The 53563-nt window shown below is 65.1% G+C and carries 60 protein-coding genes and 1 pseudogene (1 of these 61 cut by a window edge); 29 read left to right on the top strand and 32 right to left on the bottom strand.

What is annotated here, in order from left to right; genetic code table 11:
- Nucleotides 1-1647, top strand: the 3' portion of a protein-coding gene (gene aspS / locus AC1VNY_RS10665; protein WP_482405109.1) for an aspartate--tRNA ligase. It extends 129 nt beyond the left edge of the window; the window shows 1647 of its 1776 coding nt (coding positions 130-1776); its start codon lies beyond the left edge, outside the window; its stop codon occupies nucleotides 1645-1647.
- 120 nt (nucleotides 1648-1767) lie between these two features.
- Here the strand turns inward: aspS and AC1VNY_RS10660 are convergent, their stop codons facing one another.
- Nucleotides 1768-3759: a hypothetical protein gene (locus AC1VNY_RS10660; RefSeq protein WP_482405108.1), complete on the bottom strand. Its 1992-nt coding sequence runs from the start codon at nucleotides 3757-3759 to the stop codon at nucleotides 1768-1770.
- Between the two features lie 233 nt (nucleotides 3760-3992).
- Here AC1VNY_RS10660 and AC1VNY_RS10655 point away from each other — a divergent pair, with 233 nt between their 5' ends.
- Together AC1VNY_RS10655 and AC1VNY_RS10650 are read left to right on the top strand one after the other, a co-directional pair.
- On the top strand, nucleotides 3993-6302 hold the full coding sequence (locus AC1VNY_RS10655) for an NADP-dependent malic enzyme (protein WP_225647189.1): 2310 nt from the start codon (nucleotides 3993-3995) through the stop codon (nucleotides 6300-6302).
- A 154-nt stretch (nucleotides 6303-6456) separates the two neighbouring features.
- Nucleotides 6457-6909, top strand: a complete 453-nt coding sequence (locus tag AC1VNY_RS10650) for a DoxX family protein (RefSeq protein ID WP_028344830.1) — start codon at nucleotides 6457-6459, stop codon at nucleotides 6907-6909.
- Between the two features lie 32 nt (nucleotides 6910-6941).
- Here AC1VNY_RS10650 and AC1VNY_RS10645 read toward each other — a convergent pair whose 3' ends face one another.
- From AC1VNY_RS10645 to AC1VNY_RS10630, 4 genes are all read right to left on the bottom strand, one after another.
- Complete coding sequence (locus AC1VNY_RS10645; protein WP_482405107.1) at nucleotides 6942-7499, bottom strand: dihydrofolate reductase family protein; 558 nt, start codon at nucleotides 7497-7499, stop codon at nucleotides 6942-6944.
- Nucleotides 7500-7516: 17 nt separating this feature from the next.
- Complete coding sequence (locus AC1VNY_RS10640) at nucleotides 7517-8518, bottom strand: polysaccharide deacetylase family protein (RefSeq protein WP_253601123.1); 1002 nt, start codon at nucleotides 8516-8518, stop codon at nucleotides 7517-7519.
- A 171-nt stretch (nucleotides 8519-8689) separates the two neighbouring features.
- The gene (locus AC1VNY_RS10635) at nucleotides 8690-9259 is read right to left on the bottom strand and encodes a glutathione peroxidase (protein WP_375764472.1); all 570 of its coding nucleotides are present in this window, start codon (nucleotides 9257-9259) and stop codon (nucleotides 8690-8692) included.
- A 107-nt stretch (nucleotides 9260-9366) separates the two neighbouring features.
- Nucleotides 9367-11076 carry a L,D-transpeptidase gene (locus AC1VNY_RS10630; RefSeq protein WP_482405106.1) on the bottom strand — a complete coding sequence of 570 codons (1710 nt, stop codon included), beginning with the start codon at nucleotides 11074-11076 and terminating at the stop codon, nucleotides 9367-9369.
- Nucleotides 11077-11298: 222 nt separating this feature from the next.
- On the opposite strand from AC1VNY_RS10630, the gene AC1VNY_RS10625 reads away from it, so the two are divergent.
- Nucleotides 11299-11856 (top strand): CreA family protein, encoded by a 558-nt coding sequence (locus AC1VNY_RS10625; protein WP_482405105.1) that lies wholly within the window; start codon nucleotides 11299-11301, stop codon nucleotides 11854-11856.
- Nucleotides 11857-11899: 43 nt separating this feature from the next.
- On the opposite strand, the gene AC1VNY_RS10620 is transcribed toward AC1VNY_RS10625, so the two are convergent.
- Nucleotides 11900-12115, bottom strand: a complete 216-nt coding sequence (locus AC1VNY_RS10620; RefSeq protein ID WP_482405104.1) for a hypothetical protein — start codon at nucleotides 12113-12115, stop codon at nucleotides 11900-11902.
- Between the two features lie 219 nt (nucleotides 12116-12334).
- Here AC1VNY_RS10620 and AC1VNY_RS10615 point away from each other — a divergent pair, with 219 nt between their 5' ends.
- Together AC1VNY_RS10615 and AC1VNY_RS10610 are read left to right on the top strand one after the other, a co-directional pair.
- Nucleotides 12335-12712: a hypothetical protein gene (locus AC1VNY_RS10615; protein ID WP_482405103.1), complete on the top strand. Its 378-nt coding sequence runs from the start codon at nucleotides 12335-12337 to the stop codon at nucleotides 12710-12712.
- A 40-nt stretch (nucleotides 12713-12752) separates the two neighbouring features.
- Nucleotides 12753-13157 carry a hypothetical protein gene (locus tag AC1VNY_RS10610; protein ID WP_482405102.1) on the top strand — a complete coding sequence of 135 codons (405 nt, stop codon included), beginning with the start codon at nucleotides 12753-12755 and terminating at the stop codon, nucleotides 13155-13157.
- Nucleotides 13158-13208: 51 nt separating this feature from the next.
- On the opposite strand, the gene AC1VNY_RS10605 is transcribed toward AC1VNY_RS10610, so the two are convergent.
- The 3 genes from AC1VNY_RS10605 to pdxR form a co-directional block, all read right to left on the bottom strand.
- Nucleotides 13209-13454, bottom strand: coding sequence for a DUF6719 family protein (locus AC1VNY_RS10605; RefSeq protein WP_051110164.1), 246 nt, complete (start codon nucleotides 13452-13454; stop codon nucleotides 13209-13211).
- A gap of 11 nt (nucleotides 13455-13465) precedes the next feature.
- Nucleotides 13466-13615 carry a hypothetical protein gene (locus AC1VNY_RS10600; protein WP_482405101.1) on the bottom strand — a complete coding sequence of 50 codons (150 nt, stop codon included), beginning with the start codon at nucleotides 13613-13615 and terminating at the stop codon, nucleotides 13466-13468.
- 146 nt (nucleotides 13616-13761) lie between these two features.
- A complete protein-coding gene (pdxR, locus tag AC1VNY_RS10595; RefSeq protein ID WP_482405100.1) occupies nucleotides 13762-15264 on the bottom strand; it encodes a MocR-like pyridoxine biosynthesis transcription factor PdxR in 1503 nt (500 codons plus the stop codon).
- A 106-nt stretch (nucleotides 15265-15370) separates the two neighbouring features.
- Between pdxR and AC1VNY_RS10590 the strand changes: the two genes are divergently transcribed.
- Both AC1VNY_RS10590 and AC1VNY_RS10585 read left to right on the top strand, forming a co-directional pair.
- Nucleotides 15371-16063 (top strand): pyridoxamine 5'-phosphate oxidase family protein, encoded by a 693-nt coding sequence (locus tag AC1VNY_RS10590; RefSeq protein WP_482405160.1) that lies wholly within the window; start codon nucleotides 15371-15373, stop codon nucleotides 16061-16063.
- Nucleotides 16064-16117: 54 nt separating this feature from the next.
- On the top strand, nucleotides 16118-17395 hold the full coding sequence (locus tag AC1VNY_RS10585) for an ArgE/DapE family deacylase (protein WP_482405099.1): 1278 nt from the start codon (nucleotides 16118-16120) through the stop codon (nucleotides 17393-17395).
- A gap of 193 nt (nucleotides 17396-17588) precedes the next feature.
- On the opposite strand, the gene AC1VNY_RS10580 is transcribed toward AC1VNY_RS10585, so the two are convergent.
- Nucleotides 17589-18374 carry a cobalamin-binding protein gene (locus tag AC1VNY_RS10580; protein WP_482405098.1) on the bottom strand — a complete coding sequence of 262 codons (786 nt, stop codon included), beginning with the start codon at nucleotides 18372-18374 and terminating at the stop codon, nucleotides 17589-17591.
- Nucleotides 18375-18522: 148 nt separating this feature from the next.
- On the opposite strand from AC1VNY_RS10580, the gene AC1VNY_RS10575 reads away from it, so the two are divergent.
- Entirely contained in the window at nucleotides 18523-18921 is a 399-nt protein-coding gene (locus AC1VNY_RS10575; protein ID WP_482405097.1) for a PaaI family thioesterase, read from the top strand.
- Between the two features lie 140 nt (nucleotides 18922-19061).
- On the top strand, nucleotides 19062-19682 hold the full coding sequence (locus tag AC1VNY_RS10570; RefSeq protein ID WP_482405096.1) for a GNAT family N-acetyltransferase: 621 nt from the start codon (nucleotides 19062-19064) through the stop codon (nucleotides 19680-19682).
- A 136-nt stretch (nucleotides 19683-19818) separates the two neighbouring features.
- On the opposite strand, the gene AC1VNY_RS10565 is transcribed toward AC1VNY_RS10570, so the two are convergent.
- The 3 genes from AC1VNY_RS10565 to AC1VNY_RS10555 form a co-directional block, all read right to left on the bottom strand.
- Nucleotides 19819-20127 (bottom strand): hypothetical protein, encoded by a 309-nt coding sequence (locus tag AC1VNY_RS10565; protein WP_482405095.1) that lies wholly within the window; start codon nucleotides 20125-20127, stop codon nucleotides 19819-19821.
- 89 nt (nucleotides 20128-20216) lie between these two features.
- Nucleotides 20217-20516 carry a putative quinol monooxygenase gene (locus AC1VNY_RS10560; RefSeq protein WP_482405094.1) on the bottom strand — a complete coding sequence of 100 codons (300 nt, stop codon included), beginning with the start codon at nucleotides 20514-20516 and terminating at the stop codon, nucleotides 20217-20219.
- 107 nt (nucleotides 20517-20623) lie between these two features.
- Nucleotides 20624-21307: a DUF2161 domain-containing phosphodiesterase gene (locus AC1VNY_RS10555; protein ID WP_482405093.1), complete on the bottom strand. Its 684-nt coding sequence runs from the start codon at nucleotides 21305-21307 to the stop codon at nucleotides 20624-20626.
- 133 nt (nucleotides 21308-21440) lie between these two features.
- On the opposite strand from AC1VNY_RS10555, the gene AC1VNY_RS10550 reads away from it, so the two are divergent.
- Nucleotides 21441-21785, top strand: a complete 345-nt coding sequence (locus AC1VNY_RS10550; protein WP_035634127.1) for a GrlR family regulatory protein — start codon at nucleotides 21441-21443, stop codon at nucleotides 21783-21785.
- Here AC1VNY_RS10550 and fabG read toward each other — a convergent pair.
- Nucleotides 21782-22462, bottom strand: a complete 681-nt coding sequence (gene fabG, locus AC1VNY_RS10545; protein WP_482405092.1) for a 3-oxoacyl-ACP reductase FabG — start codon at nucleotides 22460-22462, stop codon at nucleotides 21782-21784. The two genes, AC1VNY_RS10550 and fabG, sit on opposite strands and share 4 nt — an antisense overlap.
- Before the next feature lie 125 nt (nucleotides 22463-22587).
- Between fabG and AC1VNY_RS10540 the strand changes: the two genes are divergently transcribed.
- Nucleotides 22588-23277: an SGNH/GDSL hydrolase family protein gene (locus AC1VNY_RS10540; protein WP_482405091.1), complete on the top strand. Its 690-nt coding sequence runs from the start codon at nucleotides 22588-22590 to the stop codon at nucleotides 23275-23277.
- Nucleotides 23278-23397: 120 nt separating this feature from the next.
- Nucleotides 23398-23604, top strand: coding sequence for a hypothetical protein (locus AC1VNY_RS10535; RefSeq protein ID WP_035634033.1), 207 nt, complete (start codon nucleotides 23398-23400; stop codon nucleotides 23602-23604).
- 75 nt (nucleotides 23605-23679) lie between these two features.
- Here the strand turns inward: AC1VNY_RS10535 and AC1VNY_RS10530 are convergent, their stop codons facing one another.
- Complete coding sequence (locus AC1VNY_RS10530) at nucleotides 23680-24423, bottom strand: tyrosine-protein phosphatase (RefSeq protein WP_482405090.1); 744 nt, start codon at nucleotides 24421-24423, stop codon at nucleotides 23680-23682.
- Between the two features lie 85 nt (nucleotides 24424-24508).
- Between AC1VNY_RS10530 and AC1VNY_RS10525 the strand changes: the two genes are divergently transcribed.
- On the top strand, nucleotides 24509-24820 hold the full coding sequence (locus AC1VNY_RS10525; protein ID WP_482405089.1) for an MliC family protein: 312 nt from the start codon (nucleotides 24509-24511) through the stop codon (nucleotides 24818-24820).
- A 90-nt stretch (nucleotides 24821-24910) separates the two neighbouring features.
- Here the strand turns inward: AC1VNY_RS10525 and AC1VNY_RS10520 are convergent, their stop codons facing one another.
- Nucleotides 24911-25123 carry a DUF2735 domain-containing protein gene (locus AC1VNY_RS10520; RefSeq protein WP_482405088.1) on the bottom strand — a complete coding sequence of 71 codons (213 nt, stop codon included), beginning with the start codon at nucleotides 25121-25123 and terminating at the stop codon, nucleotides 24911-24913.
- 539 nt (nucleotides 25124-25662) lie between these two features.
- Between AC1VNY_RS10520 and AC1VNY_RS10515 the strand changes: the two genes are divergently transcribed.
- The 5 genes from AC1VNY_RS10515 to AC1VNY_RS10495 all read left to right on the top strand — a co-directional run bounded on the left by AC1VNY_RS10515 (nucleotide 25663) and on the right by AC1VNY_RS10495 (nucleotide 29361).
- Entirely contained in the window at nucleotides 25663-26697 is a 1035-nt protein-coding gene (locus AC1VNY_RS10515; protein ID WP_024581543.1) for a glutamine synthetase beta-grasp domain-containing protein, read from the top strand.
- 198 nt (nucleotides 26698-26895) lie between these two features.
- Nucleotides 26896-27600, top strand: a complete 705-nt coding sequence (locus tag AC1VNY_RS10510) for a GrlR family regulatory protein (protein ID WP_482405087.1) — start codon at nucleotides 26896-26898, stop codon at nucleotides 27598-27600.
- A gap of 4 nt (nucleotides 27601-27604) precedes the next feature.
- Nucleotides 27605-28291, top strand: a complete 687-nt coding sequence (locus AC1VNY_RS10505; protein WP_482405086.1) for a substrate-binding domain-containing protein — start codon at nucleotides 27605-27607, stop codon at nucleotides 28289-28291.
- A gap of 32 nt (nucleotides 28292-28323) precedes the next feature.
- On the top strand, nucleotides 28324-29148 hold the full coding sequence (locus AC1VNY_RS10500) for a tetratricopeptide repeat protein (RefSeq protein WP_482405085.1): 825 nt from the start codon (nucleotides 28324-28326) through the stop codon (nucleotides 29146-29148).
- 63 nt (nucleotides 29149-29211) lie between these two features.
- On the top strand, nucleotides 29212-29361 hold the full coding sequence (locus AC1VNY_RS10495; protein ID WP_092086355.1) for a hypothetical protein: 150 nt from the start codon (nucleotides 29212-29214) through the stop codon (nucleotides 29359-29361).
- A gap of 115 nt (nucleotides 29362-29476) precedes the next feature.
- Here AC1VNY_RS10495 and AC1VNY_RS10490 read toward each other — a convergent pair whose 3' ends face one another.
- From AC1VNY_RS10490 to AC1VNY_RS10475, 4 genes are all read right to left on the bottom strand, one after another.
- Entirely contained in the window at nucleotides 29477-30094 is a 618-nt protein-coding gene (locus AC1VNY_RS10490; protein ID WP_482405084.1) for an Isoquinoline 1-oxidoreductase subunit, read from the bottom strand.
- Nucleotides 30095-30105: 11 nt separating this feature from the next.
- Nucleotides 30106-30630, bottom strand: coding sequence for a (2Fe-2S)-binding protein (locus AC1VNY_RS10485; protein ID WP_482405083.1), 525 nt, complete (start codon nucleotides 30628-30630; stop codon nucleotides 30106-30108).
- The gene (locus AC1VNY_RS10480) at nucleotides 30627-33401 is read right to left on the bottom strand and encodes a xanthine dehydrogenase family protein molybdopterin-binding subunit (protein WP_482405159.1); all 2775 of its coding nucleotides are present in this window, start codon (nucleotides 33399-33401) and stop codon (nucleotides 30627-30629) included. Before AC1VNY_RS10480 ends, AC1VNY_RS10485 begins: the two co-directional genes overlap by 4 nt.
- Before the next feature lie 145 nt (nucleotides 33402-33546).
- Nucleotides 33547-34638 carry a hypothetical protein gene (locus tag AC1VNY_RS10475; protein WP_482405082.1) on the bottom strand — a complete coding sequence of 364 codons (1092 nt, stop codon included), beginning with the start codon at nucleotides 34636-34638 and terminating at the stop codon, nucleotides 33547-33549.
- 285 nt (nucleotides 34639-34923) lie between these two features.
- Here AC1VNY_RS10475 and AC1VNY_RS10470 point away from each other — a divergent pair, with 285 nt between their 5' ends.
- Nucleotides 34924-35628, top strand: a complete 705-nt coding sequence (locus AC1VNY_RS10470) for a GrlR family regulatory protein (protein WP_482405081.1) — start codon at nucleotides 34924-34926, stop codon at nucleotides 35626-35628.
- An 11-nt stretch (nucleotides 35629-35639) separates the two neighbouring features.
- Here AC1VNY_RS10470 and AC1VNY_RS10465 read toward each other — a convergent pair whose 3' ends face one another.
- Nucleotides 35640-36083, bottom strand: coding sequence for a DMT family transporter (locus AC1VNY_RS10465; RefSeq protein ID WP_482405080.1), 444 nt, complete (start codon nucleotides 36081-36083; stop codon nucleotides 35640-35642).
- A gap of 158 nt (nucleotides 36084-36241) precedes the next feature.
- Here AC1VNY_RS10465 and AC1VNY_RS10460 point away from each other — a divergent pair, with 158 nt between their 5' ends.
- Nucleotides 36242-37864, top strand: a complete 1623-nt coding sequence (locus AC1VNY_RS10460) for an ABC-F family ATP-binding cassette domain-containing protein (protein WP_146984261.1) — start codon at nucleotides 36242-36244, stop codon at nucleotides 37862-37864.
- A 1-nt stretch (nucleotide 37865) separates the two neighbouring features.
- On the opposite strand, the gene AC1VNY_RS10455 is transcribed toward AC1VNY_RS10460, so the two are convergent.
- The 3 genes from AC1VNY_RS10455 to AC1VNY_RS10445 all read right to left on the bottom strand — a co-directional run bounded on the left by AC1VNY_RS10455 (nucleotide 37866) and on the right by AC1VNY_RS10445 (nucleotide 40526).
- On the bottom strand, nucleotides 37866-38498 hold the full coding sequence (locus AC1VNY_RS10455; RefSeq protein WP_411784942.1) for a DapH/DapD/GlmU-related protein: 633 nt from the start codon (nucleotides 38496-38498) through the stop codon (nucleotides 37866-37868).
- Between the two features lie 76 nt (nucleotides 38499-38574).
- Nucleotides 38575-39549, bottom strand: a complete 975-nt coding sequence (locus tag AC1VNY_RS10450) for a glycerophosphodiester phosphodiesterase family protein (protein ID WP_482405079.1) — start codon at nucleotides 39547-39549, stop codon at nucleotides 38575-38577.
- A gap of 65 nt (nucleotides 39550-39614) precedes the next feature.
- Entirely contained in the window at nucleotides 39615-40526 is a 912-nt protein-coding gene (locus tag AC1VNY_RS10445) for a dienelactone hydrolase family protein (RefSeq protein ID WP_482405078.1), read from the bottom strand.
- Between the two features lie 110 nt (nucleotides 40527-40636).
- Between AC1VNY_RS10445 and AC1VNY_RS10440 the strand changes: the two genes are divergently transcribed.
- Nucleotides 40637-41512 (top strand): MBL fold metallo-hydrolase, encoded by an 876-nt coding sequence (locus tag AC1VNY_RS10440; protein WP_482405077.1) that lies wholly within the window; start codon nucleotides 40637-40639, stop codon nucleotides 41510-41512.
- 28 nt (nucleotides 41513-41540) lie between these two features.
- On the opposite strand, the gene AC1VNY_RS10435 is transcribed toward AC1VNY_RS10440, so the two are convergent.
- From AC1VNY_RS10435 to AC1VNY_RS10425, 3 genes are read right to left on the bottom strand one after another with little or no spacing between them, the layout of a single operon-like run.
- Complete coding sequence (locus tag AC1VNY_RS10435) at nucleotides 41541-41732, bottom strand: hypothetical protein (RefSeq protein ID WP_038383774.1); 192 nt, start codon at nucleotides 41730-41732, stop codon at nucleotides 41541-41543.
- Between the two features lie 52 nt (nucleotides 41733-41784).
- A complete protein-coding gene (locus AC1VNY_RS10430; RefSeq protein WP_016843942.1) occupies nucleotides 41785-42087 on the bottom strand; it encodes a PilZ domain-containing protein in 303 nt (100 codons plus the stop codon).
- 8 nt (nucleotides 42088-42095) lie between these two features.
- On the bottom strand, nucleotides 42096-43058 hold the full coding sequence (locus tag AC1VNY_RS10425) for a DUF2336 domain-containing protein (RefSeq protein WP_482405076.1): 963 nt from the start codon (nucleotides 43056-43058) through the stop codon (nucleotides 42096-42098).
- A gap of 459 nt (nucleotides 43059-43517) precedes the next feature.
- On the opposite strand from AC1VNY_RS10425, the gene AC1VNY_RS10420 reads away from it, so the two are divergent.
- Nucleotides 43518-44486: an AraC family transcriptional regulator gene (locus tag AC1VNY_RS10420; RefSeq protein WP_482405075.1), complete on the top strand. Its 969-nt coding sequence runs from the start codon at nucleotides 43518-43520 to the stop codon at nucleotides 44484-44486.
- Between the two features lie 70 nt (nucleotides 44487-44556).
- A complete protein-coding gene (locus tag AC1VNY_RS10415; RefSeq protein WP_482405074.1) occupies nucleotides 44557-44802 on the top strand; it encodes a hypothetical protein in 246 nt (81 codons plus the stop codon).
- A gap of 125 nt (nucleotides 44803-44927) precedes the next feature.
- On the opposite strand, the gene AC1VNY_RS10410 is transcribed toward AC1VNY_RS10415, so the two are convergent.
- Nucleotides 44928-45176, bottom strand: a complete 249-nt coding sequence (locus tag AC1VNY_RS10410; protein ID WP_482405073.1) for a hypothetical protein — start codon at nucleotides 45174-45176, stop codon at nucleotides 44928-44930.
- 150 nt (nucleotides 45177-45326) lie between these two features.
- Here AC1VNY_RS10410 and AC1VNY_RS10405 point away from each other — a divergent pair, with 150 nt between their 5' ends.
- Both AC1VNY_RS10405 and AC1VNY_RS10400 read left to right on the top strand, forming a co-directional pair.
- On the top strand, nucleotides 45327-46004 hold the full coding sequence (locus tag AC1VNY_RS10405; protein WP_482405072.1) for a nitroreductase: 678 nt from the start codon (nucleotides 45327-45329) through the stop codon (nucleotides 46002-46004).
- 235 nt (nucleotides 46005-46239) lie between these two features.
- On the top strand, nucleotides 46240-47403 hold the full coding sequence (locus AC1VNY_RS10400; RefSeq protein ID WP_304500013.1) for an acyl-CoA dehydrogenase family protein: 1164 nt from the start codon (nucleotides 46240-46242) through the stop codon (nucleotides 47401-47403).
- A 44-nt stretch (nucleotides 47404-47447) separates the two neighbouring features.
- Here AC1VNY_RS10400 and AC1VNY_RS10395 read toward each other — a convergent pair whose 3' ends face one another.
- Both AC1VNY_RS10395 and AC1VNY_RS10390 read right to left on the bottom strand, forming a co-directional pair.
- The gene (locus AC1VNY_RS10395; RefSeq protein ID WP_482405071.1) at nucleotides 47448-49529 is read right to left on the bottom strand and encodes a methyl-accepting chemotaxis protein; all 2082 of its coding nucleotides are present in this window, start codon (nucleotides 49527-49529) and stop codon (nucleotides 47448-47450) included.
- Between the two features lie 165 nt (nucleotides 49530-49694).
- Nucleotides 49695-49946 carry a hypothetical protein gene (locus AC1VNY_RS10390; protein WP_038383778.1) on the bottom strand — a complete coding sequence of 84 codons (252 nt, stop codon included), beginning with the start codon at nucleotides 49944-49946 and terminating at the stop codon, nucleotides 49695-49697.
- 196 nt (nucleotides 49947-50142) lie between these two features.
- Between AC1VNY_RS10390 and AC1VNY_RS10385 the strand changes: the two genes are divergently transcribed.
- Together AC1VNY_RS10385 and AC1VNY_RS10380 are read left to right on the top strand one after the other, a co-directional pair.
- Nucleotides 50143-50733, top strand: coding sequence for an NADPH-dependent FMN reductase (locus tag AC1VNY_RS10385; protein ID WP_018271357.1), 591 nt, complete (start codon nucleotides 50143-50145; stop codon nucleotides 50731-50733).
- Nucleotides 50734-50767: 34 nt separating this feature from the next.
- Nucleotides 50768-51550: an SDR family NAD(P)-dependent oxidoreductase gene (locus AC1VNY_RS10380; protein WP_482405070.1), complete on the top strand. Its 783-nt coding sequence runs from the start codon at nucleotides 50768-50770 to the stop codon at nucleotides 51548-51550.
- 84 nt (nucleotides 51551-51634) lie between these two features.
- Here the strand turns inward: AC1VNY_RS10380 and AC1VNY_RS10375 are convergent, their stop codons facing one another.
- A complete protein-coding gene (locus AC1VNY_RS10375; protein WP_482405069.1) occupies nucleotides 51635-52018 on the bottom strand; it encodes a hypothetical protein in 384 nt (127 codons plus the stop codon).
- A 175-nt stretch (nucleotides 52019-52193) separates the two neighbouring features.
- Here AC1VNY_RS10375 and AC1VNY_RS10370 point away from each other — a divergent pair, with 175 nt between their 5' ends.
- Nucleotides 52194-52823, top strand: coding sequence for a L,D-transpeptidase (locus tag AC1VNY_RS10370; RefSeq protein WP_016843930.1), 630 nt, complete (start codon nucleotides 52194-52196; stop codon nucleotides 52821-52823).
- Nucleotides 52824-52898: 75 nt separating this feature from the next.
- Here AC1VNY_RS10370 and AC1VNY_RS10365 read toward each other — a convergent pair.
- Nucleotides 52899-53563, bottom strand: a pseudogene (locus tag AC1VNY_RS10365) (hypothetical protein); the annotation flags it as partial.

Raw genomic sequence — 53563 nt, 5'->3', positions numbered from 1 at the left:
CATTACGGCATCACCCAATGCGTGGCCGATCCGGACTCGCCGGCGTTCGCCGAGGTCGAGAAGTTCCGCTCCGAATGGGTGGTGCGGATCGACGGCAAGGTGCGCCGCCGTCCCGCCGGCACCGACAATCCGGAGCTGCCGACCGGCATGGTCGAGATCTACATCAAGGAGATCGAGGTGCTGGGCCCGGCGGCCGAGCTGCCGCTGCCGGTGTTCGGCGAGCAGGAATATCCCGAAGATATCAGGCTCAAATACCGCTTCCTCGACCTGCGTCGCGAGAAGCTGCACCAGAACATCATGACCCGCGGCGCGGTGGTTGATTCCATGCGCAAGCGGATGAAGGAGCAGGGCTTCTTCGAATTCCAGACCCCGATCCTGACGGCGTCGTCGCCGGAAGGCGCGCGCGACTTCCTGGTGCCGTCGCGCATCCATCCCGGCAAGTTCTACGCGCTGCCGCAGGCGCCGCAGCAGTACAAGCAGCTGCTGATGATGTCGGGCTTCGACCGCTACTTCCAGATCGCGCCGTGCTTCCGCGACGAGGACCCGCGCGCCGACCGCCTGCCGGGCGAGTTCTATCAGCTCGACGTCGAGATGAGTTTTGTGACCCAGGACGACGTGTTCGCGGCGATGGAGCCTGTCATCACCGGCGTGTTCGAGGACTTTGCCAAGGGCAAGCCGGTGACGAAGAACTGGCCGCGGATTCCGTTCGCGGAGGCGGTGCGCAAATACGGCTCCGACAAGCCCGACCTGCGCAACAAGATCGTGATGCAGGAAGTCTCCGAGCACTTCCGCGGCTCCGGCTTCAAGGTGTTCGCGCGGATGCTGGAAGACCCGAAGAACCAGGTCTGGGCGATCCCCGGCACCGGCGGCGGCAGCCGCGCGTTCTGCGACCGCATGAACTCCTGGGCGCAGGGCGAAGGCCAGCCCGGCCTCGGCTACATCATGTGGCGCGAGGGCGGCGAGGGCGCAGGTCCCTTGGCGAACAACATCGGCCCGGAGCGGACGGCTGCGATCCGCGACCAGCTCGGCCTCAAGGAAGGCGATGCGGCGTTCTTCGTCGCCGGCGATCCCGAGAAGTTCTGGAAGTTCGCGGGTCTCGCGCGCACCAAGCTCGGCGAGGAATTGAACCTGATCGACAAGGACCGGTTCGAGCTCGCCTGGATCGTCGACTTCCCGATGTACGAGTATGACGAGGAGAACAAGAAGGTCGACTTCTCGCACAACCCGTTCTCGATGCCGCAGGGCGGCCTCGACGCGCTGACGTCGCAGGACCCGCTGACCGTCAAGGCGTTCCAGTACGACATCGCCTGCAACGGCTACGAGATCGCCTCCGGCGGCATCCGCAACCACAAGCCGGAAGCGATGGTGAAGGCGTTCGAGATCGCGGGCTATGGCGAGCAGGAGGTCATCGACCGTTTCGGCGGCATGTACCGTGCGTTCCAGTACGGCGCCCCGCCGCATGGCGGCATGGCGGCCGGCCTCGACCGCATCGTGATGCTGCTCTGCGGCACCAACAATCTGCGCGAGATCTCGCTGTTCCCGATGAACCAGCAGGCCATGGACCTGCTGATGGGCGCGCCATCGGAAGCAACGCCGAAGCAGCTCAAGGAGCTGCACATCCGCACCAACCTGCCGGCGAAGGGTTAGGCGGAAGGAAGAGTGAAACCGTAGCCCGGATGGAGCGAAAGCGAAATCCGGGGCGGTCCCTCCTGCGGCGACGCTGTTCCCGGATTGCGCTTCGCTCCATCCGGGCTACGGGTGGGAGAATCACAACCCCGTCGAGGCCTCGATCCGGAATTGCGCCAGCGCCGATTGCGGATCGGTCTTGAGCAACTGCATCAATTGAAGCGCCGGCGCTTTCGCGCGCGGGGTCAGCTTGATGACCAGCGTCTGGCCCGGCGTCTCGATGAACTGGCTGATCGCGGTAAGGAGGGCGCTGGCGTCGGGATTGCCGCCGCCGATCTCGCCGCCCTGCGCCTTGATGGCGTCGAGGATGACCTTGCGCGCCTCGTCGCGGCTAACGTTCCAGGTGCGCGCAAATTGAGCGACCGCGAGATCGATGACGCCGAGGTCGTGAACCGTGAGCTCGATCGTGCCCGTCTCGATCTGCGCGGCCGCGCCCATGGCTTCCGCGGCGCTGGTCGAGAATGCCTCGCGCGGCACGTTGCCGAGCGCGACCTTCGCCGACGCGTTCAACAGGCCCGCCATGTCGAGCTTGACCGGCTCGAGTTCGAACGCGCGTGACGCCTCGGTCCAGGCGGCGCCGAGATCGGCATCGACGGCCATCCGGTCGATCCCGGCGGCGACGAGCGGTTGCTGCCGCGGATCGGCTGCGTCCAGCGGCGCCGCCAGCTTCGCGACCAGCCGCAGCTTGCTCGGGATCGATCCGACGAACTGGCCCCAGTCGAGACTAAAGACATCGATGTTGACCGGCTTGCCGGTGGCTTTGTAGGTCGACGCGACACCCTTGACTTCGACGCCCTCGATCAGCGGCAACAACGCCAGCGCCTGTTCAGCGGACGGCTTCTGCGCAGCGAACTGTGCCGAGAGCCGCATGAAGCTGGCAACGTCCAGCGACTTCAGCGCGAAGCGTCCGACCTTGATGGGACCGTTCGGCGCACGGGTATCGAGTCCCTCGACCGCAAGCTCGCCGATCTTGCCGTGTTCGAAGTTGAACCGCATCGAGGCGAGCTTGAGCGGGCCCTGCGGCGTCTCGACCGAGAGCCCATGCATCTCAGCATTTGCAATTCCGATGCCCGAATAGAGGCCGGCGACCTTGTCCAGCAGTTCGCGCGCCTGGGCGGCAGACGGCGGCGGACTCCGTTGCGGCGGGATCATTGCCAGCAGCACCGGCAGCTGCATCCGTGCCGGGTTGATCCTGACGTCGTCGACGGTGATGCCGTCGATCCGCATGTTCACGCCTGGCGTCGCGGTGATGACATAAGGACCGGCCGAAACGCGTCCCTGAACCCGGTACTCCCTGTCATCGTTGGCCCTGCCTGGATCGAATATCGCCGCCATCGCGCCGACGTCGATGTCGGCCGCGGCGACATTGGCGAGTTCGCCAGTCAGCTTGATCGGCTTGCCTGCTGCCTGCTGGTTGATCGTGAACACAACCTTGCCGGTCTTGCTGGACGCGATCTTTCCGTCCTTCATGTTTTCGATGGCGATGCCCGAATAGGCGAATTCGCCGCCGGCGCCGTCGCCGGCTTTTGTGGCGGCGCTGAAGGTCATCGTTCCGGTCAAGCTGGGCGCAGTGACCGATGACGCGTTGATGCTCGCGAGCAGTCCGAACGCGGACCGGTACAGTTCGAAGATCGACGACGAGGCCGGAAGCTGGGGCAGGCTGGCGGGGCCGGAATAATCCTTCACCGTGATCCGCGGCGCCTTGTAGGTCAGTGAGGTGATCGTCGGGGTCGGTCCCGCCACGCCGATCTCGATATCGCTCAACTCGACATTGCCGGCGGAGACCCGCGCCGTGTCGGTTTGACCGAGGCCGGTCATCGTGAGACTGGCAATCTTGACGCTGACCGGGGATTGCGTCCCCGACTCGGTCGCGACGTCCGCGATCGTCAGGGTGCGGCTCTTGACGTCGAAGGTGATCTTGCCGTGGCTCGCCTTGGCGCCGGTGGCGCGGACCTGCTCGAACGCGGCCTCGACGTCGCGGGTGACCCGGCGCTGGGCATAGAAGTCGAAACCGAAGTAGCCGCCGGCCGCGAGGACTGCGACGGCGATCAGGCCGAGCAGAATTTTCTTCATTCGGTCAACTCCGGATCATCAAGGGAAAAAAATTGCCAATCCCCGGCGGAATGGCGCGGGGAGGGGCAGGCGTCGATGAACGGCCGGCCCGGCCCTGTTGACGGGGACATTATCCGATGTTGCATCCAAGCGGCTGGACATGCTTCACATCCGGCTCGATTTGCCGGACAAATGACTTTCGCCTGGATTAGCACAGAAACAAGAAATTTGGGCCGGAAACGCGGGGAGTACGCATGTCGTCATCGTCTGAAGAACTCCATAACGCGGCGCTCGCCTATCACCGGCTGCCGCGGCCGGGCAAGCTCGAGATCCAGGCGATCAAGCCGCTTGCCAACCAGCGTGACCTGGCGCTGGCCTATTCGCCGGGCGTGGCCGCCGCCTGCACCGAGATCGCCAAGAACCCGGCCGAGGCGGCCTCGCTCACCGCCCGCGCCAATCTGGTGGCCGTGGTCTCGAACGGGACCGCGGTGCTCGGTCTCGGCAATATCGGTCCGCTGGCCTCCAAGCCCGTCATGGAAGGCAAGGCGGTGCTGTTCAAGAAATTCGCCGGCATCGACGTGTTCGACATCGAGATCAAGGCCGACACGATCGAGCGCGTGGTCGAGACCGTTGCCGCACTGGAGCCGACCTTCGGCGGCATCAACCTCGAGGACATCCGCGGACCTGAGTGCTTCGAGATCGAGGCGCAGCTCAAGGAGCGCATGAAGATTCCGGTCTTCCATGACGACCAGCACGGCACCGCCATCATCGTCGCCGCCGCGATCGTCAACGGGCTGTTGTTGAACGGCAAGCAACTGTCCGACGTGAAGATCGTCTGTTCGGGCGCGGGCGCGGCTGCGATCGCAACCCTCAATCTGCTGGTCTCGATGGGGGCGCAGCGCAAGAACATCTGGGTCTGCGACATCGACGGTGTGGTCTATGAGGGCCGCAACACCACGATGGATCGCTGGAAGGCGGTCTATACCCAGAAGACCGACGCACGCGTGCTCGCCGACGTCATTCCGGGCGCGGACATCTTCATCGGCCTGTCGGCGCCGGGCGTGCTGAAGCCCGAAATGGTCAAGCAGATGGGCGACAAGCCGCTGGTGATGGCGCTTGCCAATCCGGTGCCGGAGATCATGCCGGATGAGGCGCGTCTGGCGCGTCCCGACGCGATGATCTGCACCGGACGGTCGGACTTCCCGAACCAGGTCAACAACGTGCTCTGCTTCCCCTTCATCTTCCGCGGCGCACTCGATGTCGGCGCCACCGCGATCAACGAGGCGATGAAGCACGCCGCGGTCGACGCGATCGCGCAGCTCGCGCGCGATCCGCCGTCGGATGCGGTGGCCCATGGTTTCGAGAGCGGCGAGACACAGGGGTTCGGCCCGGGCTCGCTGATCCCGAGCCCGTTCGATCCGCGCCTGATCCTGCGCATCGCGCCGGCGGTGGCCAAGGCCGCGATCGAGTCCGGCGTCGCGACCCGGCCGATCACCAATTTCGACGAATACGCTGCCAACCTCGAACGCTTCGCCTTCCGCTCCGGCCTCACCATGAAGCCGGTGTTCGCCAAGGCGAAGACCCAGCCGGTGCGCGTGATCTACGCCGAAGGCGAGGACGAGCGCGTGCTGCGCGCAACGCAGGTGGTGCTCGAGGAGAAACTGGCGCGGCCGATCCTGGTCGGCCGGCCGTCGGTGGTCGAGACCAGGATCAAGCGCTTCGGCCTGTCGATCAAGGCCGGCCGCGATTTCGACCTGATCAATCCCGAGGACGATCCGCGCTACCGTTCCTATGTGCAGTCCTATATCGACGTCGCCGGCCGGCGCGGCGTGACGCCGGAGGCCGCGCGGACCGTGGTCCGCACCAACAATACGGTGATCGCGGCGCTTGCGGTCTCGCGTGGCGAGGCCGACGCGATGCTGTGCGGCGTCGAGGGCCGCTACATGAGCCATCTGCGCCATGTCCGCGAGATCATCGGCTTTCTGCCGGGTGTCAGCGACTATGCCGCGCTGGCGCTGATGATCACCTCCACCGGCGCGCATTTCCTCGCCGATACCCAGGTGCGGCCGAACCCGAGCGCGGAGGAGCTCGCCGAAGTGGCGTCGCTTGCGGCAATCCACGTCCAGCGCTTCGCCTTCAAGCCGAGGGTCGCCTTCGTGTCACATTCCGACTTCGGCAGCTATGACACGGATTCCTCGCGCAAGATGCGGCGGGCAACCCAGCTCCTGAAGGACAAGCATCCGGAGATCGAGGCCGACGGCGAGATGCAGGGCGACACCGCGCTGTCGGCTGCGGCACGGCGCCTGGTGCTGCCGCAGTCGCGGCTGGAAGGCGAGGCCAACATCCTGATCATGCCGAACCTCGATGCCGCCAACATCGCCTACCAGATGATCAAATCGCTGGCCAACGCGTTGCCGGTGGGGCCGATCCTGATCGGTCCGGCGCGCCCGGCGCACATCCTCACCCCCGGCGTGACGGCGCGCGGCATCCTCAACATGACGGCGGTTGCCGCCGTCGAAGCCCAGGAGCGCGCCGGCCGCGCGCAGCCGACGCTGTTCGGCTGACGGCCGTTGTTTGAGCACGTTATGTTCGGAAAACCGCAGCGGTTTTCCGCATCGTGTTTGAACCGGGATGGATTCGATTTGATCGAGGCAGGCGGAGCGACCATAATCGCTTCGCCTGCTTCGTCCGATTTCCGCCATCCAGTGAGGCCGACCCATGCCAGCGTTCATCACCTTCGGGCGGATCCTGTTCGCCGTGCTGTTCCTGTATTCGGGAGCGAGCAAGCTGTTCGGCATCCAGGCGACGGCAGATCTGCTGGCGGCCAAGGTGACGATCCCGGCCGTGGTCGCGCCCTATACGCAGCAGATCGAAGCCGCCGTCGGCATGCCGTTCATGCAGCTGCTGGCGATCACGATCGGTGGCTTCGAGATCGTCGCGGGGCTGATGATCGCGGTGAACGTGCTGGCGCGGTTCTTCGCGATCCTCCTGATCATCTTCGTGTGCTTCGCCACCTTCTACTTCCATGATTTCTGGAATCAGCCGGCGCCCGACAATCTCAGGACGCTGATCGATGCGCTGAAGAACCTGTCGCTGATCGGCGCGCTATTCATCATCGCCGGCTACGGCCGCGGCCCGCGCCGCGACGACCCGGCCTATGGGGACGTGTAGGACGATACGGCGTAGGATGGGTAGAGCCGCTTTCAACCCACGCGCCGCCACGGCGTCACGCTGACGTCATGCGCGGCGTCGATCAGTTCCGGCGCGCCGGCGTGCAGGCCGTGCGCTGACAGCACCTGCTGCGGGCTGCGTGCGGGGACGCCGGGAAAGCACGGCTCGCCATCGGGGATGCGCACCTTCGGCGCGACCGAGAGCCAGAACGTGTCGTAGCGGTCCATGAACATGCCGAACACGCCGGGCCCGCCGATGATCGCGACCATGCCCGAGGTCACGCCGGCCTCGCGGCTCGCGGTCTCGAATGGGCAGCCGGCGGGATTCCACAACAGCGCCTTCGGATTAGCGGGGTCGGGCGCGGTGACCGCGACCTTGCTGGTCAGGATCAGGCGCCGCCGCCTTGGCGCGTTCGGCTGCTCTTCCTGGGAGTGACGGCCATGCACGACGAGGTCGGCGCGGTCGAGGGCCGCGGTGAAGAAACGCTTGTCGCCCTCGATCCTGAGATCGTCGGGCATCACATTCCGCGCATTCGCCAGCCGGCCATCGGCGGAGACGATGACGAAGCCTTCGATACGCAGCGCACCCACCAGGATTGTCGCCGGCGCTATTGCTGATCGACGGTCGTGACGACGCTGTTCACCGGGCGCGAGCTTACGGTCGGCAGCTTGACGTCCTTGGCGAGCTCCTGCTCGTATTGCGGCAGCACCGTCACCGGGAACTTGGCGCGCATCGCGACCACCTTGTAGCCGCCGGCCTTGAGCTGCGTCAGTAGCGTGGGCAGGGCTTCCGCGGTGTGCTTCTGGAAGTCGTGCATTAGGATGATGCCCTTGCCGAGCTTGTTCAGCTTCTTCATCACGGTGTCGATCACCTGCTGCGGCTTGCTCGCCTTGAAGTCGAAGGAGTCGAGGTCGCAGGAGAAGATCGCGATGTTGCGGTTGCCGAGATAGGTCACCATCTCCGGCGGATGCTGCAGCGCCGGGAAGCGGAAGAACGGCGAGGGTGAGGTCTCGAGCGCCCACTTGACCGCGGCGTAGCCGCGCTCGATCTCGTCCTTCTTCTGATCCTCGGTGAGCTTCTTGTTGTTCAGATTGGCGTGCGACCAGGTGTGGGCGCCGACCGTGTGGCCGGCGGCATAGACCTGCCGCAGGATTTCGGGGTGATAGGTCGCGTGCTTGCCGATCGGGAAGAAGATGCCCGTGGTACATTCATCCGCGAGCGCCTTCAGCACGGCCGGCGTGTTGCCCGGCCACGGGCCGTCGTCGAAGGTCAGCACCACCTCATGGTCGCGCAGGAAGTCGAGTTGCTTGAAATGCTCGAAGCCGAAGCCGGGACCGCCGGTGGTGTCGATCTCGACCGTGCGGCCGACGCCGAGCGCGTTCGGATTGTTGCAGGCGGCGCGCGCCGGCTGCGGCGGTTGCTTCGGCGGAACCGGGGCTGCCGTTGCGGTTGCCGGTGCCGGGGCTGCGGCGGCGGGCGCGGGGGCCGCGGCCGCTGGTGCTGCCGGTGCCGCGGTGGCGCCCTTGGCGGGCGGCGTCTGCGACCAAGCTGCGCTCGACGCGAGCAACGATACGGTCCCTGCGAAAATCAGACCTGTCGCAATGCGCATGGCGTGTTCCCTGCTGATCGCGCTCCCGGCGCCGGCAATGCCGCGACCGGGTCGCTTCGCCCCCAACCGATCGTACCCTAGTCGCAGTGGCGACGCCAAGGCAATGAACGTGGCGAGCGCGTGTCCAAAATCCTCGTCGGATCAGTTAATTCCGGGGATTATCGCGATATCTCAGGCGGCCGCCAGTGCCCGTGCGATCCCGGTCTTGATGCGCGTGTCGTCGGGCGCAACCGACTCAGCGAAAACGTCGGCGATGTAGCCGTCGCGGCCGATCAGGTATTTGTGAAAATTCCAGCGCGGCACGTCCTTGGGCCGGGCCTCCGCCGCCCAGCGGTAGAACGGATGCGCGCTCGCGCCGCGGACGATTGCTTTCGCCGCGATCGGGAAGGTGACGCCATATTGATGCTGCGCAGTCTCGGCGATCTCGGTCGGGCCGCCGGGCTCCTGGCCGCCGAAATCATTGGAGGGGACGCCGATGATGACGAAGCCGCGATCGCGGAATTCGGTCCAGAGTTGCTGCAGGCCGGCGTATTGCGGCGTGAAGCCACAAAGCGAGGCCGTGTTCACGATCATCAGGGGACGGCCGGCGTAGTCGGCTAGTCTGATATCGCCGCCGCCGAGTGCCGGGAATGAGAAGGCGTAGGCGGTGATCCGGCTCATCGCGGGCTGCTCGGCATGCAGCGGGCGGGATGCTGCGGCTGCGGCTATCGCGGCCACGATCAGTGTCCTGCGGTCCATCATGGTCTCGTCCCCGGAACAGATGTCGTGGACATCATAATCCAGCGGGCCGGCTCAGGCTTTCAAGAAGGCGTTATGGGCGGGCCCAGTTGGTCGCCCGTACGGAGACCTCAGCGCAGCGGCAGGATGAAGTCGGTGCCTTCGCCGGTCTCGCCCTGGTTCACGCCAAGGTCGGAGACGATGATCGATCCGCCGGTGCCGAGCGCTTCGCTGATCCGCGCCATCACGTCGGCCGGAATGGAGATGCGGTCGAGCGCCTCGGCCGGGGTGTTGGTCACCGGCTGCGGCTTGGCCTCGGCCACCGCTGCGGCCGCGACCTTGCGGCGATGCGACGCGCGCTCCTCGACGTCGATGCGGCCAGCGTTACGGGTCGGCAGCGTCACCACCGACCAGCGCAGCAGGTTCGTATCGGTCTTGTCGGCTTGCGCGGTGAACACATGCGTGCCGAGCGGCCGGTCGCTCGCCGCAATCGTCACCGGCACCTCGAACAGTGGCGCGAAATTCTGCCGCACATAGAGTTTGGAATCCTTGCGGCTGATGAACACCGCGATCTGGCCGGCGCGCTTCGACACGTCGATCCTCGCGACGCCCGGCAGCCGCGCCGGATCCTTCTTGGCGTCGGGCGTATCGGCGGCTGCCTCGGCGGGCTTGTCATCGGCCTTCGATGCGTCGGTCTTCGATGCGTCGGTCTTCGACGCGTCGGTCTTGGGCACCTCGGCAACGCCGGGCTTGGCGGCGTCCACCTTCGGCTCGTCGGCTTTGGCTTCCGCCTTCACCGGATCGCTTGCGGAGACCTCGCTCTTTGGCGTGTCGGTGCTGGCGGTGGTTTCGCCGATCGTCCTGTCATCTGTGGTCGTATTGCTGTCGCGGGCGGCCGAATTGGCCTCGGCCGGCTTGTCGGCGGCGGCCGTCTCGGACTTGTCCGCTGCGAGCTTCTCCGCGATGGGGTCGCGCGCTGTGGAAGAGGACGCATCGGACATCGTCACCGACGCACTCGCTGCCGGCATCGCGCTGCTGGCGTCGGCGGTGTGGGTGTTGTCGCGCAGCGACGCGGCGGCATGGCCGACGCTGCTGCGCAAATCGAGACTGGACTGCTTGTCGGCGCCCTTGTCGCTCTTCACGCCGAGCGGCGCATCCATCTTCAGTATGTCGTCGGCGACCGGCTGCTGCGGCGCCACCTTCTGCGTGACCAGCAGCGGATGGGAGAAACTCTCCGGAGAGATCGTGCCCGGCGTGACGAACACGCGGGCGCCCATTCGCGTCCAGTTGTACATCTTGACCGCGAACGACATCGGCATGCGGATGCAGCCATGGGAGGCCGGATAGCCGGGCAGCACGCCGGCGTGCATGGCGATGCCCGACCAGGTGATGCGCTGCATATACGGCATCGGCGCGCCGCTGTAGATGTTGGACTGGTGATACTTCTGCTTCTGGATGACGCTGAAGACACCCATTGGGGTCGAGTGCCCCTTCATGCCCGTTGACACCGGGCTCTCGGCATAGAGGCCGTTGGCGTCGTAGAGGCTGACCCGCTGCTGGTCGATCGAGACCGAGATGATCAGGGGACCCTGCGGCTTGCCGCCGGCCTCCTTCTCGAGCGCCGGATTCTTCTTGGCCGTGTTGCGCTTCGGCTTCTGCCGGTGCGGCTGTGGCATCGGCTCGTAGTCGCCGTAGAAGGCGGAGTCGCGATTCCAGTAATAGAGCGCTGCATCGGCCTGTGTGGAGGCGGCGACGGTGCCGGCGGTCGTCAGAATTGCAAGCTGCCAGAACCGCTCATTCGCAACATCAAAAATCGAAATCCGCCGTCCACCTGCGCGCATATTCCGAATCCCAGTCCAAGCTACCTGTTGGTTGTCGCAGACGCACAACGCGTTCACCAGCGCAAGCGTTCTAACCCTTCCGTGAGGGGCGAATTTTCGACGAAAGAGTAGCAAAAAAGCCTCACAAGAGGTTAAAGCGCGCGGTCCGATCACCGAACTGTCAGCGCCTTCCTGTGCGGCGTTTGCGCACTACATAGGCGGGACCCACCCGCGGAGACCTCAATGACATCGAGATATGTGAGCTTGTGTGACCTGCGACGGTTGTCTCGCTGGGGATGCGCGGTGCTGCTGACGTTGCTGGCTTTGGGGCAGGCAGGTCCCGCGGCCGCGGCCGACGAGCCGGACCTGATCTTCCGCCGCTCCACCGTGTTCAAATGGGTGAGCCCCAACGACAAGCTCGCGACCTATGGCGTCGACGATCCCGAGGTAGAGGGCGTCGCCTGTCACTTCACGGTGCCGGAGAAGGGCGGCTTCAAGGGCTGGCTTGGCCTTGCCGAGGAAGTCTCCGATATCTCGCTGGCGTGCCGGCAGATCGGGCCGATCCGCTTCAAGACCAAGCTCGGGCAGGGCGACGACATGTTCAGCAAGCGCCGGTCGCTGTTCTTCAAGAAGATGCAGATCGTGCGTGGCTGCGACGCCAAGCGCAATGTGCTGGTCTACATGGTCTATTCGGACCGCCTGATCGAGGGCTCGCCAAAGAACTCGACGTCGTCGGTGCCGATCATGCCGTGGGGCGCGGCCGATGCCGCCGTGCAGAAGTGCGGCGAGTTCATTCAATAGCTGGAGCAGGGGCTTGGCCCAGGCGGCTGAGGCGGTGGGCGAGCTAGCGCTCGGTTTGCCCGAACTGCTTCGCGCTGATGCGAAGGCCCGGCTTGACCTTCGAATCGCGGCAGCCGACGAGGCGGACCAGCTTCTGCGGTGCGCACTCATTGTCGCCCATGACGTAGGCGCCTTGCTGCGGCATCGCGGCCGTCATCTGCTGCTGGCCGGATTTGCTCGCCGCGGATTCATTGCCAACACCTATGTTGCCATTGCCCACGACTGATATCCTTCGTTGGATCGGGAGGGATTACCACAACGTGCCACCGCGAAGATGGTTGCACGGCGCCCAGATGAGTCGGCCAAACCGCCGCCCGGTTCACCGCCGTACTTGCTGTGCTGCTTCCTCTCTCAGCAGAGGAACGTTAACAAAACGCGCTAGCTCGTTCAGTTTGCATGCATAATTGGCCGTTGCTCCGGCAGTGGCCGGGGTCGGGCATTGGCGCGCGAAGTTTTCAACAGCCTTTCGGCCACGCTCCTGCCGTTGAAATCATTGGTGTTTTCCGGCGAATGTTTCGTGGACCGCTGGTCGACGAAACAATTCCAGGTCCGACGAAACCATTTTCGGCTTGTTCCGCAGAACTCCGGAAACGGCAGATCGTTATCAGACCGTCACACAACGGCGCCGGATGCCGAGCGGAATAACGGAGACTGTCAGATGCGGACCATGAGCCTGATCCTCGCCTTCGCCTTTGTGATGGCCGGTTCGTCGATGGCAGGCTCCCCGGACAGCGGTTTGCCCGGAATCGGCACCTTCTCCTATAACGGCTCGCCGGTGGTCACCCCGGCCCCGATGGTGATGGCACAGGCTAACTGATCGCGACGCAAAAAATAGAACTGCCGGTAAAGGCTCCCCCATGGTGCTCCGTATCTGTTCCGCCATCTTGGCATCGCTCGTCCTGATGGGCCCCTTTGCGGGCGCCGCGCAGGCCCAATCCCAGCTCCCGCTCGAATCGATGCAGATCCGCTCGCTGTACCGTGTGCCTGAACCGCGCGACGAGTTCGTGCGGCAATGCGCGCCGCACATGCTTGGCCGCTGGGCGCATCCCGAGGCCGTGTGCGGCTGCCTGCACGACCACGCCGCCGCGACGGTGGACGATCCCGACCTGCGCCAGGCGCTGCTGCGCGGCATCAGCGAGACCGGCGTGCCGACCATCGAGACCGATTGGGTGCCGCCGTCCAAGCAGGGCGAGATCGGCCCGACCTTCACCAAGATCGCCAAGCCGACCCTGCAATGCATGTTCGAGCCGGTCTCGAACTGAGCCGCGCATCAAAGCGATGAGGACCGCAGCGCCTCGCGACAGCGGGGCGTTTTACTTTTTGGCGAGGCGCGGCACGCAGCTGCTGGTCCGCACCACGCCGTTCTGGCTCAGCCTGGAGCCGACGACCTGCTTGATCTGCCCGGCCGGGCACGAGCCGTCATCGACAAGGACGCGCTGGCCGACCCGCAGATCGACGATGTCGCCCTCGCGCATGTAGGACTGCTCTGCTGCGGCGGATTGCGCCATCGCGCCAAGAGCTGCGACGCTGACCAGCGCGACGAATCCCAAGCGCAGCATCGCGGCCTCCTTCACTTGTTCTGGATCTTGAGCCCGTCGGGGCCGACATTGATCTGAAGGCCTTCGGGCTGCTTCTTCGCCTGATAAAGATTGTACCCGAGCATGCCTGCGATCACGATCAGCGCGGCGATCACGAGATACAGGACGTTGCGATTTGGCATCCGGTATCTCCGTAAGCTCGCACTGGAGCGTTTTCAAGCGAAGTGGATATCGGTTCGCGTGAAGAAAACGCTTCGAAACAAGGATCAAGAGCCCCGTTCCGATTCCATCGGAACGGAAGGCTCTGACTCAACGCGTGCGACCTTAGTCAGATGACTGCGATTCTCCTAGAGCGCCGCGGCTGGACGGATACCTTGCGCGTCCCACGCAATGCAGTCAGCGTTGTCTTCGCCAGTCGTTCCGCCGACGCGACGAGTTGCGGAACCGGATGACCGGAAAATCCCAGCACGAAGCCGGGCAGTGGCGGCGCGCGATGATAGGTCTCGGCGAGCAGCCAGCCGCCGACGCCGGCATTAGCCTTTGCCTGCGCGGCAATCAGCGGATCGGTCGCGGGATCGAGCCGCGCCACGAGGTGCAGGCCCTGCGAGGGCACGGGAACCGTGAGCTCGCCCTCGGTGGCATTAGCGAGCGTCGACGCCAGGACGTCGCGCGCCTCACGATAGAGTTTGCGCGATTTGCGTAAGTTGGCGGCGAAGGCGCCGGAGTTCAGCATGTCGGCGACCGCGCCTTCCATCAACGTGGCGGGAAAGCGGTCGAGCGCGGCGCGCGCCGCCGTCACCGGACCGATCAAGGCTTCGGGCAGCGCGCAATAGCCGATCCGCAATCCCGGAAACAGCGTCTTCGCAAACGTGCCCATGTAGATCACGCGGCGCAGATGATCGATGCCGGCTAGCGACAGCAGCGGCGCGCCATCGTAGCGGAACTCGCTGTCGTAATCGTCTTCGAACACGAAGGCACCGGCATCCTTGGCCCAGTCGAGCAGCTCGAGCCGGCGCGGCATCGACATCTGCACACCGAGCGGAAACTGGTGCGAGGGCGTGACATAGGCGGCGCGCGCTTGCGGCGCGGACGCGCGCCCCTTGTCGATGCGCATGCCCGACATGTCGACCGGCACCGACACCGGACGATAGCCGCAATGCTCGATCGCACGCCGCGCCGCCGGATAGCCGGGGTCTTCGCACCAGACCTGGTCGCCGGGCCTGAGGATCGCCCCGAGCACGATGCGCAGCGCATGCAGCGTGCCCGAAGCCAGCATGATCTGGTCGGGGTCGCAGCGCAGCCCGCGGGCCGACAGCAGATGGTCCGATATCGCCGCGCGCAATTCGCTGCTGCCGCGGGGATCGCCGTAATGCAGATGCTCGGACCCGAACGCGCGCAGCCTGCGCCCGGCAAAGGCGCGGAAGCGCTGCAGCGCGCGCTCGTCGATATGGGTGCAGCCGAGCGACAGCGCATTGTGCTGCGGCGGCTCGATCGCGATCCTTGCGCGGCGCGGCGCGGCGGCCTGCGCCGGAATGCGCGCCGCGACGAAGGTTCCGGAGCCCGTGGTTGCCACCGCAAAGCCGTCGGCGATCAGCCGCTCATAGGCCGTGGTGACGGCGTTGCGGCGGAAGCCGGTCTGTCTGGCGAGCGCGCGCGACGGCGGCAGCGGCTCGCCCGGCTTGACGAGGCCGCCGACGATCGCGTGGCACAGCGCCTGATAGAGCCGCTGCTGCGAGGCCGCGCCCGGCGTCACGTGCGGGCCGCCGAGGTCGAGCGGCAGCTCGGTCTTGCGCGCCGCAGGCTCCCGGGAATTGGTCGGAATTTTTCGCATGGAATTGGCACTATCGCAGACCAAATGGGCCGCTACAACTCAGGACAGATTCCAGATTTCGAAAGGCACCACCGTGACCGAAGGCGCATCCGCTCCGTCCTATCCCATGTCGTCCCGCAACCGGGTGAAGCGCCGCCACGACCGCGGCTTCTACGACCACGCCACCGTGCACAGGATCCTCGACGCCTCGATGCTGTGCCACGTCTCCTACGTGATCGACGGCCAGCCCTATTGCACGCCGACCTTCTTCTGGCGCGAGGGCACCAGGCTCTACTGGCACGGCTCGAGCGCGAGCCGCATGCTGGAGAACCAGTCCGAAGGGCAACGCGTGTGCCTGACGGTCGCCCATCTCGACAGCCTGGTGCTGGCGCGCTGCGGCTTCAACCACTCGGCCGACTATCGCGCGGTGATGGCGTTCGGGTCAGCCTATCTCGTCACAGACCCCGCAGAGAAGGAACGCGCGATCGTCGCGATGGTCGACCGCTTCTTTCCCGAGCGCACCGCGAGCCTGCGTGCCAGCAACAAGCAGGAGATCAAGGCGACCTCGTTCATCGCGATGGAGATCGAGGAGGCTTCGGCAAAAATTCGCGCCAAGGGCGTCGCCGATGATGACGAGGATTATGAGTTGCCGATCTACGCCGAGCGCATTCCGGTGCGCACCGTGCTCGGCGCGCCCGAGCCGTGTCCGCGGCTGCTCGACGGCGTGACGCGGCCGAAGACGCTCGATGGCTATTCGGAGGGCCGGCTGCTCGAAGATGCATTGCGGGATGCCTATTTTGCGCAATACAAGGCGGACTGAAATCGGGCTACGTTGCGGCTCCCGCCTGATCTGTTTTCCCGATGGAGCCAAAGCATGACTGCCGAGACGCAACAACGAATCCTTAGCGCCGTTGACGAGGGATTCGATGCGCAGCTTGCGACGACGCAGGCCTTTGTCGCGATCCCCTCGACCCGCGGCGCCGAGGGGCCGTGCCAGGACATGATCGGCGATCTCCTGCGCGAGCGCGGCTACGAGGTCGACGACTGGCACATCAATCCCGACGAGCTCAAGGACTTGCGCGGCTTCGGTCCGATCGAGCATGATTTCTCGAAGGCGCGCACGGTGGTCGGCACCTACCGCCCGGCCACCAATGCCGGCAAATCGCTGATCCTGCAGGGCCACTGCGACGTGGTGCCGACCGGTCCGCTCGAGATGTGGGAGACGCCGCCGTTCTCGCCTGTCATCAAGGACGGCAGGATGTACGGCCGCGGCGCCTGCGACATGAAGTCCGGCACCATTGCCGCGCTTTATGCGCTGGATGCGATCAAGAAGGCCGGGTTGAAGCCGACGGCGCGGATTCACTTCCAGTCCGTGATCGAGGAGGAGAGCACCGGCGTCGGCGCGCTCTCGACCTTGCAGCGCGGCTATCGCGCCGATGCCTGCTTCATCCCGGAGCCGACCAACGGCACGATGATCCGCTCGCAGGTCGGCGTGATCTGGTTCCGTCTGAAGGTGCGCGGCTTCCCGGTGCATGTGTTCGAGGCCGGTGCGGGCTCGAACGCAATCATGGCGGCGTATCATCTGGTGCATGCGCTGGAGAAGCTCGAGATCGCCTGGAACGAGCGCGCCAAGGCCGACCGCCATTTCAAAGACGTCAATCACCCGATCAATTTCAATCCGGGCATCATCAAGGGCGGCGACTGGGCCTCCAGCGTGCCGGCCTGGTGCGACGTCGACTGCCGCATCGCGGTCTTGCCGGGCTGGTCGATCGCCGAGTGCCAGAAGGAGATTTTGGCGTGCGTGTCGGCGGCGGCGCGCGATCATCGCTTCCTCTCCAACAATCCGCCGCAGGTCGAATGGTCGGGCTTCCTGTCGGAAGGCTACGAGCTGGTCAACTCCGAGGCACCGGAAGCTGCCTTCGCCAAGGCGCACCAAGTCATCTATGGCGGCGCGGTGGAAGACCGCGCCTTCACCGCGTTGACCGACACGCGCTTCTACGGCTTGAACCACAACATCCCGAGCCTCTGCTTCGGCGCCACCGGCGCGGCGATGCACGGCTTCAACGAATATGTCGAGCTGGAGTCGCTACGGAAAGCGACCAAGGCGATGGCGCTGTTCATCGCGGAATGGTGCGGCTTGGAGAAGGCGTAGCCTCGTTCTCCCTATGCCATTGCAATCATAGTCTTGTGCGTGATTGCGCAACAAATTCGCTGTCGTCCCGGCGAAAGCCGGGACCCATAACCACAAATCTTGGTTGATGAGCAGCGCTGCAACGACGAGTCCCGATCACAACATTAGCCGCGGAGTATGGGTCCCGGCCTTCGCCGGGACGACGCTGGAAGGCTCAATGCCCCGCCCACAACGCCTTCACGATCGCATCGAGCCCATCGGTCAGCGCGGCGGGGCCGGGCTGCAGGATGATCGGCGACTTGATCTCGACGATGCGGTCGTTGCGTACCGCCGGGATGTCGCTCCAGCCCTCACGCTTGCGGATGCGGTCGGGCACGACCTTCTTGCCGCACCAGGACGCCAGGATCACGTCGGGCATCGCCGCACGCACAGCGTCAGGCGTGACGATGCGATCCTTGGCCGCCTTGTGCGCGCGCAAATGCGGCAGCGCATCGGTGCCACCGGCGATCTCGATCAGTTCAGACACCCAGCCGATGCCGCTGATCAGCGGATCGTCCCATTCCTCGAAATAGACTTTTGGCCGCGGTGCTCCACGCGGCGTTGCCGCGATCGTGGCCAGCCGCTGTGCGAGGTTCTGCGCGAGCCGGTCGGCGCGGTCGGCGGCACCGACCATCGCGCCGAGGCCGCGGATCATCGCGAGGATGCCGGCGACGTCGCGCTGGTTGAAGACGTGGACGGCGACGCCGGCGCGCACGAGATCGGCGACGATGTCGGCCTGCAGATCGGAGAAGGCCAGCACCAGATCAGGATCGAGCGCCAGGATCTTTGGCATGTCGGCGGAGATGAACGCCGACACGCGCGGCTTCTCGCGGCGGACCTGCGGCGGCCGCACGGCATAGCCGGAGACGCCGACGATGCGGTCCTGCTCGCCGAGCAGATAGAGCGTCTCGACCGTCTCTTCGGTCAGGCAGACGATCCGGCGGGGAGGGAAGTCGCGCATCGATGACGATATGCAGACTCGGCGGCACGTTGTCACGGATGTCATGACGTCATTCGCGCCATTACCTCAGACGTCATTGCCGGGCCCGCTCAGGCAATCCATCATGCCGATATCAACCTCGAAGAAGGCCACGAAGCAGGGAGTGCCCATGACGCCGCTCGAAAAGATCCAATCGATGAAGATGCCGTTTGCTGAACTGAAGGGCGTCACCTTCACCGAGGCCGACCAGGACCGGGTGGTCGCGAAAATGGTGGTGCGGCCGGACCTCTGCACCCTCCGCAACACGATCCATGGTGGCGCGGTGATGGCCTTTGCGGATTCGGTCGGCGCCGCCGCGACCGTGATCAACCTGCCGGAGGACGCCAAGGGCACCACGACGCTGGAGAGCAAGACCAACTTCATCGGCGGCGCCAAGGAGGGGTCGACCGTGATTGCGACCGCGACACCGGTTCACCGGGGGCGGCGGACCCAGGTGTGGCAGACCAGGCTGGAGACCGAAGACGGCAAGCTGGTCGCGGTGGTGACCCAGACACAGCTGGTACTATGATGGGGCGATAATGTGATTTTCTAATCACCACATGCCTTAATTGAATGAATCTAGGTACTTGAATTTTATGGTGCGTCGCACAATATAGGAGTTGCTAGGGACCCGACGCCTCCTCGAGGGCTACCAAGAGGAGTTATGAAATGAACTATGATTCCATTCGTCCGACGCCCGCCAAGGGCACCGTGCGGACGTTGAGCCAGCAGGAAGAGCTTCCGCTGCTGCGCGATCACCTGTTGCGGCTGGATCGCACCAGCCGTCATGATCGCTTTCATGGCTTCATCGACGATAGCTTCATCCGCCGCTACGCCGAGCGCTGCGCCAATGACGGCACCGTCATCATCGCCTACTTCGAGGATGGCGTGGTCCGCGGCGCGGCCGAATTGCATCCCCCGGAGCAGTCACCGGATGCCCAGCCCGAAATCGCCTTCAGCGTCGAGCGGTCGGCGCGTCGGAAGGGCGTCGGCAGCACCCTGTTCCGCAAACTGATCGCCGAGGCGCATGCCAAGGGCTACGGCAGCCTGCGCATCACCACCGGCGCACAGAACGATGCGATGCGGGCGCTGGCCACCAAGTTCGGTGCCCAACTGACCTTCCGTCATGGGGAGTCGACCGGCAGCATCGACCTGAGCGAGCAGCAGCAGCCCGAAGCGGCGCCGGCTGCCGCGGTGACGCCGGTCGAGGCCGCGCGCGCGATCGTCGACATGAACCGCGCCTATTGGCGCATGGTGATGCAGATCTCCGGCTGGGGCCGGGCGGCCTGAGCCGGTAGCGTTTCCAAGCGAAGGTGATACCGGTTCGCGTGAAGGAAACGCGTCCAACAAGAATCTTAAATCAAACGAAAAAGGGCAATCCATTCAATGGATTGCCCTTTTTCTTTCAGCAATTGGATGGCGCTTCTCAGGTGCCGGTGCGCTTGTCGGTCGCAAAGCGGCGGACCACGCGGCGCTCGACCACAACGGAGCGCTGCGCGCCCTGTTCGCCGGCGATGACGCGGGTTGCCGTGCCGGTCCGGGCACTGACGCGCGCAGTCTTCCTCACCTCGGCGAGCACATCGTCATAGGGCAGCCCCATCAGGGCCGACGCGATCTCGGCCTGGGCCTCCACGTCATCGGTGATGCCGATGGCAGCGAAGATTGCTTCCTCCAGCGTCGGGGGATCATGCCGCACGCGCCGGGTGCCATACTTGGTATTCCAGTCTCCGCTCATCGCCGCCTCATCTTTGAATCGCGGGAGATACGTAAGGTCCCCAATGTTGCATTGCAATATGAATGTGAGATGGCAATCCAGCCATGCAGCTAGAGTCTCTCAATCTTGTGAGCGTCATAAAGTTCGATGGTGGTCGCCGCAGCCGCGAGAGATTGCAGCGAGCGGACGAAATCGCGTGACGCAGGGACCGCGAAATGCGCAGCCAGCGCGTCGCGGTCGGCCCATTGCTCGAAGAACACCAGCCTGAGCGGATTCTCGCAGTCGACATGAACCGCATGCGAGATGCAGCCGGGCTCGGTGCGCGAGCGATGGACATGCTCGAGGCTCAAGCGCCGCACCTCGTCGAACGAGTCGGGGCGGGCGGTGACGCTGCCGGTGACGACGATCATGATATCCCCCTCCAATGCGCGATGAAGCCAAGTCATCATCGCGCTTTAGGTTCTTGTTTGAGCATGATCTTTTCGGAAAACCGCTTCGCACTTTTCCGGATCATGCTCTACGGGGTGGCTTCTGCCCCGGATGCACTCATCTGTTGCTGCGGCCAGCGCTTCAGCGCGGCGCGACCGGCATCGGTCAGCACATAGATGCCGCGCTCGGCGCGATCGAACCAGCCATAGACGTTATGCAGCAGGATCTTGCCGGCGTCGGGAATGTCGGCCCGCAGGTCGCGGACCCGCCGCGGCCCATCCGAAAGCGCCGAGGCGCAGGCCAGCGCCTGCTGCCGGTAGGCGGTCATGATCGGCGCCCGCGTCGATCCGCCCATCGCGGGATCGCCCTTGCGCTTCCGGTGCTCGGTGATCAGCCGTGAACGTTTCTTCGGATTGCGGCGGGGCGCCGCGGTCGGCGGTGGCACCAGCACCTCGACGTCGCCGCGATCGGTCACGCCGAGCATGCCGAAGCCGAGCCGCCGGCACAGATTGCGATAGCGCGCGTCGCTCTCGCGGCCCTTGCCTCGGGCCGACACCTTGGCTGCGATCCACACCTCGTCGGCGGCGCCGGCGCGATCGACCGCCTGCAGGATCAGTTCCAGATTGAAGGCGAGCTTGAGTTCACCGATCACGACGACTGGTGGATCATCGCCGCTCAACGCCACGAGATCGCAGCCGCCGATCTCGCCCTTCACCGTGAAGCCGAGCTTTTCCAGGAAGCTTTTGACGGGCAGATAAAGCGCGGTTTCCAACAGGCAGGCTCCTGCGGCATCCGGCCGCGACTCGGTGCGCCAGCATAGCGCGGAATTGCGCCCGCCGAGGCGGATGGAATTTGCTCAAGGCACGGCCGAGCGGCTATTGTCGGAACCGGGACCAGGGCAGCTCATGATCCGGAACGGGCTCTATCACATCACCGTCGAATTTCTCGACGGCGTCTCTGGTGGTAACCAGGGTGTCATGGTGCTGCGCGACGGACAGATGCGCGGCGGCGACTCGTTTTTCTTTGCCTATGGCAGCTACACCGCAGCCGATGGCAAGTGGAAGGGCGAGGTCACCAACGAGGAGCATTCGCCGACCTATGGCGAGCGCCCGGTGTGGGAACGCAAGGTGGTCACGATCGGATTTACCGGCACCTATACCGATCAGACCGCCGAAGGTGACGGCATGGCGCTCGCCGGCAAGCAGAGCATCCGCTTCAGGTCGAAACTGCGGCTGCTGGTTGCGGACTAAACCCGCCCGTTCACCGGCAGCAGCGCGCCGGTGACGGCGCTCGCGGCATCGCTGGCGAGGAACAGGATCACCTCGGCGAGCTCCTTCGGCGTCACCCATTTGGAGATGTCGGCCTTCGGCATCGCGGCGCGATTGGCTGCAGTGTCGATGATCGAGGGCAGCACCGCGTTGACCGTGACCTTGCCCTTGAGTTCCGCGGCGAGTGACTCCGTGAGGCGGTGCACGCCGGCCTTCGAGGCGGCGTAGGGACCCATGCCGGAGGCGGCCTGCAAGGCGCCGAGTGCGCCGATATTGATGATCCGTCCGGCGCCCGACTTGGTGAGATGCGGGATGGCGGCGCGCGAGGTGTTGAGCGCCGTCATCACGTTCATCGCATACATGCGCTGCCAGGTTGCCGGGTCGCCGTCGCTGACCGCCTCGAAGGTAAAGCCGCCGGCGATGTTGATCAGCCCGTCGAGCCGGCCGAAATGCGCGGCCGCCTTGTCGATCGCGGCGGTCGCCTGCGCGGTGTCGGTGAGGTCGACACCGCCCAGCTCGATATGGTCGGCCGTCGCCGCAAGCGTGGACGCCGCATGATCGATGCCGGCGACACGCGCGCCGCGCGCCAGCGCCTCTGCGGCGACCACTTTGCCAAGCGCGCCGAGGGCGCCCGTGATGACGATGGCTTTTCCGTGCATGGCGGTCTCCGCATTCGCGAGCAAACGAATGCCCACTATGATCAGGCGGAATTCATTTGCAATGCCGCCAATTTCGCCTCCTACTGCGCGTATTCATCAATTCATTCGCCTCAAGGATGTTTGCGATGCCGACACCCAGACCGTGCGAAACCCATCTCGACCTCGTCAAATTCGGACATAAGCTGCCGCACTTCGCGGATGCGCTCCGGCATCAGCGCAAGATCAAGCTGGTGGCGCTCGGATCGTCGTCGACCGCGGGCGCCGACAACATCCTGCCATTCCCGCCGCGGCTCGAAATGCTGCTGCGGCAACGCTTCTTCGGCCGGATGATCGACGTGATCAATCGCGGGATCGGCGGCCAGGAGGCGCCGGAGGAGTATTCGCGCATCGAGTCCGACGTGACGGTTGAGGCGTCGGTGCTGGTGATCTGGCAGGTCGGCACCAACGCCGTCTACAAGAACTACAATCCCGCCGAGGTGCGCGCGACGCTGGAGGCCGGGCTCGACGTGCTCGCGGCGCTTCCGCTTGACGTCGTCGTGATGGATTCCCAGTACACGCAGGCGATCGTCGGGACGGAAGCTGCGCTCAATCTCGCCAACGTGATCATGCCGATGATCGCCGAAGTGACTGCAAGCAGGAAGGTGAACCTGTTCAGCCGCTTCGCGCTGATGAAGCGCTGGGCCGATGACGGGATTCCGCTTGGCGAGCTCGACGATGGCGGACAGCTTCACACCAGCGAGTGGGCGACCAATTGCGTGACCCAGTCGCTGTTCGGCGCGATCGACGACGCATTGAAGCCGGAGGCGATCACGTGACGCCGACTACGTAAGACTACGGGGTCGGGCCGGTTGGATAAAATTTGCAGTAGTTCCGTAAGTCGTTTGCAGAATCCTTTCCTTAGAAGCGGAACTCCAGCCAAGGTAGGGGTTATGCGAATGGGAAATCTTCCGGACCACGGTTTACCGCTCGTTCAGCTTAAGGAGCAGCGGCGCGATCTCGTGGTGGCGCTGCAAAATCGCAAGGGACCAGTGGGCAGCTGGGAATTGATGCAGATCGCGGCGATCCAGCAGGCGATCTCGGCGTTCGAGGATGTGATTGCCGATCTCGATGCGGAGCTCGAGCTCGAGGCCGCAGCGGCCTGAGCTTTTCGGCTTGGCCGCGTTTTCTTCACGCGAACCGGTATCCACGTCGCTCGAAAACGCTGTCGCGCGAACTGATCAGGCCTGCAGGTAGCGGCCTTCAAGCGCCTTGCGCTCGGCTTGGCCGAGCCCGAGGCCTTCGCGGAAATAACCGTCGAGGCTGCCGTAGTCGGCATCGATCGCCTCGAATGCAGCCTCCAGAAACGCCGCGCGCACGGTGCCGAGCACCTGCTTGATATCATCGGGCAACTCGGTGCTGTGGGCCGGGTCGCGCTTGTAGAACTGGTTGGTCAGGAGATAGTCGTCGGCGATCACCTGATCGGACACGCCGAGCGCGTGCAGGATCAGCGCGCAGGCAAAGCCGGTGCGGTCCTTGCCGGCGGTGCAGTGGATCACGAGCGGCGCCCGGTCTTCCAATAGATGGGCGAACAGCGTGCGGTAGCGCGCGGTGTTGTCCTGCACATAGCCCCGATAAGAATCCCGCATCACGTCGATCGCATCGGCTTCCGAGAGCTGACGGTTGCCGGCGATCGCGCGCAGCGAAGCCACCACAGTCGGCTCGACGGGGAGTGAATGCACGGTGACGTCGTTCATGCCGCACAGCGCCTCGGCGCGCTCGGCGACGCCGCGAAAATCGAACGCGCTCCTGACCCCGAGCGAGCGCACCACGGCGACGTCGTGCTCGGTGAGATGCGCAAGATGGTTGGAGCGGAAGATCTGGCGCCAGCGCACCGTCCGCCCGTCGCGTGTCTGGTAGCCGCCGAGGTCGCGAAAATTGCTGGCGCCGGCGAGATTGAGATGACGGGCAGGGGCTTCGGACATCGGGCGGGCCTGTTGCAGCTGATGAGGTCTTGGCGCAGGAATAGCGGCGCAGACAGGTCTATAACCGGCCCGTTGGGGGGAGAATATGACTTATCGCGGGGGCGCCATTGTCATCGGCGCAATTCTTTTCGAGCTCTTTGGTTCCGCGAACGTGTCGGCGCAGTCCGCCTTCCGGAATTATCACTGTGCCGACGGCACGCAGTTCATTGCCGGGTTCTTCAACGGGGATACGCGCGCGCATCTGCAACTCGACGGCAAGGCGGTGACGCTGAAGAAGCGCCTGTCGTTGACGGGCTCGCGCTACAAGGGTGGCGGGGTCACGCTTGAGATCAACCGGGCCGGGCTTGCCAGGCTCCGGCACGCGAGGCGGCCGGCGACGACCTGCGAGCTGGCATGAAAAAAGGGCCGAAACGCTCGCGTTCCGACCCTTGTTATTGCTCTGCTGCTGTCTGACGTTTTTGCGTCACGCCCCTCGATCGCATCGGCATCAGTGATCGCGGCCCGGCTTGGCGTCGTCGATGGCCGCCTGATGGTACCAGCTCTCGCTGCAGGCCGAGGTCTCGACTTCAGCGGCGAGTTCGAGCGCGGTCCGCGTCTCGCCGTAGCGGCGTCCGCCGAGCGCCGCGCGGCCCCCTGCCGGGAATTGATAGATCGTTGCCGATCCCTGGATCGGTCCTTGGCTTTGGCCCGTGGTGATCATGTCAAAGTCTCCTTTGGCCGGAGCGAGCCTCCATGGTGCGCCCGACTCATTCGCGTGTGGTTACCGTAGTTTCGATATCGGCCCGGGCTGGGCGGGGTGCAAGTGACCAAGAAATAGTCATTGTTTGGCTAATTCGTAGGCAGATTCGGGTTTGCTTCCTGTGAGGCAGGATGCAGCTGACCAACGCTTGAGCCGTGACGGTGGTTGCAGGGCGCCCGACCGTTGGACACGAACTGTCACATGGCGCTGCCGCCACATTAAGCGGCAGGCGATGCCGTAGCCGAATTTGCTGCAGAAACGGGCGGCGGAGGGCGCTGAGAGAAGATTTTGACTGACCGCGGCGCATGCCAGCCGCGCTGCTATGTCGCAGAAAAAAATGCGATGTCCGCTGTGGACATCCGCGACCGGGCGGGCGCCGCAGTGCAGCGACTGGCATTTTAATTGCTTAGTAGGAGCCGGCCGATGGTGGCCGGGTACGCGTGCGGCGGCCGACTGGCTTTCGGTTCCTCACGGTTTTGCATCATCAACAGAGAGGTTCAATGACCAAGTACAAGCTCGAGTATATCTGGCTCGACGGATATACGCCGACGCCGAGCCTGCGCGGTAAGACGCAGATCAAGGAATTCGCGTCGTTCCCGACCCTCGAACAGCTTCCGCTGTGGGGCTTTGACGGTTCGTCCACCCAGCAGGCTGAAGGCCACAGCTCTGACTGCGTGCTGAAGCCGGTCGCCTGCTATCCCGACGCCGCGCGCGAGAACGGCGTGCTGGTGATGTGCGAAGTCATGATGCCCGACGGCAAGACGCCGCATGTCTCGAACAAGCGCGCCACCGTTCTGGATGACGAAGGCGCTTGGTTCGGCTTCGAGCAGGAATACTTCTTCTACAAGGACGGCCGTCCGCTCGGCTTTCCGGAAGAGGGTTATCCGGCGCCGCAGGGCCCGTACTACACCGGCGTCGGCTACAAGAACGTCGGCAGCGTCGCCCGCAAGATCGTCGAAGAGCATCTCAATCTCTGCCTCGCCGCCGGCATCAACCACGAAGGCATCAACGCCGAAGTGGCTAAGGGCCAGTGGGAATTCCAGATCTTCGGCAAGGGCTCCAAGACCGCCGCTGACCAGATGTGGATGGCCCGCTACCTGATGCTGCGCCTCACCGAGAGCTACGGCATCGATATCGAATTCCATTGCAAGCCGCTCGGCGACACCGACTGGAACGGCTCGGGCATGCACGCCAACTTCTCGACCAAGTACATGCGCGAAGTCGGCGGCAAGGAGTACTTCGAGAGCCTGATGAAGGCCTTCGACAAGAACCTGATGGATCACATCGCCGTCTACGGCCCGGACAACGACAAGCGCCTGACCGGCAAGCACGAGACCGCGCCCTGGAACAAGTTCAGCTACGGCGTGGCTGACCGTGGTGCCTCGATCCGCGTGCCGCACTCGTTCGTCAACAACGGCTACAAGGGCTATCTGGAAGACCGCCGCCCGAACTCCCAGGGCGACCCCTACCAGATCGCTTCGCAGATCCTGAAGACGATCTCCGAGGTTCCGACCGGCGCCAAGGCTGCGGCTTAAATGGCTGCGGCCTAAGCTGCTATCGGACCCGGATGGAGCCATCCGGTACCGCAAATCGGGTCCGCCAGGGTGACAGCCTTGGCGGACCTTCGCTATTTAGCGATACCCTTTGCAGGTGGCGTTCCGCCGAAACCGGTTTCGCTGCGTTATGAACCGCGCTAGATAACGGGTACATCTTGGCTGCCGGGGACGCGGCGCTTGTTTGAGGGGTTTTACAAGGTCCGGTTCGAACTCGGCGGCGCCGTCGGCCGCAGCGTGATGTATGTCGGCGACGGCAAGATGCTGGGCGGCAATTCGGCGTTCGCCCATATCGGCACCTACCAGAAAGCCGGCGACGAGGTCGCAGTCGAGATCCAGACCGTCCGCCACAACCCCGATCCGAACTACCGCGCGATGGCCGGTACCGATGACGCCACGCTGATTGCCAAAGGCCGGCCGGACGGCGAACTTTATCGCTTCAAGGGCGAATTGACGGAGTTGCCCGGCGTGCCGTTCCAGTCGGTGATGACGCCGATCACCGGGGAGGACATCCCGATCGCGGGCGGGGTCGGCGAGGGCGGCGTTATCAACGGGCTCTATTCGATCCACATCCGCGTGCTCGACGGGGTCGACGGCGGCCTCACCGGCGTGATGCTGCTGAACAACGGCCGCATCCTCGGCGGTGACGCCTTCTTCTACTATCTCGGCACCTACACCTCCGAGAAAGGCCGCTGGAAGGGCCAGATCCTCAATCAGGAGCACACTTCGGCGATGGGCGAGAATCCGATCTTTGGCGGCCACGAGGTCGGGATCGGCTTTGCCGGCACCTGCGACGCCGAGGGCGCCGTGCTGGAGGCGACCGCGCTTGCCGGCAAGCGCAGCCTGCGCCTCACGGCCGCGCTCAAGCTGATGCGCCGGGCATAGGCATATGAGCAATTCGGTTCGCGTTCTTTCGACGCTGGCGCTGAGGGGCGCGGTCGCGCGGCTTGCCGCCGCCTATCAGGCGGCGAGCGGCGTTGCGATCGACGCCGATTTCGCCCCGACGCTGGCACTGCTCGAACGCCTGCGCGGCGGCGAGGGCGCCGACCTCGTGATCCTGACCCGCGAGGGCCTCGATGAGATGATCGGCGAGGGCCGCGTTGCGCGGGAAAGTGCTGTCGATCTCGCGCGCTCCTATGTCGGCGTCGCGGTGAAGGCGGGGGCCGCGCATCCCGACATCGCAACCGAAGCCGCGCTGCGTGCGGCGCTGCTCGGTGCGCGGGCGGTGGCCTATTCGCGGCTCGGTGCCAGCGGCATCCTGTTCGCGCAGCTGATCGCGCGTCTCGGCATTGTGGAGGCGATCAACGCGCGGGCGGTGATCATTCCGAGCGGCTTCACCGCCGAGAAGCTCGTCACTGGCGACGCCGATCTCGCAATCCAGCAGGTCAGCGAGTTGAAGCAGATCGAGGGCATCGAGGTCGTCGGGCCGATTCCGCTGGATCTGCAGACCCCGGCGGTGTTCTCCGCCGGCCGCATGGCAGCGTCGCCGCTCGCGGCGGCCGCCGATCATCTGCTGCGCTATCTGTCGTCAGCCGATGTCGCGCCGGTGCTGCGCGAGACCGGGCTCGAGCCTTGAATTCGCCCGCACCGCGACGCAACCTGCTGGTCATGTTCAAACCACTTCACGCAATTGTCTTCGCTGTGGCGCTGGCCGCGCCCGTGCTTGCCCACGCGCAATCGGCCGACCTCGTGCTGTGCGACCGGCTTGCCGCCGATCCCACCGATCCCGACAAGCCGGCCGACGTGAAGGGCGTGCCCGACATCGCGTCGGCCGACATCGCGACCGCGATCAAGTACTGCGCGGTGGCCGCACGATCGTCGCGCCGCGCGATGTACGAGCTCGGCCGGGCCTATGCCGCCAACCGGCAGACGGCGGAAGCCGCAAGCGCGTGGCGCAAGGCGGCCGACAAGGGCTCGACATCGGCGATGGTCGAGCTCGGCGTGCTCTACGGCAACGGCACCGGCCTCGCCAGGGACGAGGCGCAGGCGCGCAAATTGTTCGAGCGCGCGGCGCAGGCCGGCAACGCGCGCGGCGTCAGCAATCTTGCCGCGCTCGGCGGCGGCGGCGGCGCGGCGGCGGATCCGGCACGCGCGCGCGAATTGCTCGCCAAGTCCGCCGAGACCAATGCCGAAGCGCAGTACCAGCTCGGCATGATGCTGGCCGAAGGCAAGGGCGGCGCGCAGGACGATGCCGGCGCGCGGGCGCTGTTCGAGAAGGCCGCCGCGCAGAACCATCCCGGCGCGCTGGAGCGGATGGGCGCCTTCGCGCAGGCCGGTCGCGGCGGGCCGAAGGATAGCGATGCCGCAAAGGCCTATTACGAGCGGGCGGCGGCGCTCGGCGACGAGGATGCGAAGAAGGCGCTGGAGCGGGCCCGCTGTCCCTATGTCATCAAGGACAAGCGCGGCAATGCCGTGACCAATCTCTGCTTCTAACCGAACTGGAATGCTCGCCGCGGCATGTCGTTGACATGCGAATGGCATTGGCGAGGCGCTGCGATGATCCGCAAACTAAGTTCCGGCGAGTACCGGCTCTATTCCCGCAAGGTCAATCCGAAGACCGGCAAGCGCCGCAATCTCGGCACCTTCAAGTCGCGCGCGGCGGCGGAGAAGCACGAGCGCGACGTGCAGTATTTCAAGCGCCACTAAGCGCGATGAGATTTGGGTAAATCGTCATCGCGCTTTAGCTCTTTGTTTGAGCATGATCTTTCGGAAAACCGCTTCGCACTTTTCCGGATCATGCTTTAGTTCGGACGCTGCGTCGTTACGGAGGCGGGCAGGCCGCGCCGGTTTTCACCCAGGCCTCGACCAGCGCGCCGGCCTGCGCCTGCGTGCCCGGTGCCGGTGCGCGGCCGAAGCCGGGATGCCAGGCCCAGCCCACCAGCGTGTCCTTGCCGATATGCTCGACCAGCTCCTCGACCGTGCGGCCGCCATTGCGCGCGGGGTCGCGGATTTGTGCGCATATCTCGCCGACGGTCTTGCCGGCCCATGCCATCTCGCGCGGCGCAAGGTGCCATTCCGGATGGCCCGGCACCCGACCGGGATCGAAATTGGCGTGCTGGTGACAGATCGAGCAGCGCATGGCGTCCTTGCCGTGGCCGTCGGCACCGCGCGTCACCGGTGGCTGATGCATGCGGCTGATATCGCCCTGCCGCGAGCTGTCGCCGGCGGGATGGCAGTTCGTGCAGCGCGGATGCGTCAGAACCTTGCCGAGCTCGGTGAAGATCGCCGCCGAGCGCTGCTCGACATTCTCGATGCCGGCAAAGCTGTCCGGCGCGGCGAGGGCGTGGCTCGCGCTCTCCGACGCCGCGTAGCCTGCGCACAGGCTGGTCGCAAGCGCCGTCAGCACCGCAACGACCCGAAACCGCGTTTCCGATGGCATTGCTCGCGCGCTCACTTGCTGGCGGTCAGATAGCGGTTGGAATCGGCGAGGATCACGTCGCGCACCGCCTGGTGATACTTGATGTAGCCGGTGCAGCGGCACAGATGGCCGTCGAGCGCATCCGCAATGACGCTCTCGAGCTGGTCCCGTGCCACCGGCGTCTTCGCCAACCGTTCGAGCAGCACTTGGCCCTCGTTGAGGAAGCCGGCCGTGCAATAGCCGCACTGGAACGCGAAGTGGTCGATGAAGGCGCGCTGCAACGCCGACAGTTCGCCGTGCCTGGCGTGGCCCTCGACGGTGCGGATCGCCTTGCCGTCGAAATTCGCCGCCGGCACCACGCAGGTCGGGGTGGTGTAGCTCGTGCCGTCGGGATTATCGATGATAACGGCACAGCTCAGGCATTGCGCGGCGCCGCAGCCGAACTTGGTGCCGGTCATCCCAAGCATTTCCCGAAGGAAATCGTTCATCGAGAGGTCGTCACGGACCTCTATCGGGCCGTGCTTCCGGCCGTTGATGGTGAGGTTGAGCGTCGTCACGCCAGCGCTCCCTTGAGCAGGCTTGTTGTCACCGGCAATGAGCGGAAGCGGTGACCGGTGGCATCGTTGATGGCGTTGAGCAGCGCCGGCACGATCGGGATCATCACCACCTCGGCCATGCCCTTCGGCGGCTCGTCCGGCGTCAGTGGCGGCAGCATCTCGATCTCGAGATCGTGCAGCGGCAGGTCGGAGCCGCGCGCGATCAGGTACTGGCCGAGATTCCACTGCCCGTTGCCGGGCCCGCCTTCGAACGGCGGCAGGGTTTCCAGCAGGGCGTAGCCGACGCCCATCGCGAACCCGCCATGCGACTGGCCGAGCACCACTTCAGGCACCAGCGCCTGGCCGCATTCGAACACGCTGTAGGCCTTGGTGATGCGCAAAATACCGGTCGCGCGCTCGATCTCGACGCGGACCAGCGTGCCGCACATCGAGGTGTAGGCGGTGCCGATCCGGTTGTTGTCGGTCGGCGGGAATTTCACGCTTGTTCGGTCAATCCGCTCGAACTGGCTCCGGCCGCGACGAACAGCGAGCGCGTCGATCTCGGCGCGGTACTGTTCGCCGAACAGCGGGAAGCGGGCGCGCGACCAGGCCCAGCGCGAGAAGCTGTGCGCGATGGCGCCGGTGACGAAGCCGCGCGTATGCGCGGTCGCGGCAAGCTTTGCCAACGGCAGCGGTGCGAGATCATCGAGCACGAGCTGTCCGTCCTGCCAGCGCGCTCTGTCCCATTGCCGGGCGCGGGGATCGGCCTTGCCGATGTGCCAGAGCTCGAGCGCCGCCGGCCACAGGCCGAAGCGGAAGATGACGCGGGCCGCCTCGGCCGAGGAGTGGGTGCCGACATGGGCGCCGATCGACGCGCTGGTCGCCGAGCTGATCGCAGGCACCCAGCGCGGATTCTTCTCGGCGATATCCTGGGTCTTCTGATCCATGGTGTAGGGATCGCCCGAGGTGACCAGGCCAAGCGCGTCATAGCTGTCGACGCGGGAGACGGCGACCTCGTCGGCGACGGCGCCGAGATGGCTAGCGACCCGGTTGGCGAGCGCGGTGCCGACGCCATTGCCCATCTCGACGTGGTCGCAGTGGATCGCGATCCGTCCCTCGGGATCGATCTCGACCCGGCCGAGCGAGCAATCCGCGCCGGAGCCGTAGTCCTTGGTGACGCAGGCGACGCCGGTGCCGACCAGCCGTCCCTCCGGCGCCTTCTGCTTGAAGTCGGCGCGCTGCCGCCAGATCGGATGCGTCTCGAGCTTGTCGAGGATGTCTGGCGTGCGCACCGATACGATGTAGGGATTGCCGGTCATGGTCCGGCCGTTCTGCTTCAGCGCATTGTTGCGCCGGAATGCGATCGGATCGACCTTGAGCTCGCTAGCCGCCTCGTCGATCAGGACTTCGAGCGCGGTCATGGTCTGCAGTGTGCCGTAGCCGCGCATCGAGCCTGCGGTGACGCCGCGCGAATGCAGCGCCACGGTGGTGACGTCGACCTTGGGGATGTCGTAAATGCCGATCGCGGCGGTCGCGGCGACGACCGCGACATTTGCCGAGAAGTTGGCGAGCCCGCCGCCGTCGAGTACATGGTCGGCGGCGAACGCGGTGATCTTGCCGCTCGCGCGATCGATGCCGATCCGCGAGCGCATCTTGATCGGGTGGCGTTTGATGCCGCCCTGGAACTGCTGGTAGCGGTCCTGCGCCAGCCGCACCGGCCGGCCCGGGAAGAACATCGCCGCCAGCGCCACGTAAAGCACGAACGGGGTATGGTCGCGGCCGCCGAAGCCGCCGCCGACATGGGCGAACTGCGCGTTGATGTGCGAGGGCCGGAACGGCGGACGGGCCTTGCCGAGCATGAAGGCGATCGACTCGGTCGCCTCATAGGGCGACTGCACGCCGAGCACCAGTTCGAGATTGCCGCTGTTGTCGCTGTACCAGGCGAGCCCGCTCTCCGGCTCCAGGAACATCGGATCGACCGACTGGGTCTCGAACTCGCGGTCGAGCACGAGCTGTGTCGGATCGTCCTTGGCGAGTTGGGCGCGGATCGCTTCGCCATGGGTCGCGGCCTTGGCGTAGTCGGCCTTGGTCTCCTTGGCGAGCGGCAGCCAGACCGGCAGCGCCGCGTTCTGGATGCGGCTCGGCGAAACCCAGCCGGCCTGGATCGGCGAATAGAGGTCGGGGGCGTCAGGCGTGGCGCCCGCCACGCGCGTGAAGCGATACGCGCCGTAGTTCGGCAGGATGACCGGCCCGGTCTCGTCGCCGAATTTGACGAAGCCGCCGTCGCGCAGCGCGAGGCGCGCGCGGTCGAAAGCGTCGAACTGCTCGAAGATCAACAGCGCGACCGGCTGTCCGAGATAGAGCGGCGTCTTGCCGACCGGGCAGAACAGGTCGCCGGTGTAGAATTCCGGGACCCGCGTGCCGATCCGGTCGAGATCGGCAGCGGTCACGACAACCGACGGCTTTGCAGGACCATCGAGGCGGGCGAGGTCCATGCCGGCATAGACATGCGTTGCGTCATCGGCGCGGACCAGGATGGCGTGCGCGGTCGTCGCGGGCCAGCCCGGCATGTCGGCGGCGCGAAAGTCTGACGCGTAGAGCTTTGCGCCGGTGACCTTGGCCACACCGTCGACACGGCCGGCGCCCTTTTCCGCCGGATTGAAATGGCCGCGCCCGGGCAGCGTCTCGCGGCTCGCGAAAGCCGGTTCCTTCGCCAGCGCCAGATGCGACAGGCTGACCGAGATGCCGCCTGCCGACAACCATTTCACGAACTCGCGTCGCGAAGGCCGCATGGTCTGATCTTTCATTGACACCTCGACGACGGCATATCGCGCCGGGGTTTAAAATTTGGTGCAATACACGCGTAAGTATTGCGGCATAGCGAGCGCAACCGCAACGCCGCAATAGGTCGTAGCTGCCTCACTTGCAGCTTTGGCCTCACTTGAGGTCGGCGATGGTGGCCGGTCCCGGACCCGGCGTGATCAGCGTCGGCCACTGCTTGGAACCGAACGGCACCAGCGGCGGCAGGAAGGCGGTCATGCCGCGCTTCTTGGTCTCGGCGATGATCGCCTCGCGCGCATCGCCCCCCATCAGCTCATAGTCCATCAGGTGATAGCTGCCGAAGAACAGCGCGCCGACCGAGCGATCGGCGATAATCCGGGTCAGCGACTCCAGCATGTCCGACGGCGTCGTGGTGAAGGAGATCGTCTCGATCAGCATCAGGCGGCTGTTGATGGCGTCAGGCCCGAAGAACTGCGCCAGCACGCTGAAGATCACGTTGTTCTGCCGCGCCACATAGATCGTGTTGCTCGCGCCATAGGTCTTGTCCCAGTCGGCGCCGAGTTGCGACTTCCAGTCGGCCATGACCGTCATCCAGTGCGCGACCTGGGTCTGCGCGGCCCAGGCGACGTTCTTGGCGAGCAGCGGCGCCTGCTTCTTGCCGAACGCCTCCAGCGTCGCGAAGGGGATCGCGCCGGCGGTGAGGCATTCATCCATGAAGGCGATGTTGTTCTTGAGGATGGCGCGGTTGTTGTCGCGCCAGTCCGCCTGCATCGGCGTGGCATCGAGCCCGTCGAGCGCCGACTGCATCCGGCTGCGATAGGCCTGCATCGACCCGCGCCATGCCTTGTCGTCGGGATTGTTGACATAGGGGCCGACCACCTCGGCCAGCGCCATCGTGCTGTGGCCGACCGATTTGAGCAGCTGATAGACGATCGGCACCTGCGGCGCTTCGGTCGGCGGCTTGCCCGGCCGGTACAGGATCAGACGGCCGCCGGCGCCGGAGAACAGGCCGAGGATCACGGGGTGTTTGTCGAGGATGTTCTTCTGGAAGATCCGCGCCGCATCGCCATAGAGCTCGAACATGCCGGTGTTGAGCGCGAGCACGTCCTTGGTCGCGACGTCGGCCGGCGTTGATGAGGTCTTACCGGAGATCGGCCCCATATAGTCGGGCAGCGACTGGGCCAGGGCTGTGCCGCCGCTGCCGAGTAGCAGCGCCAGCGCGGCGGCCAGGCCAAAGCGATTGATCATGTGATGCTCCTCGAAGCCTCGCCTGTGTCGAGGCCGGGTGCGGCCGCGCGACCATTGGCGGAATGCGCAAATGCTTGGACACAATGAACTGGGAGAGTAGAGAACCGGCAGACCGGATCCCGCGTGACACAGCACGACGCGGGCGGTGCCTACAGCTAAGCGACGAATCGGCGGCTGTCCACACCCGGACATTGCGGGCTTGCCTGCGCCAAAAGACCCAATGGTGCGGCGTTCGGCCCGGTGCTATGTGGCGAACAGAATCAATTTTATTTTTTGGATTTTTGCGTGCTCAACGGACTTTACAAGGTCGAGTACGGCATCAACGGCGCATTCGGCCGCAGCATCATGTGCATGCATGACGGCAAGATGCTGGGCGGCAATTCGGCCTTTGCCCATCTCGGCACCTATCAGGTGACGGAAGGCGAGATCGCCGCCGAGGTGATCACCGAGCGCCACAATGACGATCCGAACTTCAAGCCGCTGATGGGCGCCGACGTCACCGTCATCAAGGTGCGCGGCAGGAGCGAGGGTTCCACCATCCTGCTCGAGGGCAAGGCCGACGCCATGCCGGACGGCGTGTTCTGGGCGAATTTGGCGCCGCTCGACGACGAGGCCTTGCCGCCGCGCGGGGCAGTCGGTCCCGGCGGCATCGTCAACGGACTGTACTCCATCCATCTCCGCGCGCTCGACGGTGTCGACGCCGGGCTTACCGGGGTCATCTTGCTGATGGACGGCCGCATCCTCGGCGGCGATGCGTTCTTCTACTATCTCGGTTCGTATTCGTCCGCGGATGGCCGCTGGCGAGGCGAGATCGTCAACCAGGAGCATACGCCGGCGAAGGGCGAGTACCCGGTGTTCGGCGGTTATGAAGTCGGCATCGGCTTTGCCGGTTCGTGCCGCGCGGACGGTGCCGAGCTCGAAGGCATCGCGCTGGCCGGCAAGCGCAGCCTTCGCCTGTCCGCCGAATTGCGGCTGATGCGCCGCGCCTGACTAGAGGTCCGTCAATCCTTGATCAAAAGCACGCCGCCGATGATCAGCGCGATGCCGGCCAGCCGTGACGCCGACACAGGGTGCTGCGCCAACCCGAACAGGCCAAAATGGTCCATCGCGATGCCCGCGAGCATTTGACCCGCAACCACCAGTGCCAGCAGGGTCGCGGCGCCGAGTGGCGGCAGCAGCAGGATCATCAACAGGATGAAGATGCCGCCGAGGACGCCGCCACTCCAGGCCCACCACGGCACAGCCGTCACCAGCTTCCAGGACGGCACCGGCTCGCGCGTCGCGACCAGCACGACCGCCATTGTCACGAGCCCACCGAGATAGCTGACGAGCCCGGCCCAGGCCGGCGAGTTGAGCGCGGACCTGAGATTGCCGTTCAGGACCTGCTGAACGGCGACGCAGATGCCGGCGCCGAGCGCGAGAAGATAGAGAAACCAGACTTGCATAAGATGCCCCAAAACCGATCATCGAACCGCTTCATGTCATATTCGATTGGCAACGATCGTGGCATGCATGAAACGCGGCACGAACCTGCGGAATGGGCTTCCACCCAGGTCCCAGATCGAATAAGAGGCCGCAAACCCTCAGTTCCCAGTCTTAGAGCATGATCCGCCTCGATAACGTCTCCAAGCAAGTCGGCCACCAGATCCTCTTCATCGAAGCCTCCGCCGCGCTCCAGAAGGGCGAGAAGATCGGTCTCGTCGGGCCGAACGGCGCCGGCAAGACCACGCTGTTCCGGATGATTTCGGGCCGGGAAATCCCGGACGAGGGTCAGGTCTCGCTCGATCGCGGCATCTCGATCGGCTATTTCAGCCAGGATGTCGGCGAGATGTCCGGCCGCAGCGCGGTCGCCGAGGTCATGGATGGGGCAGGGCCCGTCAGCGTGGTCGCGGCCGAGCTCAGGGAACTCGAGGCCGCGATGGCCGACCCCGACAAGGCCGACGAGATGGACGACATCATCGCGCGCTATGGCGAGGTGCAGCATCAATTCGAGGAACTCGACGGCTACGCGCTCGACGGCCGCGCGCGCGAAGCGCTTGCGGGGCTCGGCTTCAGCCAGGAGATGATGGACGGCGACGTCGGCAAGCTCTCCGGCGGCTGGAAGATGCGGGTGGCGCTGGCGCGCATCCTCTTGATGCGTCCGGACGTCATGCTGCTCGACGAGCCGAGCAACCATCTCGATCTCGAAAGCCTGATCTGGCTCGAGCAGTTCCTGAAGGGCTATGAGGGCGCGCTGCTGATGACCTCGCATGACCGCGAGTTCATCAACCGCATCATCAACAAGGTGGTCGAGATCGACGCCGGACAGCTCACCACCTATTCCGGCAATTACGAGTTCTACGAACAGCAGCGCGCGCTCTCCGACAAGCAGCAGCAGGCGCAGTTCGAGCGGCAGCAGGCGATGCTCGCCAAGGAGATCAAGTTCATCGAGCGATTCAAGGCGCGCGCCTCGCACGCAGCCCAGGTGCAGAGCCGGGTGAAGAAGCTCGACAAGATCGAGCGGGTCGAGCCACCGCGGCGGCGGCAGACGGTGGCGTTCGAATTCCAGCCGGCGCCGCGCTCCGGCGAGGATGTCGTCAGCCTGAAGAACGTCCACAAGGCCTATGGCAGTAAGCGCATCTATGACGGCCTCGACTTCATGATCCGTCGCAAGGAGCGCTGGTGCGTGATGGGCATCAACGGTGCCGGCAAGTCGACGCTGCTGAAGCTGGTCGCCGGTTCAACCGAGCCCGACGACGGCGCGGTCGCGGTCGGCGGCAGCGTCAAGATGGGCTATTTCGCCCAGCATGCGATGGACCTGCTCGATGGCGAGCGCACCGTGTTCCAGTCGCTGGAGGATGCGTTTCCGCAGGCCGGCCAGGGCAGTCTTCGCGCGCTCGCCGGCTGCTTCGGCTTCTCCGGTGACGACGTCGAGAAGAAATGCCGGGTGCTGTCGGGCGGCGAGAAGGCGCGGCTCGTCATGGCCAAGATGCTGTTCGATCCGCCGAACTTCCTGGTGCTCGACGAGCCGACCAACCACCTCGATCTCGCCACCAAGGAAATGCTGATCAACGCACTCGCCGAGTTCGAAGGCACGATGCTGTTCGTCTCGCACGACCGGCATTTCCTCGCCGCGCTCTCCAACCGCGTGCTCGAGCTGACGCCTGACGGCATCCACCAATATGGCGGCGGCTACACCGAATATGTCGCGCGCACCGGCCAGGAAGCGCCGGGACTGCGGAGCTAGCTCAAGCTCTCCACCGAGCGCAAAACGCCTCGACATCGCCTGACTGGAATTCCGGCAGGCGCTCCCAAATGGTCTCAGCCGGCCAGTTCCACCAGGCGATCTGCGACAGCTCGGCGGCGATCTTGCGGTTGAACCGCTCCTTGATCGGCCGGGCCGGCACGCCGCCGACGATGGTGTAGGGCGCGACATCGCGCGAGACCACCGCGCCGGCCGCCAGCACCGCGCCGTCTCCGACGGTGACGCCGGGCAGCACGATCACGCCGTGGCCGATCCAGACGTCGTTTCCGATCACGACGCGATCCGCGCGTCGGTTCCTGAAGAAGTCATGATCGCGCTCGGCGGAGGCCGTGTAGTATTCCGGGCAGTAGGTGAAGCGATGCTGGGAGGGGCGCTCGAGCGGATGATTGGGCGCACCGATCCGAACCTGCGCCGCGATCGCGCAGAAGCGGCCGATCACCGCGTCGGCGACCATGCAGCCGCTGCCGAGATAGGAGTAATCGCCAAGCTCGGTGTATTCGATCGCGGTGTCGCCGAGCACTTCGCAGCAACGTCCGACCTTGACCTCGCGCAGCTTGACCGTCGGCTCGATGACGGTTTCGGCAATCTTGGGGCGGGTCAGGCTCGGTGCGTTCATAGCGTTGTCCTCGATGCGACGAGCCGCTTCAGTCGCACAATTTCTATGACGGAGAGATGACAGGAGGAGGCCGGATCTAACGCCCGGCGAGGCGGGCGATGGTCTCGATCTCGTTGGTCCAGATGCCGCCGGAATAGCTTTCGGGCAGGCGCCGGAACAGATCGACATCGTCGATCCCGGTCGAGAATTCACCGCCCTGATAAGGCCCGAGCACGAAGACCGCGCTGTTGGCCGTGGCCATGCGGTTGAGGAGGCGGTCCGGCCATCCCCAGAGCCAGGGCGCGTAGTTGATCGGCACCAGCACGATGGCGTTGCGGCAGGCATCGGGCACGATGCCGGTCCAGCCATAGCCGATATAGCGGACGAGGCAACTCTTGAGCGCCGCGCGCGAAATGGTCCGGGTCTCCGGCGAAAGCCGCCGGATCGTCTCGATCGGCTCGTCGCCGCCATAGACCATGATCAGCTTGCGCCGTTCGGTGGGGAGCCGGTTCAAGACCGTTGCGAGCTTCTCGCCCTCGGCGGGATCGCGGCTCTTGACGTTGATCAGGAGCCGGCGATCCGGAAAGGTCTTCAGCACCTCGTCCAGCGACGGCATCAGGCTGATGCCCTTGCCGCGGAACGGGAAGGTCTTGCCGCCATCGGCGGTGTAGCCATAGCCGATATCGAGCATCTTCAGCCGCGCCATCGGCTGTTCGCGGGTGATGCCTTGGCCGTCGGTGCGGCAATCGACGGTCCAGTCGTGAAACACCGCGAACTCGCCGTCGGTCGTCGGATGGACGTCGAGCTCGACGATATCGGCGCCGCGCTCGAAGCTCGCCCGCATCGAGCGGATCGTGTTCTCGAGATAGTCGTGGGTCGGCGGCAGCATGCGCGCCGCGGTGCAGGTGTCGTTCTTGAGGTCGCGCTCGTCGAAGCGCTGCGCCATGCCGCGATGGGCGAGCAGCACCGGCTTGCCGCCGGCATGCGTTGCGAGAAGGCTGGTGTTGTTGAGGTAGATTGCGGCGGCTACGGCAACGATCGTCGCTGCCGCGTATTTCAGTTTCCTGCCCAAGCGACTCGGTTCCTTGCTGGATCGACGCTCCGCCTAGGGGGCGTTTTGGGTCGATTTGCGGCGGCCTAATCCTTCAAGCCGTCGATTGCGGCAATCGCCCGCACCATCGCGTCCTGGAGCGCCGCGCTGTTGGCGGGATTCGACTGACGGCCGCGGCCGGGATCGTCGAAATCGTGGGTGGCACCCGGATAAACCACGACGTCGATCTTGCTGCCGGCAGCAACGGAGCGGCTGGCGACGTCCCGGCAGCGGTCCGGCGATACTTCCTCATCGTCCGACCCGAGCAGCATCGTGATCGGTGCACCGGACTTGATTGTCTGCGCCAGCAGGGCCGCCGGCCCGCAGCCCGGATAGAACACGAGCGCGGCGCGATAGCCCGACGTCGCCGCGCCCTGCCGCTGCATCACGTTCAGCGCCGTGCTGCCGCCGTTCGACCATCCCTGCAGGAAGATGCGATTGCCATTGATCTCCTTCTGGCTGCGCAGCCAGCTCAGCGCGCCCTCGGCGTCGAGCGGCTGCACGGTCTTTTCATTGACGTCGGTACGATCGGGATCGTCATGCGTGAAGCGCCCGAAGCCGTGCGCCTTGCCGCGCGGGCCAAAACTGTCCGGCAGCAGCGCGACATAGCCGTGGTCGGCCCAATACTGTCCCCACATCGCGTGGCGCTTCGACAGGCTGCTGGCGTTGCAGGCCGCGGACGGATTGGTCCGCGACACCAGCGTGCAGCCCCTGTTGACATTGATCGAATAGGGCCCGCCGCGGCCGTGCAGCAGCACGATGGCGGGGTGCGGGCCCGGCGTTTGCGGCCTGAACAGGTAGCCGACGATCTCGGTCTTGCCGTCGGCGCTCGGAAAGAAAACGGTGTCGGGCGCGGCTGTCGCTGCTGTCGGCAATGTCGTGAGCATCAGGAGGACGATCGGAATCGCGCGATGGGTCATTCCCGCAGCATGAGCAGGATTTCGGATGAATTGCGGCATGGCCGTTTCCTGCCAGCAATGCAAAGCCGCATGGCGTGCTGCGCGGCGCTCCGCTTGTGGGGTTAGGCACCGCCCGCTACGCTTTACAAAAAACCGGGAGCGAAACAACCATGAAGCAGATCAGGATCGGCGACATCACGATCGACGCCGTGATCGAGCGCGAAGGACCGTGGCGGCGGCCGCAGGATTTCTTCCCGACCTACAACGACGACGTGTTCAAGCATCACCTGAAGACGATGGAGCCGGAGGTCTTCGACGCCGCGCGCGGCATGATGGTGATCACCTACCAGACCTTCGTTGTGCGGACGCCGCGCTACACCATCCTGGTCGATACCTGCACCGGCGAGGACAAGGGGCACCCGCCGCCGTTCGACTTCCCCGGCAAGGAGCGCTGGCGCAATGAGCTGTTTGCGCTCGGCATCTCCTATGAGCAGATCGACTATGTGTTCTGCACCCATCTGCACATCGACCACACCGGCTGGAATACGACGCTGCGCGACGGGCGCTGGGTACCGACCTTCCCGAACGCGAAATACGTCTTCCACAAGGGCGAATATGCGGCCTGGGAGGCCGAGAACGCCAAGGGAGCCAATCCGCCCGGCACGGTGTTCCGCGACAATTGCCTGCCGATCGTCGAGGCCGGGCAGGCGCTGCTGGTCGACGACGACTATGCGCTTGACGACACCGTGACGCTGACGCCGACCCCGGGCCATTCGCCCTGCCATTGCTGCGTCAATATCTTCTCGAAGGGCCAGCGCGCGGTGGTCGCGGGCGACCTGATGCACCATGCGATCCAGTGTCGCGAGCCGGATTGGTCGGCCAAGCCCGATTGGGACCCGAAGCAGTCGGCACTATCGCGGCGGAAGTTCTTTGCCTCGGTTGCCGGGACCGACACGCTGATCCTGCCGATCCATTTTCCGACCCCGACGGTCGGCCTGATCAAGGCGGACGGCGATCGCTTCGACTATCGCTTCAAGCGGGAGTAGGCGCGGCGCGGTCGTCAGCAGGTCAAGGTCAGCGTGCTGCGCGGGTCTTGTGCTGAGCCTGGGTCAGAAATCGTTCCAGATCGGCGCACAGGCGATGCGCCATTTCCTCGTCGATCGCAAACGTCGCGACGGTGCCGGCGCAGTCGATCTCGATGGTCCCGCGCAATGGTGCGGCGGAGGCGGTCGATACCGCGATGTTGGTCGCTCTCTGCACGCTCATGTAGTCAACTTTCCTTCAGGCCTGACGCCGCCAATCCTCATTTCGGCAATTCCTATTTCGGAACGACGGGACGTCCCTTTCGCCGTCGCTCTTCGATGAATCGCACACCGATCTCGGCGCCGTCGACGCGAACCAACTCGCAGCGGCGGAAGGCCAATCCGCGCGAGGACAACACCAGGAAGAACTCCTGCGCCTTCAGCACATCGAGCGTTCCGTCGACCTCGAGCCGGGCGCCGCTCTGCGAGACGTCGAGCAGGATGCAACTCCGCCGCCACGTGCCGTCGACCCCCATGAGATTGACGGGATAGCGCGTCTCGAGCCTGACGCGTTCCGCCCTGCGGTCACCATATGTCATTGCATCACTCACACCGCCCGGGAGCGCTTCGCGGTCAGCTCGCTAAGCGAACCAAACCGGATCGTGCGCTGCGCGTTGGATAGCGCCAGTCCTTCAAACATGTCCCGTGCGCGCTGCAGCTCATCCGGTGCAACCGTCAGCCCGGCCTTCCGGTAGCTGACGATGGCAGCCGTCGTGTTCCAGTTCAGTCGCGATGCGCGGCAGGCGATCACGAGTCCGCTGATGTCGGCGGCTTCTATCAGCGGTGTGATCGTCTCGATCGGAACGGTTGCAAGCTGCGCCAGCGCCGCAACGACGTTGCGGACCTCTCGCCTGATCGCGAAACGGTTGACGCTGGAATCGTTCAACTGCCCGGTTCTGTTCAAGGCCAGCACGGTGGCCCGCGCCTCCGCATAGTCGATCGTGGCTGGTGGGGTCGCGGAGGCGCGGGCTGCGCTTGCGTCGATCGCAGCGCGGATCGCGTCCTGAATGTCGGGGCATGCGCGTTTGAGTAGTCGGGCCTGTTGGCGCGGCGTGGATCGCATCACGAGGTCGACAAGAACGCGGTGGGGCAGGTCGCTGCGCGATATCAGCGCGTCGGCGATGTCGTCGTCGCGCTCGGCGGCATCGACCATCATGGCGAGGCCCGCGCTGGTCAGATCAGCGCCGGGATTGCGCGCGAGGACTCGAAGCACGCTGCTGTCGCCTCGCAGCAAGAGAATGTCCGTGAGCTCCGCATTGACGGCCTTGCGTCCCGCAATCGCGCAGAGATGTCCCTCGGCCCGCATCCAGGCGATGTCGATCAGGTCGGCATCGGGGAGGCATTCGCATTTGCGCAGGATCGGAGCGGCGACATCGGCGTCGTCATGGTTGGCCAGACGGCGCGCGAGTTCCCGCGGCACCAGGCGCAAATCGGCGAGCGAGCGGCTGAGCGTGGTCAGGGTCCGCAGTTCGACGCTCTCGGTCAGACGGACCAGGATGCCGTCGAACATCTCGACGTGGTGCGCGCTGAGGCGGTGAGCGTCGTCGAGAAACATCCCGGCCACCTCCTGCAGCATGCGCGTGCGGAGGTCTGGGGAACCGGCTCTCAAGACATGGTCGAGCTTGGCAATAAGATCGGGCGAGGCAATGACTGTCATTGCGGTCTCTAAAATGGTCCGCGACGAGGAACATCATCGTTCCCAGTGCCAATCTGCTCCTCGAATCTTTAATAGGGGTATAGAAATTGATGGGGAGGATCGATCTCGGCGGTGGATATCCCGCTAAAGACTATCGAAATTCGGCAGCCGCGTTACATTGCCGGATTGTCCGGTTCGACGAACGGACCGCATTTTTCCTGATTGAACCTATTGGACGATTCGCATTTTGTGCATGGAAGTTATTGATGAGGCCGGCGCGCAAGGCGCCGCGTCGCGCGCAATTTTTAAAGAGCATTTCACAGGAGCGGTCATTTGACGGCGCCATTACCGGTGCCGAGAGTCTTTCGTTTTGACGATGTCGATGCATTCCGGAGTTCGATCCGAAATCTGGATGTTGATTTCACGCCGCTTGCGCGGAAGATTTCGGCCGAGCAGGTCATCCTGAGTTTGCCGGGATGCGAGCTCAACTACACGCAGTCGTTTCCGCGGATCGTCGACGCGCAGCTTGCGCCGCAGACCACCGCGGTCGGCTTCACGATGGATGACGGGGTCCCGATCCGCTTCAACGGCGTCGAGCGCGATCGCGCGGTCATTGTGCTCGGTGGCGGCGGCGCGTTCTACTCGTCGGTGGAGGAGACGCCCCGGCAATATGCCTCGGTGATGTTTACGCCGGAGATTGTCGACCGCGGCTGGCCGCAGGCGGGTCTTCATTTCAGCATTCACGAAATTTCTCAACGCGCGCAGGATCGGCTGCGTGAAGTGGTAAGGCACATCCTGCTCGTGACCTCGCAGCCGACCGACGATGCCCCGTTCGCCAGCGGCGAGTCGATCAAGGAGACGCTGCTTGCGGCGATCGACAACGCCTTCGCCGAGATCGTGCCGGCCAAGTGGACGACGCGGGCCAACACGACGCGCCAGTTCAAGGTCTTCAACGACGCGCGCGCAATTCTGGCAGGCGACGTGGCGCACCCGATCTACAGCGGCGAACTCGCCAGGCAGATCGGCGTGTCGGTGCGCACGCTGCATGATGCCATCCAGCGCTACCGGGGCATCAGCCTGCATCGCTATTTGCGGTTGCGCCGGCTCTGGCTGGTACGCCAACAACTGCTTGCCGGTGCGCCGAGCGTCAAGACGTGCGCGCTGGCTTACGGATTTTGGCACCTGAGCGATTTTTCGCGCAGCTATCGGTCGCAGTTCGGGGAAGCGCCGTCGGAGACGCTGGCCGCCTCGCGCCGTCCGGGCGTCACCCACGCCGATCCGTCCCGCAGACACAGTTCGTAACCATCGATCTGAACGGAATCTTAACGACCGCCGACGAGCCTGTGGGTACGATTTCACCAGAGGCGGCCTGATGTATCCCCGGAGATTTGCGCGTGTTCGTCCGAGCGGATGCGTGTCCAGTGTGGTCAAGCTCCAGCTTGAACCGAAGGCGCCACTGATCGAATGCCGGCTGGTGGACTATTCCGCCGGCGGGGCCTGTCTGGAATTCTCGAAGCCGGTCGATCTGCCCGAACGTTTCGAAATGTTTCACGGCAACACCAGGAAGCGTTGCCGGCGGGTCTGGCGCAGGGGCGTGCGGGTCGGCGTTTCGTTCTGAGGGCGCCCGCCGTCAGGGGCGATCCACCGGCCAATAGCCGTTCGGGCCGCGCCCTGCGCGACCCGATGGTTTGTCCCGATTGAAGTCTGTTCCCGATGAGGGGTGAAAAGGGGTCGGCGAGGGGCTCAGGCGCCGCTCTGGCACTTCTTCATGAACGAGGTTTTGGCCGCGCCGGCGAGCTTCTTGCCGTCGGAGCCGACCGCCTTGCTCTCGCAGGTATCCGTGGTGCACTTCTTCATGAACGAGGTCTTGGCCGCGCCGGCCAGCGGCTTGCCGTCCTTGCCGACCGCCTTCGTCTCGCAGGAGGCGTCCTGTGCAAATGCCGAACCGGCGGCAAAGGTCGCGATCACGGCCGCCAAGAAAATCCGCTTCATCTGGGTTCTCCCTAAACCAAACCAGTGGCCGGATTGGATACGGGATTCTTGGCCCGATCAAGTTCCCATGGCCGATTTTGTCGATAAAATACCCCGATCAGATCAAGGAAATTCCGCGTGCGGCGCGGAACAAAATCGGGGAAGCGCGGAATGGAATTCGAGACGCTGGTACAGTCACGCAAAAGCGTGCGCGGGTTCAAGAAGCAGCCGGTGTCGCGGGCGACCGTCGAGGAGATCATCGAGGTGGCCAAACGCGCGCCGTCCTCGATGAACACCCAGCCCTGGCATGTCCACGTCCTGACCGGGGCGCCGCTGGAGGAAGTGCGCCGCCGCAACATGGACGAGATGGTCGCCGGCGCCAAGGTGAAGCGCGACATCGTCAGCCATGGCGAGTACCAGGGCGTGCACCGCGGCCGGCAGGTCGACATCGCCAAGAAGCTGTTCGGCGCGATGGGGATCGCCCGCGACGACAAGCCGATGCGGCAGGATTGGGTGCTGCGCGGCTTCCGTCAGTTCGATGCTCCGGTGTCGCTGGTCCTGACCTACGACCGGATCCTCGATCCCGGCGCGGTCTGCCATTTCGATCTCGGCGCGCTCTGCTACGGCATCGTGCTTGCAGCCTGGGATCGCGGCCTTGGCAGCGTGATCAACGGCCAGGGCATCATGCGCTCCGACATCGTGCGCGAGGTCGCCAACATCCCGGAAGACGAGGCGATCATGACCTGCGTCGCGATGGGCTATCCCGACGACAGCTTTGCCGCCAATGCGGTGCGCTCCGACCGCGAGGCCAACAACGATTTTGTCCGCTACGTCGGCTTCGCCGATTAGCGCCGCGTCGATCGTTTGCTCAGGGACAACAACCTCGTGCGGCGCGATCGGCTGCTCGATGCATGGGCGTGTCCGGCGCATTTGCGTATGCACCGACCACGCCGCGGGATATTGAATTCCGCGCAGTGAAACCATCGCGCGAGCGTGAGCGCGGCTGCGCGTTTCCGCTATTCCCGCCGATAAAAAATGCGCTACTGGTTTTTTGAAACCCAACAGCGCAGGCGAGGAATCTCAGATGAGCGATGATGAACAGACAGCCATGATCCGCGAGACCGTCGCGAGATTCGTCGATCGCGAACTGATCCCGCTCGAGCCGCACTACCTGAAATCGAAGCTGCCCGGCAGCGATCACCCCGAGCTCACGTCGGAACAGCGCAAGCGGCTGCGCGACGTCTCGAAGGAACTCGGCCTCTGGGGCCTCGATGCACCCGAGGATCTCGGTGGCCACGATCTGCCGACGCGCACGATGGCTGCGGTGCACGAAGAACTCGGCCGCAGCTGCGTGCCGTTCGTGCTGCCGCCGGACTCGCCGAACCTGCGCATGCTGCAGGCGGTCGGTACCGAAGCGCAGAAGAAGAAATATCTGCAGCCCTATATCGAGGGCCGGATGGCATCGGCGATTGCGATCTCCGAGCCCGGCGCCGGCGGCGATCCCGCGGGCATGAAGACGCGCGCGGTGCTCGAAGGCGAAGAGTGGGTGCTCAACGGCCGCAAGATCTGGATCAGCAACGCACGCGCCGCCGACTTCATCATCGTGATGGCGCGGGTCGGCAACGATCAGCGTCAGGGCGGCATCACCTCCTTCATCGTCGAGAAGGGCACGGCGGGCTTCATCATCGAGCGCGAGATCCCGATGGTCGGCGGCGGCTCGACCTACGAGATCGTGTTCGAGGATTGCCGCATCCCGAAGGACTCCGTGCTGGGCGAGGTCGGCAAGGGCTACGCGCCGATGCAGCTGCGCTTGCGCACGCGGCGGCTCGAGATGGGATCGACCTGCGTCGGCATCACCAAGCGTGCGCTCGACATGATGTGCGAGCACGCCAAGCAGCGCGAGACGTTCGGCGTCAAGCTCGCCGAGCGCCAGGCGATCCAGTGGTGGATCGCCGATATCTCCACGCGCATGCATGCGTGCCGGCTGATGGTGCGCGAGGCCGCCGACAAGACCGACCGCGGCGAGGACATCCGCCACGAGGCCTCGATGATCAAGGTGTTCGCGACCGAGATGGCCTATGACGCCTGCGACCACGCCATGCAGACGCTCGGCGCGCTCGGCGTGACGCTGGAATTGCCGCTCAACGCGCTGTGGCAGAAGGCGCGCCTGATGCGGGTGTACGAAGGCCCGAGCGAGGTGCATCGCCAGGCGATCGCCCGCCGCGTGCTCGGCCTGCGCGGCGGCTAGACGGTTCGTCAGCCGTGACGGGCGGGGCCGTGCCCGCCATCACGTCAGGCCGCCCGCACGTCGGACAGGAAGCGGTTGACCTGGCCGGCGAGGTCCTTGGACTGCGTCGAGAGCTGTTCGGCCGCGCCCAGCACCTGGTTCGCGGCGCCGCCGGTGTCGTCGGCGGCGCGCTGCACGCCGGAGATGTTGGAATTGACCTCCTGCGTGCCGCGCGCGGCTTCCTGAACGCTGCGCGAGATCTCCTTGGTCGCTGAGCCCTGTTCCTCGATCGCGGCGGCGATCGCGGTGCCGATCTGGTCGATCTCGGTGATGACGTCGATGACGCTGCGGATCGCCGTCACGGTCTCGTCGCTCGCGGTCTGGATCGCGGTGATTTGCTCGGAGATCTCCGTGGTTGCCTTCGCGGTCTGGCCGGCCAGCGACTTCACCTCGGACGCGACCACGGCAAAGCCGCGGCCGGCCTCGCCGGCGCGGGCCGCCTCGATGGTGGCGTTGAGCGCGAGCAGGTTGGTCTGTGCCGCGATGCTCTGGATCAGCGTCACGACGTCGCCGATCTTCTGCGCGCCCTCGGCCAGCGAGCGCGCGGTGTCGCCGGTGCGCCGGGCATGGTCGACCGCCCGCGCGGCGATCTCGGTCGAGGTCGCGACCTGACGGGCGATCTCCGAGATCGAGGAGGTCAGCTCCTCGGTCGCGCTGGCCACCGTCTGAACGTTGGTCGAGGTCTGATCGGATGCCGCGGCCACGACGGCGGCCTGGCGGTTGGTGGCGGCGGCGGTGTCCGACATCGATTGCGCCGTCTCCTCCATCACCGAGGATGCCGCGGACAATCCGCCGACCAGCTCGGTGACCTTGGCTTCGAAGGTGCGGGTCAGGTCGTCGAGCACGCGGGCGCGGCGCATCTTGACGTCGTTCTCGGCTTCCTTCTCGGCCGCGAGGCGATCGGCTTCGATCTTGTTGTCCTTGAACACCTGCACGGCGGCGGCCATCGCGCCGATCTCGTCCTTGCGCGCGGCGCCCGGAATCGTCTCGGCGACTTCGCTCGCGGCGAGGCGCGACATCCGGCCGGTGAGGGCGGCGATCGGGTTGAGGATGCGGCGGCGGACCATGACGATCAGGCCGGCGCTGACGGCAACGACCGCGAGCAGCCCGATCAGCGCCACCACGAAGCTGAAGCGCGCCGACGAATAGGCGCTCGCAAGGCCTTGCTCGGCATTCTCGTAGAACGCGTCGCGCACGGTGATGATGGAGGCGAGGCCGATCTGGGATTCGGCATAGTAGGTCTCGACGTCCTGCTCATACTTGCCGGAGATCGCGCCTTCCTTGGCGAGCTTCAGGGCCTTGCCGAAACGCTCGACATAGTCGGCCTGCATCTTGCCCAGCGCCGTCAGGACATTGGCCGATGTCGCCGGATTGTTGCGCAACTCCTGCAGCGTCGAGAGGATCTGCTCGGTGTGGCCGGTGCTGCGGAACAGCTCCAGCTTTTCCTGTTCGGTCGCGACGCGCTTGGCGCCGACCAGCGCCTTGTGCAGGCTGGCATTGAGGCCGCCGGTGTCGCGCAGCGTCCAGGCGACGTTGGCGTAGCTGGCCTGGCGGTAGGCGTTGCCGTCAAGGCCGGCGAGGCGGCGCACCTGCTCGTCGAGCAGCACGGTGACGCCGGCGTTGAAGACGGAGTTGTCGGCGACGATCCTGGTTGCCGCCGGGCGGCGGGCGTCGACCGGACCTGCGATCGCCTTCTCGATGGCGTCGCGGAGCGCGGCGAACTTGGCCTTCAGCGCATCGATCGCGCTCGCAACCGCTTCGCCGTCGTCGAGCGAGCCGGGCAGCGTGGCGCGGACCTGATTGACCTTGGCGAGCGCGCCGTCGGTCAGCTTGCGCAGCTTGTCGAGATCGGCGATCTGCTTCTGGTCGATCGCGCCGGTGCTGAACAAGAGGTTGGTGGACATGCCGCGCTCGGAGTTCATGTAGCGCGGGATGTCGCCGACGGCGCGGACGATTTCGAGCCGGCTCTGCGCGGTCGAGATCTTGTCCATGGTCTGGTACTTGGTCACCGCGACATAGGCCGCCAGTCCGCCGCCGACCGCGGACAATGAGACGATCGCGGCCGTCAGGAGAGTACCGATTTTCATGGGATGCGCGCCATTCTTGACGTGAGAGGGGAGGCCTCAACCGTAGCGGGCGTGCATTAAGCTTGGGTTTATGATGCGGGAGCCGCCGCAACGGTCCCGGCCGTTTGGTCCGAAAGTCGAAGGTGTCACGTCGCCCGGCCGCGCGTGGCGGCAGGGCGTGACACATCAGTGCTCGTCGTCGTCAGCGCCCTTGGCCGCGGGGCGATGTTGGGTGGCGCCGTTCGAGCCCGCTTCGCCGCAGGGGAGCTGGTTCCAGGTGCCATCGGCGGCCTGCTGATAGGCCTGGCAGCCGGACGACGTGGTGGTGGTGGATTTTTCGTCGGCCTTTTGCCGCTCGGTGCTCTTGCCCAGCGCAGGCGTGGCAACGGCAGCGATGGCTGCGAGCGAGCCTGCGAAAACCAGCTTTGCGATCCGCATGTCGGTTCCTCCTTCTCGAAGCGAAAACATATCCAGAAAACAAATCTGGCGATTTTTGGCCACGGCGAAGGGCCTGCGACGAATTGCTTAATGCCGGCGAAGCGGGCCGGAAGGCCGGTTAACGCTTGTGCGCGGCGGCTCGCCGCGCGCCGCACCGCAGGACGCTGCTGCCTCACCGTGCTAGGATCGGCTTGTCATGACCCACCGCATTCTCGTGTTCTACGGCTCCTATCGCTCGGATCGCATGGGCATCCGGCTGGCGCATTTCGTCGTCGACGGCCTTCGTGCGCGCGGCAACGATGTCGAGTTGATCGATGCCAAGGAGGTCGGCCTGCCGATGCTCGACCGGATGTACAAGGAACATCCCAAGGGGCAGGCGCCGGCCGTGCTCGAAACGCTCGCCGGAAAAATCCGCGACGCCGACGGCTTCCTGTTCGTCACCGGCGAATACAATTGGGGCATCCAGCCCGGGTTGAAGAACCTGACCGACCATTTCCTCGAGGAATGGTTCTGGCGTCCCGCGGCGATCGCAAGCTATTCGGCCGGGCGGTTCGCCGGCGTCCGCGCCGCGACCGCCTGGCACGGCACGCTGTCCGAGATGGGCATGGTGGTGATATCGAGCACGATCGGTGCGGGACCGATTGCGCAGACGCTGTCGGCCGAGGGCAAGCCGATCGGCGAGGCCGGCAAGGCGCTCGAACGCGCCTTTCCGCGTTTTGCCGACGACTTTTCCTGGTGGATCGAAGCCGCCAAGGCACAGCGGGCGCGCAAGGCGCCGCCATACTGAGCGCAGGTCTACCAATCCCGGGAGTTTCGCGATCATGAGCCTCTTCACATCGCCGTTCGATCCCGCGCGCGAGACAGCCTTGGTGACCGGCGCGGGCAACGGCATCGGCCGCGCCATTGCGCAGGCCCTGGTCGGCGAAGGTGTGCGGACGGTGTTTGCCGATCTGCATGAGGACAGGGTTCTGGCGGCGATCAAGGCCGCGCCGCGTCCCGAACTCGCGGTCGCGTGGGCCGGCGATCTCGCGCAGCGCGCGGCGTGCGACGCCCTGCTGGCGCATGCGCAAGCCATAGTCGGGCAGGTGACCCATTTCGTCCACAGTGCCTCGCCGCCGCGCCGCGAAGTCGATCATGCGATGGCCGTCGATGACGAGACCTGGCGGCAGATGCATGCGGTCAATCTCGATGCCGGCTTTCATTTGTCGCGCGAACTGGCGCGCAGGCTGATCGCATCGAAGACGTCGGGCTCGTTCCTGCTGCTCACCTCGCTGCACGCCGGCACGCCGCGCAACCTGCCGCATTACTCGACCGCGAAGGCCGGCATGGCGATGCTGGTGAAGGAGCTTGCCAAGAGCTGGGGACGCTATGGCATCCGCGTCAATGCGCTGGTGCCCGGCGCGATCGCGGCCGGCGGCTTCGTCGCTGATCCCGCGCTGGCAAAGCACATTCCGCTCGGACGGCTTGGCCAGGCGGACGATCTCGCGCCGATGGCGCTTGCCGTGCTCTCGCACAAGCTCTCCGGTTACGTTACCGGGGCGTCGATCGTGGTCGACGGCGGCCTGTCGCTGACCAACTGGTTCGCGCCGCCGGAGCTCGATTGAGGATTTTCGTCTGACGCGTTTTCTTCACGCGAACCGGTGCCCATCCCGCATCAAGTGCGGGACAGGCTCCGCTCGAAACGCTTTCTATTCCTTCGTCCTGATGTAGCCCGCGAGGCGCGTCTTCTGATCCTGGCACCAGGTCGTCATGCTGCCGGCACGGCGCTGATCGAGGTCGGTGGTCTGGGTTGCGATCGCGACTTCGGTCATCAGGTCGTCGGCCTGCTTCTCGCCCATCTTGCCGCCGGTATGCATGAAGGCGATCGCCTTGCGCACCTTCTCGGTGGTGCCGTCGGGCAGATGCATGTCCTGCGCCCGCTGCACGAGGTCCTGATAGACCAGATCGGTGCCGGGGCACTCGACCTTGGCGGCAAAGGCCTGCAGCACCATCGTGACATAGGCCGCGCGCGGATCGGCATGGGCAGGGGTTGCTGCGACAATCAGGCCGCCGATCAGCAGAACGTAACGCATGAATTTCCTCCGGAGGTTTTGGACGTTTTTTGTGAGGCTAGCGTCCAAGGGAACCGAGTGCAACCGGCAGGACACACTCGCGGAAAGAACCGATCAAACAGACGTGTTCCAACCTGGGCTGCCACGATTTAAGCACGATTTCGGCAGCATGTGGCACAAGTTGACGCAGGGGAGAATGATCGTGTCAAAGTTGGGGCTTGCTGCGGTGCTGGTGGGATCGCTTGCGCTTGGCGGGTGCATGCAGGCGACGCTGTCGCCGGCGACGGATGTCGCGATGACGTCGCGCGATCGGCAATTGCTGGCGCATCCGCCCTATGCGGACGCCAAGATCCCGCAGCAGTTCCAGCGGCACATTGTCGAGTATACCCGTCGGGAGCAGCCGGGATCGATCCTGGTCGATACAGACGCGCGCTACCTCTATTACGTGCTGCCCGGCGGCAAGGCGATCCGTTACGGCGTCGCCGTCGGCGAGGAGGCGATGGCCTTCTCCGGCGTCGCCACCGTCGGCCGCCTGGCCGAGTGGCCGGATTGGGTTCCGACCCAGGATATCCAGGAGCGGCTCGGGCCGTATCCGAAGCGTGTCGCCGGTGGACCGGCCAATCCGCTCGGCGCCCGCGGCATCTACCTCTACCAGGGCAACAAGGACACGCTGTATCGCATCCACGGCACCAACCAGCCCGAATATATCGGGCAGGCGATCTCGTCGGGCTGCATTCGCATGACCAATGGCGACGTGATCGACCTCTATCAGCGGGTCAAGCCGGGTGCGACCGTGGTTGTGTTGCCGCCCGGACAGAGCGCGTAATTCGAATACGAAGCGTATTGCGGCCGATCGCGTTATCGCGATCGGCCGCACGCTTTTTTACCGGTCCGTCAGGCTTCAACGCAGCGGCATCGGCGGCCGAACCACCGGGCCGCCATCGTCCGCGTCAACAACCGAGGACTGCTGCTGCACCGGCCGCGGTGCCGCAACCGCCTGCGGGGCGGCGGCGGGCGCTGGCAGCGGCGCTGCTGCTGTGGGCGGTGGAGGCGGCGGGATATAGGCCTGCGCCGGCCGGCGCACCGGTGGCGGCGCAACGGCGGCATGCGGCGCCGCCTGTGGCGTGACCGCGGCGCGCGGGCGCGGCGGGGCGACCGGCCGCGGCTCGACGGCCCTGGTCTCGGTAGTCTTCGCGACGCGCTGTGCCAACTGATCCTGGCTGGCCTTGAGCTGATCGATGCTGGTCTTCAGCTGCTCGATCTGTTGTCCCATCGACGTGAGATCGCGCGCCATCGATTGCAGCAACTGCGTCTGGTCGGGCGTGGCTGCTGCTGGTGCCGCCGCGGTAGCGGGCGCAACCGGCGTGGCCGCTGCTGCCGGTGTTGCGGCGGCGGCAACTGGTGCTGCGGCGGGGGCGGGCGCAGTTGTGGCGGGCGCGGCCCTGTCTCTTATACACAACACCAATCCCACCCCACGAGACCTCTCTTCATCTCCTATCCCCTCCTTTGCTTGAAAAATAACCTGCGCGTTGAACATTTGATTAACACTATTTTGAATGCTCTGAG

The sequence above is a fragment of the Bradyrhizobium ferriligni genome, assembly GCF_056837965.1.
The sequence above is the reverse complement of the archived record's forward strand: the minus strand, read 5'-3'. Positions and strand labels throughout refer to the sequence as shown.

Excerpts from the sequence above, each read along its gene's own strand:
- AC1VNY_RS10600 (WP_482405101.1), bottom strand. The coding sequence starts at position 13,615 with ATGCCAAATCGCAACGTCCTGTATCTCGTGATCGCCGCGCTGATCGTG.
- AC1VNY_RS10630 (WP_482405106.1), bottom strand. The coding sequence starts at position 11,076 with ATGCGCGCAGGTGGACGGCGGATTTCGATTTTTGATGTTGCGAATGAG.
- AC1VNY_RS10405 (WP_482405072.1), top strand. The coding sequence starts at position 45,327 with ATGGAATTCGAGACGCTGGTACAGTCACGCAAAAGCGTGCGCGGGTTC.
- AC1VNY_RS10480 (WP_482405159.1), bottom strand. The coding sequence starts at position 33,401 with ATGCGGCCTTCGCGACGCGAGTTCGTGAAATGGTTGTCGGCAGGCGGC.
- AC1VNY_RS10385 (WP_018271357.1), top strand. The coding sequence starts at position 50,143 with ATGACCCACCGCATTCTCGTGTTCTACGGCTCCTATCGCTCGGATCGC.
- AC1VNY_RS10435 (WP_038383774.1), bottom strand. The coding sequence starts at position 41,732 with ATGAGCGTGCAGAGAGCGACCAACATCGCGGTATCGACCGCCTCCGCC.
- AC1VNY_RS10650 (WP_028344830.1), top strand. The coding sequence starts at position 6,457 with ATGCCAGCGTTCATCACCTTCGGGCGGATCCTGTTCGCCGTGCTGTTC.
- AC1VNY_RS10500 (WP_482405085.1), top strand. The coding sequence starts at position 28,324 with ATGTTCAAACCACTTCACGCAATTGTCTTCGCTGTGGCGCTGGCCGCG.
- AC1VNY_RS10575 (WP_482405097.1), top strand. The coding sequence starts at position 18,523 with ATGACGCCGCTCGAAAAGATCCAATCGATGAAGATGCCGTTTGCTGAA.
- AC1VNY_RS10440 (WP_482405077.1), top strand. The coding sequence starts at position 40,637 with ATGAAGCAGATCAGGATCGGCGACATCACGATCGACGCCGTGATCGAG.
- AC1VNY_RS10530 (WP_482405090.1), bottom strand. The coding sequence starts at position 24,423 with ATGTCCGAAGCCCCTGCCCGTCATCTCAATCTCGCCGGCGCCAGCAAT.
- AC1VNY_RS10580 (WP_482405098.1), bottom strand. The coding sequence starts at position 18,374 with ATGCGCGACTTCCCTCCCCGCCGGATCGTCTGCCTGACCGAAGAGACG.
- AC1VNY_RS10430 (WP_016843942.1), bottom strand. The coding sequence starts at position 42,087 with ATGACATATGGTGACCGCAGGGCGGAACGCGTCAGGCTCGAGACGCGC.
- AC1VNY_RS10515 (WP_024581543.1), top strand. The coding sequence starts at position 25,663 with ATGACCAAGTACAAGCTCGAGTATATCTGGCTCGACGGATATACGCCG.
- AC1VNY_RS10625 (WP_482405105.1), top strand. The coding sequence starts at position 11,299 with ATGACATCGAGATATGTGAGCTTGTGTGACCTGCGACGGTTGTCTCGC.
- AC1VNY_RS10415 (WP_482405074.1), top strand. The coding sequence starts at position 44,557 with ATGTATCCCCGGAGATTTGCGCGTGTTCGTCCGAGCGGATGCGTGTCC.
- AC1VNY_RS10610 (WP_482405102.1), top strand. The coding sequence starts at position 12,753 with ATGGTGCTCCGTATCTGTTCCGCCATCTTGGCATCGCTCGTCCTGATG.
- AC1VNY_RS10395 (WP_482405071.1), bottom strand. The coding sequence starts at position 49,529 with ATGAAAATCGGTACTCTCCTGACGGCCGCGATCGTCTCATTGTCCGCG.
- AC1VNY_RS10455 (WP_411784942.1), bottom strand. The coding sequence starts at position 38,498 with ATGAACGCACCGAGCCTGACCCGCCCCAAGATTGCCGAAACCGTCATC.
- AC1VNY_RS10540 (WP_482405091.1), top strand. The coding sequence starts at position 22,588 with ATGCCGACACCCAGACCGTGCGAAACCCATCTCGACCTCGTCAAATTC.
- pdxR (WP_482405100.1), bottom strand. The coding sequence starts at position 15,264 with ATGCGAAAAATTCCGACCAATTCCCGGGAGCCTGCGGCGCGCAAGACC.
- AC1VNY_RS10655 (WP_225647189.1), top strand. The coding sequence starts at position 3,993 with ATGTCGTCATCGTCTGAAGAACTCCATAACGCGGCGCTCGCCTATCAC.
- AC1VNY_RS10425 (WP_482405076.1), bottom strand. The coding sequence starts at position 43,058 with ATGTTCGACGGCATCCTGGTCCGTCTGACCGAGAGCGTCGAACTGCGG.
- AC1VNY_RS10635 (WP_375764472.1), bottom strand. The coding sequence starts at position 9,259 with ATGATGGACCGCAGGACACTGATCGTGGCCGCGATAGCCGCAGCCGCA.
- AC1VNY_RS10520 (WP_482405088.1), bottom strand. The coding sequence starts at position 25,123 with ATGATCACCACGGGCCAAAGCCAAGGACCGATCCAGGGATCGGCAACG.
- AC1VNY_RS10535 (WP_035634033.1), top strand. The coding sequence starts at position 23,398 with ATGGGAAATCTTCCGGACCACGGTTTACCGCTCGTTCAGCTTAAGGAG.
- AC1VNY_RS10590 (WP_482405160.1), top strand. The coding sequence starts at position 15,371 with ATGTCGTCCCGCAACCGGGTGAAGCGCCGCCACGACCGCGGCTTCTAC.
- AC1VNY_RS10565 (WP_482405095.1), bottom strand. The coding sequence starts at position 20,127 with ATGAGCGGAGACTGGAATACCAAGTATGGCACCCGGCGCGTGCGGCAT.
- AC1VNY_RS10445 (WP_482405078.1), bottom strand. The coding sequence starts at position 40,526 with ATGCCGCAATTCATCCGAAATCCTGCTCATGCTGCGGGAATGACCCAT.
- AC1VNY_RS10525 (WP_482405089.1), top strand. The coding sequence starts at position 24,509 with ATGACTTATCGCGGGGGCGCCATTGTCATCGGCGCAATTCTTTTCGAG.
- AC1VNY_RS10460 (WP_146984261.1), top strand. The coding sequence starts at position 36,242 with ATGATCCGCCTCGATAACGTCTCCAAGCAAGTCGGCCACCAGATCCTC.
- AC1VNY_RS10380 (WP_482405070.1), top strand. The coding sequence starts at position 50,768 with ATGAGCCTCTTCACATCGCCGTTCGATCCCGCGCGCGAGACAGCCTTG.
- AC1VNY_RS10465 (WP_482405080.1), bottom strand. The coding sequence starts at position 36,083 with ATGCAAGTCTGGTTTCTCTATCTTCTCGCGCTCGGCGCCGGCATCTGC.
- AC1VNY_RS10605 (WP_051110164.1), bottom strand. The coding sequence starts at position 13,454 with ATGCTGCGCTTGGGATTCGTCGCGCTGGTCAGCGTCGCAGCTCTTGGC.
- AC1VNY_RS10550 (WP_035634127.1), top strand. The coding sequence starts at position 21,441 with ATGATCCGGAACGGGCTCTATCACATCACCGTCGAATTTCTCGACGGC.
- AC1VNY_RS10660 (WP_482405108.1), bottom strand. The coding sequence starts at position 3,759 with ATGAAGAAAATTCTGCTCGGCCTGATCGCCGTCGCAGTCCTCGCGGCC.
- AC1VNY_RS10495 (WP_092086355.1), top strand. The coding sequence starts at position 29,212 with ATGATCCGCAAACTAAGTTCCGGCGAGTACCGGCTCTATTCCCGCAAG.
- AC1VNY_RS10475 (WP_482405082.1), bottom strand. The coding sequence starts at position 34,638 with ATGATCAATCGCTTTGGCCTGGCCGCCGCGCTGGCGCTGCTACTCGGC.
- AC1VNY_RS10585 (WP_482405099.1), top strand. The coding sequence starts at position 16,118 with ATGACTGCCGAGACGCAACAACGAATCCTTAGCGCCGTTGACGAGGGA.
- AC1VNY_RS10490 (WP_482405084.1), bottom strand. The coding sequence starts at position 30,094 with ATGCCATCGGAAACGCGGTTTCGGGTCGTTGCGGTGCTGACGGCGCTT.
- AC1VNY_RS10560 (WP_482405094.1), bottom strand. The coding sequence starts at position 20,516 with ATGATCGTCGTCACCGGCAGCGTCACCGCCCGCCCCGACTCGTTCGAC.
- AC1VNY_RS10390 (WP_038383778.1), bottom strand. The coding sequence starts at position 49,946 with ATGCGGATCGCAAAGCTGGTTTTCGCAGGCTCGCTCGCAGCCATCGCT.
- AC1VNY_RS10400 (WP_304500013.1), top strand. The coding sequence starts at position 46,240 with ATGAGCGATGATGAACAGACAGCCATGATCCGCGAGACCGTCGCGAGA.
- AC1VNY_RS10410 (WP_482405073.1), bottom strand. The coding sequence starts at position 45,176 with ATGAAGCGGATTTTCTTGGCGGCCGTGATCGCGACCTTTGCCGCCGGT.
- AC1VNY_RS10640 (WP_253601123.1), bottom strand. The coding sequence starts at position 8,518 with ATGCGCATTGCGACAGGTCTGATTTTCGCAGGGACCGTATCGTTGCTC.
- AC1VNY_RS10570 (WP_482405096.1), top strand. The coding sequence starts at position 19,062 with ATGAACTATGATTCCATTCGTCCGACGCCCGCCAAGGGCACCGTGCGG.
- AC1VNY_RS10505 (WP_482405086.1), top strand. The coding sequence starts at position 27,605 with ATGAGCAATTCGGTTCGCGTTCTTTCGACGCTGGCGCTGAGGGGCGCG.
- fabG (WP_482405092.1), bottom strand. The coding sequence starts at position 22,462 with ATGCACGGAAAAGCCATCGTCATCACGGGCGCCCTCGGCGCGCTTGGC.
- AC1VNY_RS10370 (WP_016843930.1), top strand. The coding sequence starts at position 52,194 with ATGATCGTGTCAAAGTTGGGGCTTGCTGCGGTGCTGGTGGGATCGCTT.
- AC1VNY_RS10375 (WP_482405069.1), bottom strand. The coding sequence starts at position 52,018 with ATGCGTTACGTTCTGCTGATCGGCGGCCTGATTGTCGCAGCAACCCCT.